The sequence below is a fragment of the Paraburkholderia sp. TE9906 genome, assembly GCF_056279605.1.
This window is the reverse complement of the sequence record NZ_JBWCCT010000009.1, coordinates 227,817-285,175: the sequence shown is the minus strand read 5'-3', so window position 1 is coordinate 285,175 and position 57,359 is coordinate 227,817. Positions and strand designations below refer to the sequence as shown.

Below are 57,359 nucleotides of genomic sequence, written 5' to 3'. Positions count from 1 at the left end.
CAGATGATGCTCCGGGCTCTTAGCGAGGGCTGGGAGCCGGCCGAGTTCGCGCGAGCGCTTGCCAGACATGCGTGGCGCCACGGTACTGACGCAGTGCCGAACTGATAGATTATTGATGTGTTTTTGTCGTCCTCAGATAGATTCATCGCCCTATGATGGCGTCAGTGCGACAGAAAGAACGACTCAGCGAAGTCGCGCGTGCTCCTGTATCCGGTTCGGATACGGGCGGAGACAAAGACGTCACGGTGCCAGGGAATGGATCAGTTCAAGGAGATGCAGCTGTTTGTCGAAGTAGCCGAGTCCGGCAGTATTAGCCGCGCCGCTGAGGTTGTCGACCTGTCTATCTCGGCGGCGAGCCGGTATCTGATTTCGTTGGAGGCGAGACTTGGAGTTCAACTCGTACGCAGGACCACCCGCAATCTCTATCTGACAGAGGCGGGCGCCGAGTTCCACCGGCGCTGCAAATCCATACTCGCGGACCTCGGCGAAGCTGAGGCTGTCATCAAGGAGGCGGTGGTGCGACCCAGCGGCGTGCTGCGCGTCACAGCCTCTTTGTCATTTTGCATGCTGCACATCGCGCCGATGCTTCCTGATTTCACGGCGCGTTATCCCGACATCACGGTGGAGGTGGTGGCGGCTAACCGTTACTACGACATCATCGAGAACGGCATCGACGTTGCCATTCGCACGAAAGTCCTCGAGCCGGACAGCAACATCACGATTAGAAGATTGGCATCGACACGCCGGATTCTGGCTGCTTCACCCGGCTACATCGAAGCGAACGGCCGCCCGCGATTCCCGGCAGAGCTCGCGAAGCACAGGCTGCTGAACTATCAGCTCGCCGACAATCCACGCGAGCTCTCGTTCACGCGTGGGGGCGAGAACGTCGTGGTCAGGGTGAAGCCATTGGTCGAGTCGAATGACGGTCAGATATTGCGCGTCGCCGCGCTCGACAACATGGGCATCCTGGTGCAGCCCAAATACATCATCTACGACGATGTCAAATCCGGTCGCCTTGTGCCGGTGCTCGACGACTGGGATCTTCCCCGCCTGAACATGAACATCGCGTTTCAGACCCGCGCGCATCTTCCCGTGAAAGTGCGGGTGTTCATCGACGCGCTCGTGGAGCGCTTCCAGCAGAACGACTACGAGCGGCATTGGACGGCGTGAGCCTTGTGCTCCTCGTTGTCGCGGCTTCTTCCCACTCAGCGCGAAAGACTTTCCCTTTCTAGCTCTGTTTTGCCAGCCAAGGCGAATATAGACTCGTCTCAAAGCTGCAGAAAAAGATTGATGGAGACACTCGATGCAAAGCGCAACCTCTACAGTTCAGTCCACGTCGCCGTATTTCAGTGAAGCCCGCTCCGCGGAAGTCGTCAACGCGCGTATGGGCGAAGACGCCGATGCTCGCCTGCGCCAGGTGATGTCGGTTCTGGTCAAGCATCTTCATGCAGCGGTCAAGGAAATCGAGCCGACGCATGAAGAGTGGTTCACCGCCATCCGCTTCCTGACCGAGACGGGTCAAATGTGCACGGACTGGCGTCAAGAATACATCCTGCTGTCGGACATTCTCGGCGTTTCGATGCTCGTTGACGCAATCAACCATCGTCGTCCGAGCGGTGCTACGCCGAACACGATTCTGGGTCCCTTCTACATCGCCAACGCACCCGACTATCCGAACGGCGCGAACATTTGCCTGGACGGAAAGGGTGAGCCCCTGGTGGTCGAAGGCCGTGTAACCGATATCGATGGAAACCCGATTCCGAACGCGAAGCTCGAAGTGTGGCAGACCAACGACGACGGCTTCTATGACGTGCAGCAGAAGGGTATTCAACCCGATTCGAATCTGCGCGGCGTCTTCACGTCGGATGCTGAAGGCCGCTACTGGTTCAAGTCCGTCAAGCCGCGTCATTATCCGATTCCGTCGGACGGCCCGGTTGGGAAACTCCTCGGCGCCATGGGCCGGCATCCGAATCGCGCGGCGCACCTGCATTTCATCGTTACCGCACGTGGCTTTGACCCGGTCATCACTCACATCTTTACGCCCGATTGCCCGTATCTGCCTGAAGACGCGGTCTTCGGCGTCAAGCGTGAACTGATCGCCAATTTCAACAAGATCGACGACCCACGAGCCGGTGAGCGCGTTGGATTGTCTTCGCCGTTCTGGTCCGTGTCGTGGGACTTCACGCTCGCGACGGCCGGCCAGCCCACGCGAGAAAGCACGTAATCGCTCGGCGCGCACAGTGCGCCGTCAGATAACCGATCACATTGAGAGACACAGGAGTATACCTATGAGCGCGAAGAAAGAACTACTGGCTGCGTACTGGACCCTCGCTGGCGACGTTTATCCGTGTGCGCCGAACGAAATCAGCCCGTTCCCACTGCGCGATCGTTGCGAAGCGGCGTCGCGTGCGGGCTGGAGTGGCATCGGCCTCATTCTCGATGACCTTGAGTACAGCATCGGGAAGTACGGGGTGTCCGGCGTCAGGAAGATTCTGGACGATACGGGCATGAAGTACTTCGAACTCGAAATCCTGATGGACTGGTACTTCGACGGAGAGGCACGGGCCGCGTCGGACGACTGCCGTCGCCGTTTCATCGACCTGGGCGGCGAACTGGGCATGCGCAATCTGAAGATCGGCGCGAGCCCATTCGACAAAAATCCGGCCGACTTTCCGCGCATGACCGATGAATTCGCGAAACTTTGCCAGGACGTGGCGGCGGTTGACGCGACGGTCGCAATCGAATTCATGCCGTTCTCTCCGATCCGGAACATCGCAGAGGCGCTGAAGGTTGCTGAAGGTGCAAACCAGCCCAACGGCGGCCTGATGGTCGACCACTGGCACGTAGCGCGCGGCGGCAGCCCGTATAGCGAGGTCGCCCGAATTCCGGCGCGCTTCATCAAGGGTGTGGAAATGGACGACGTGGGTACGCAGGTCAAGGGCTCGCTATTCGACGACTCGACCTTCAACCGCCAGCTTTGTGGCGAAGGTGCAGGCGACTGCCCCGCGTTTGTGGATGCACTGGAGCAGGCAGGCTGCACGCTCCCGTACTACGGCGTGGAACTCATCTCCGAAGTGCACCGGAAATTCCCGCTCGACGAGATGGCAAAGCGCGCCTACGACACGACCATTGCGCAGTTCTCTGCAAAAAGTACAGCTTCCGTCTGAACCTCTTGACCTTAACCGACAAAGTATCTCTGGAGACTCACATGATTCGAATCGCCGTACTCGGTGCCGGCCGCATTGGTCGTATTCATGCTGGCAACGTCGCTGCGAGCCCCAACGCACAGCTGGTCGTGGTCGCCGACCCGGTGGAAAGCGCAGCCACGTCGTTGGCTACCCGTCTCGGGTGCGAAGCCTCGACAGACCCTGCAGCCGTTCTCGAGAGAAAGGACATCGACGCAGTCGTCATCGGCACGCCCACGGACACGCACATCACGTTCATGCTCGAAGCGGTCAAGCGTGGCAAGGCTGTGCTGTGCGAAAAGCCGATCGATCTCGACATGGACAAATCACTCGCCGCCGCCAACGAAGTTGAGCGACTCGGTGGGCGCGTCATGCTCGCATTCAATCGACGTTTCGACCCGACGTCGCAAGCGTTCCGCAAAGCGATTGACGCCGGCGACGTAGGCGAAGTGCGCCAGGTGATCATTTCGAGCCGCGACCCGGGCATGCCCCCGCGTGACTATGTCGAGCACTCGGGCGGCATCTTCCGCGACATGGTAATCCACGATCTGGACATGGCTCGCTGGCTGCTCGGCGAAGAGCCGGTCCAAGTAATGGCGATCGCCAGCCGTCTCGTCGATGAGTCACTTGAGAAGCTGACCGACTTCGATACGGTAATGGTGCAGTTGCGGACGGCGTCGGGCAAACAATGCCACATCAACTGTTGTCGCGAAGCCGTGTATGGCTACGACCAGCGGATGGAAGTGTCGGGTTCAAAGGGCATGCTTCTGCAGGAAAATCTTCGCCCTTCGACGATCCGTCGCTGGACCAGGGAAGCAACCGACGTCCGCGAGCCGCTGCTCAATTTTTTCCTCGAACGCTACGAGGCGGCGTACAAGGCCGAACTCGAAGCCTTCGTCGACGCACTGAGCGCGGAGTCGCCTTTGCCGACCTCCGTGCAGGACGGCCTGAAGGCGCTGCACCTCGCCGACTGCGCGCTCGCGTCCGCATTGTCGGGCAAAGCCGTCAAGGTGTAACTGGAAATCCGGAGGAGATAAGTCATGACGCGAAAGATCGGTCGCAACGAAACGCTCGGTGTCGCCTGCCTTGGCATTACGCACCCGCACACATCCGGGCGAGTCAAGGCAATCCAGCGTCGCACCGACGCGAAGATGCTCGGTGCCTGGGATGCAAGCCCGCTGCTCACGCCATTCGTCGACGCGCTCGGTCTCGAGGCCCGCTCGAAGGAAGACATTCTGGCGGACGAGAACGTTCATGTCGTGCTCGTCCACTCCAAGAGCGAGAAGATGGCCGACCTGACCATCGAGGCGCTCGAAGCAGGCAAGGCAGTGTTGTGCGAGAAGCCCGCGGGTCGCAGCTCGGTCGACGCGAAACGCATCGTTGACGCGGTAGAGCGTACCGGCGGCCTCGTGCAAGTCGGTTATTGCTGGCGTTTCGCCCCTTCGGTCGATGCGATGCAGGCCGCGCTCAAGAGCGGTCGTCTCGGGAAAGTCGTGCAGGTGCGGGCTCACGGCGGCTGTTCGCACGACGAGGCAGGCACGCCGCACATGACTCAGCCAGGCGATATCGGCGGTGCGGTGTTCGTGATCGGCTGCCACCTGATCGACCGCATCCTTTTGCACTTCGGCTTACCGCGTTCCGTGAACGCCCGCATCACGAAGTTCCCGAATTTCCACGGCGACGAATCGCGCGAAGACGCAGCAGGCGCGGTGCTGAACTACGAAGACAAGATCGTCACCGTCGACTTCATGTCGTGGGACGTCCTGCCGTGGACAGAAAGCTGGGACATCACCGCCTACGGGACAGAAGGCATCATGTCATCCCGCTCGCTGCCCGCTAGCTACAAGATTTATGACGCAGGCAAAGGTGAGCATCCCGAAGGCTGGACCGAGTGGCAAGAGACCAGCTTCCCGGAAATCTGGGCAACGAAGAAAACCGAGTATTCGCCCGATATCGCTGAAATCGGCAACCCGGTGTACTTCGACCGCGAGTCGAACGCATTCTTCGACGCGTTGCGCAACGGCACACAGTCGGTCGTGCCGGCCACGCAGGCCTACAACATCAGTCGCGTGATCGAGGCCATGTTCGCTTCCTCCAAAGAAGCCGGTTCAGAGGTCGCTATTGGTTAAGAGTTTGAACGGCTGACGCCCTTGGGCGTCGGCCTGGGATTCCGTACGTTGCTCACCGGAATCACAAATACGCATTCCTAAATAGGAGACGAAATCATGAAGATTCTGAAGAGTGTTGCGATCATCCTCGCCGCTTCGGCTGCGTTCTCGGCAATGTCCGATGCTGCTTTTGCCGAGGATAAGGGTGTCATTGGCATTTCGCTGCCCGACAAGACCGAATCCCGCTGGATTACCGACGGGAAAAGCATGGTCGACGCGCTGAAGGCGAAGGGCTATACGGCCGACCTGCAATACGCTAACTACGATGTTCCGACGCAGGTGAACCAGGTCGAGAACATGCTCGCGAAGGGTGTGAAAGCGCTGGTCATCGCGCCTATCGACGGCAAGACGTTTTCCGATGCGCTTGCACTCGCCCACAAGAAAGGCATCAAGGTCATCTCGTACGACCGCCTGATCAGCCAGACCAAAGACGTCGACTACTACGCAACTTTCGACAACTACGGCGTCGGCGTGCTTCAAGGACAAAGCATCGTCAGCGTGTGGCAGAAAGCCGGCAGCAAGGTCCCGCTCAACATCGAAGTATTTGGTGGTTCGTCGGACGATAACAACGCGCATATGGTCTACGCGGGCGGCATGTCGGTGCTCAAGCCTTACATCGACAGCGGCAAGTTCGTGGTGCGGAGCAAACAGATTGCTTTCGATAAAGTCGCGACACGCAACTGGGATGGCGCGACGGCTCAGTCCCGGATGGACAACCTGCTGAGTGCTTTCTACGGCAAGGACCACCTCGACGCGGTCTGGACGCCCAATGACGCGATTGCAATCGGCGTGATCTCGTCGCTAAAGGGCGTGGGATACGGCTCGGCTCAGCAAGTCATGCCGGTTGTCACTGGCCAGGACGCTGACATCCAGAACGTCAAGAACATTATTCGTGGCGACCAGACTTCGACCGTGTTCAAGGATACCCGCAAGCTCGCCGGCGTGACAGCCGAAATGGTCGACAACGCGCTCAGCGGCAAGCAGGTTCCCGTCAACGACACGAAGAGCTACAACAACGGGGCGAAGATCGTTCCGACCTATCTCGTGAAGCCCATCCTCGTCGACAAGGCTAATTACCAGGCGGAGCTGGTCACGAGCGGTTACTACACTCAGGCTCAAGTCAAGTAACGCGTCCGAACGTCAGCGTGGCAGGGCCCTTAACCGAGCCCCGCTTCTCGCAGGCACGCTCCCGAGCGTGACCAACTAGAGGAATTTGACCATGGATACCATTCTGGAGATGCGCGGAATTCAGAAAAGCTTTGGCGCTGTCAAAGCCCTGAATAACGTCAATCTGAGGGTACGTCAGGGAGAGATTCACGCCATCTGCGGAGAAAATGGCGCGGGCAAATCGACCTTGATGAAGATCCTCAGCGGCGTCTATCCGCACGGCTCTTATTCTGGCGACGTCCTTTACGACGGTCAGGAACGGACATTCGCCGATATTTCCGATAGCGAGGCGGTCGGCATCATCATCATTCATCAGGAACTGGCCCTCGTACCGATGCTCTCGATTACCGAGAACATCTTTCTTGGCAACGAGCAGTCGAAGCGCGGCGTCATCGACTGGCAGGTGTCGCGAGCGAAAGCCAAGGGCCTGTTGGCGAAGGTAGGTCTTAATGACTCGCCGGACGCGCCGGTCGGCACGCTCGGGATTGGCAAGCAGCAACTGATTGAAATCGCGAAGGCGCTCTCGAAAGAAGTTCGCCTGCTCATTCTCGACGAGCCGACAGCCAGCCTGAACGAGAAGGACAGCGACACGCTTCTTACGCTGTTGCTGGAACTGAAAGCGCGTGGCGTGACGTCAATCATCATCTCGCACAAGTTGAACGAAATCTCGCGCGTCGCAGATGGTATCACCGTCATTCGCGATGGTTCGACGGTCGACGCGCTCGATTGCAGCATCGACAGTGTGAGCGAAGACCGCATCATCAAGGCGATGGTCGGCCGCGAGATGTCCGACCGTTACCCGCCGCGTACGCCCGATGTCGGCGAAGTGATCTTCGAAGTCAGGGACTGGCGTGTCCAGCATCCGACACAGCGCGACCGTGCAGTGATCAAAGGCGTGAACCTGAAGGCGCGCAAGGGCGAGATCGTTGGAATCGCCGGATTGATGGGATCGGGGCGCACGGAGCTCGCCATGAGCGTGTTCGGCCGCACGTACGGTCAGGACATTACCGGTGAGGTATTGATGCACGGAAAGCAGGTCGATGTTTCATCGGTGCAGAAGGCTATCAACGCGGGCATCGCCTACGTGACCGAAGACCGCAAGGGCAACGGACTGCTACTCGACGACAACATCAAGCGAAACATCACGCTGGCGAACCTGTCCGGCATATCAAAGCTTGGGATCGTGGACGAACACGAGGAAATCACGGTCGCGACCGACTTTCTCAAGAAACTCCGAATTCGCGCTCAAGGTGTGACCCACGTCGTCGGTAATCTCTCGGGTGGGAATCAGCAGAAGGTCGTGCTGAGCAAGTGGTTGTTCTCCGAACCCGAGGTGCTGATTCTCGACGAGCCCACGCGAGGCATCGACGTCGGAGCAAAGTACGAAATTTACAACATCATCAATCATGCGGTTGCAGCAGGCAAGTGTGTGGTCATGATTTCCTCGGAAATGCCTGAACTTCTTGGCATGTGTGACCGCGTTTATGTCATGAACGAAGGCCGGTTTGTCGGCGAATTCACCGCAGAAGACGTCTCGCAGGAAAAAATCATGCGAGCGATCATGCGAAATGGAGGCATCGAAAATGCGTAAGGCACTCTCTCCGGTGGCCGCCGAAGGCGCCGAGGTTAAGAAAAGCGAAGTCTTTGGTGTGGTCAAGCGTATTGGCAGCGAATATGGTCTGCTTCTTTCGCTTGTCATCATCATGGTGTTCTTCCAGATTTCAACGAGCGGCGTACTGATGCAGCCGCTCAACCTGACCAATCTGGTGCTTCAGAACAGCTACATCGTCATCATGGCACTTGGCATGCTCATGGTGATCGTTTCAGGCCACATCGATCTCTCCGTCGGCTCGACGGCCGGCCTGGTGGGCGCGTTGGCGGCAGTACTGATGGTGCAGTTTGAGGTCAATTACGTCTGGGCGACCATCATCTGTATCGCGGCAGGCGCGCTGATGGGCGCTGTGCAAGGCTACTGGATCGCGTTCTGGCGGATGCCATCGTTCATCGTGACGCTGGCCGGCATGCTGGTTTTCCGGGGCATGACAAACCTTGTTCTGCAAGGCCAGTCCATCGGGCCGTTTCCCGACGCATTCGGCGCCGTGAGTTCGGGTTTCATCCCTGACTTCTTTCACGGACAGTCGCTTCACATCACGTCGATTCTCCTCGGCGTGCTTGTCGGCGCGCTTTTCTTTGCGATCGAGCTCCGCCAGCGTGCCGGTGCGGCGAAACATGGAGTCGAGAGCGGTTCGTTTTCGATGTTCGTGACGAAGAATGTCGTTCTGACGGCGTTGATCGTGTTCTTCTGCTACCTGCTCGCATCCTATCGCGGCTTGCCTACCGTGCTCGTCATCATGGGGGTGCTGATTGGCGTGTACACATTCATCATGAATCGCACGACGATCGGTCGTCGTATCTACGCGGTGGGCGGTAATGCGAAGGCAGCGAGATTGTCGGGCGTCAGCGTGCCGGCAGTGAGTTTCCTGACTTTTGTGAACATGGGTGTGCTGGCCGCGCTGGCCGGGCTGATTTTCGCCGCCCGTCTGAATAGCGGAACACCGAAGGCGGGTACCGGATTCGAGCTCGACGTCATCGCAGCATGTTTCATCGGCGGCGCCTCAGCCTCCGGTGGTGTCGGCAAAGTGGTCGGTGCGGTCGTGGGCGCATTCATCATGGGCGTGATGAACAACGGCATGTCCATCATGGGCATCGGCGTGGACTATCAGCAGGTCATCAAAGGCATCGTTCTGCTCGCAGCCGTGTTCGTCGACGTGTACAACAAGAACAAGGCGTAAGCGCTCTTTTCTACGGCAGACCAGATTTAGAAGTCAGTGGGGCATCGCGCGTCGCGGGGCCCCGGCTGACATGCACACTTGAGTCATGAGATTGCATCTCGAACATTTGGCCTGGTCATCAGCATTACTCATGGAAATAAATATGGTCAAGCATATCGTGATGTGGAAAGTTCGCGGCGAGACGCCCCAGCAAAAGAAGGAATCGGCGATGCTCGTAAAAACGGCGTTTGAGAGTCTGAGCGGCAAGATTCCCGGGCTTACCAGGCTAGAGGTCGGGCTGGATGTGAGTGCCGTGGATTACGCCTGCGACGTAGTCCTGTACACGGAGTTCGAAAGCCAAGAGCAGCTCGACGCCTATGCGTCTCACCCTGAGCATCTCCGAGTGAAGGAAATCGTGGGTGACGCTCGTATCGCTCGCCACCAGGTGGACTACATCTAAGCGGGTTCGTACCGTTTGACGACACAGGAAGCCAATCTCATGTACGAGTTCACCTATACCACGCAGGCGTCGAGAGTCGTGTTCGGTGCTGGGAGCATGAAGCTGATTCAACAGGAAGTGGAGGCACTGGGCGCCCGCCGGGCGCTGGTTCTCTGCACCCCCGAGCAAAAGGCTCAGGCCGAAGTCATTTCCGCTCTCCTGGGGCCTTCGAGCGCCGGGGTGTTCGACGGCGCGCAGATGCATGTGCCGATCGAGAACGCGCGCCGCGCACGCGAACACGCGAAGTCGGTCGGCGCCGACTGCGCAGTGGCGATTGGCGGTGGTTCGACTATCGGGCTCGGCAAGGCGATTGCGCTCGAATCCTCGTTGCCGATTATCGCGATCCCGACAACTTATGCTGGGTCCGAGATGACTCCCATTTACGGCATAACCGAAAACGGTCTGAAGAAAACGGGCCGGGATACAAGGGTCATCCCAAAGACAGTCCTGTACGACCCCGAGTTGACCATCGGGCTTCCGGTTCGCCTGTCGATTGTCAGCGGTCTCAACGCGATCGCGCATGCGGCCGAGGGGCTATACGCAAAGGACGGAAATCCCGTCATGTCGATGATGGCGGAGGAGGGCATTCGTTCGCTCGCCAGCGGACTGCGCGGAGTGAAGAGGGACAGCAAGGATAAGGCGGCGCGCAGCGAATGTCTCTATGGTGCGTGGTTGTGCGGAATGGTACTCGGCAATGTTGGCATGGCTCTGCATCACAAGCTGTGCCACACCTTGGGCGGAACATTCAACCTCCCTCATGCCGAAACGCACGCAATCGTTTTGCCTCATTCTCTCGCCTACAACAGCAGCGTTGCGGTTGAGGCCATGGCTCGAATCGCCAGGGCGTTGAATGTGAATTCAGCGCCTGACGGCCTTTACCAGCTCAACGAAGAACTTGGAATTCCGCGAGGTCTTCGCGAAATCGGACTAGGCGAATCCGATCTCGAGCACGCATGCAAGGTGGCATTGTCGAATCCGTACTGGAATCCGCGACCGATCGAGGAAGAGCCTCTCAGGGCACTGCTACAGCGTGCGTGGGAAGGGGCGCGTCCGGCTGCGTAGCCTGTGGAACGTTGGGCCTCTGGTCGGGGTCTGCAGTCGCGGAACGGCCGACGTGGTTATCCGGGCGCAGTGCACTCGAGCTGCCGGCTAGTAACGAGCGAGAACCGGTCCTGTATGCGATTAACTGCTTGAAGTACGGGATTACAGCCTGGTCAGGGGCAGCGCGGCCTTGAACATACGCCCGACGCGACGAGACGCGCCGTCATGAAGTCATTCTGCTGCATGCCAAATTCATTCGCCCAATCGTTCAAAACAACAAGACTGACGCGGCGGATGCTCGAGCGATATGTATCGCCGCACAACAACCGGGCATGCGCTTTGTGGCACAGAAGACGGCGGATCAGCAGGCGAGAACGTCATGAAGAATTCCGTAAAACCAACTGATACGATGATGTCGCAGGCGAAGACGTATCTGCCACAGAGGCATTCCCTCGGTTTCGATCTTAAGATTTCTGGCCCGATCCTGATGGACTTCGCTCGCTTCGCAGATGCCATGACCCATCCTGGCCCGATTACCGAAGAACTCGCTCTTGCCTGGGCCCATTCAACAAAGAGCGAAAGGGCCATTACCTGGGCGCGCCGAATTGAGGTGAAGGGCAACGTCCCGGCTCTGGTGAAAATAGCCGGTGGGGCGGAGATGTCTTCCATAAATATGGATACCTTATTTATTGAAGAGGGCGGCGTTCCAGATGGAGGGCGCAGCGGTATTCTTGATCCCGAGAGCACAGAGGTCGAACTGCCCCTTGCGAATGCGATGCATCAATTCGATGCCTGAAATCGTGGTCGCGGCACTCCTGAAACGTTTGAAGCCGAGCATCACGTTTGTTCTGGACTTGATGTTTCGATGATCCTGTTCGATCAGGTTGTTCAGGTACTTCGAGCTCCGGACCTTCGTGTCCTCAGGCAGCAGGCCATCAGCCTTCATCTCACGCACCGCCCGGTGCGTGGCAGCATACCCATCCAGTGTGATCGTCTCCGGCGGCTGGTCCTGATGCTTGACGGCCCTGGTGAAAAAGGCTTTAGCCGCAGCCACGTCTCGCTTTGCTCTGAGCATGAAGTCCACCGTCTGGCCGGTCCGATCTACCGCCCGGTAAAGATAAACCCACTTGCCCCGAATCTTCAGATAGGTCTCGTCAACCCGCCAGGACCGGCCCGTGGGGATACCAAACCGATTCCAGCGCTTGACGAACTCTGGCGTAAAGCGCTTTACCCAACGCATAATTGTCGTGTGCGCCAGCGACAGGCCGCGTTCGGTCATCATCTCGACCAGATCGCGCAGGCTGAGCTTGTAGCGAAGGTACCAGCGCACACAGAGAACAATTATCTCGCGATCGAAATTCCGTCCATCGAACATCCCCTCCAGACCTTTACGCTTGCTCATCACCGGCCACCAGATTGATTGGATAGCTACTTTAACCAATCCAATGGATCTAGTTGCACCAGAACCATCACAACCGCAGACTACGCCGACGGCTTCGGTATCTAGCTCATCTACGGCACAAAAAACGCAGCAGCCAACTTCAACCGCCGATGGCCGAAGCATCCAGAGGGTCCATGTCGGAAAAGCGGACGGTGAAATTGTCGGTGCACCTGCGAAGAACAGCAAATTTGCAAAACTTCGGATTGGTATGGGGCAGAGGGAAGTCGAAGACTTGATCGGTGTTCCGAATGACACTCACTCTTACACTACAGGCAAGGCATTTATTCCGTTCTATTTTGGAAAGGACGCTTATCGTATTGAAACTTTTTACAAGAAAGAAGGCTCTCTTACCTTCCAGGGCGGCGGTATTACCGGGTCCAGCGGGGTGCTCATCCGCGTGAGTGTCGATACGAAGGCGGACGGCTACGCACATGACGGCCAATAAATATTCATGGTGATTCCGGAGGCGCCCCAGAAAACTCAAGGTTAAATGAAGCGACCTCCAGATAGTTGCAGCCTCTCCCTGAACGACATTCACCAGGGCGCCAAACTCATCCCGTCAGGGCCAAAGCGCAGCCTGCAGCAGCTCGGCCTGCAACACTTTGGGGCGACAGGGGGAAGCGCATCGGGCAGCACGCGGCCAGTAACGGTCCTTTCCCGGTGCGGACAACCGGACATCTCGACGTCGGTTCCGCTCACGAACCCGTCATGCGGTTCCTGAAGAAGTGGGTCACCGGCGTCGCAACCCCGTTCCAAAGTCACGATCATCAGGGCGCCCGAAGCGCCCTTATTGCCTTGGTTTCGATCGACCGAGTCGTGGCGCGTTCGCGGCGGCATTAACCATTTCCTCAACCGGAATGCGGCTTTATTCAACTTGCAGATGGCATCGCGCTGGCAGAATTTGAACACTGCAATAACAAATCGAAAAACTCACAGGCGCGCGGCGGTCTCTACACCGCTTTCTCGCCTCAGTGAGCGACATGACGGAGACACGAGAAATGAAATACCGGACCGCGATGTGCGTCTGTGCCGCACTTCTTGGCGCTTCACCCGCATGGGCGCAAGACATAGAAGAAGACGCACCGCCCCCCAAGCCCGTCGGCGCCAGCTCTGTGACGCTTTACGGTTTGATGGATCAGGGCGTCGAGTTCGTCAACAACGTCGCCACCGGCAAGAACACGACCGCCAACGGATGGCGCACCGGCGACGGAACCGCCACGTCGTACTTCGGAATCAGGGGAAGCGAGGACCTGGGAGACGGAGTGAAGGCAATCTTCGATCTGCAAGGCGGATTCAGTCCGACGACCGGCGCATCACGGCAAGGCGGCCGCCTCTTCGGCCGGCAGTCGTATGTGGGTATCGACGGGAAATACGGCCGCCTGACGTTCGGCCGCCAGTACACGATGCGCTTCTACGGCATCTCTTTCATCAATCCGTTCGGAACGGGTGCACAAGGTCTCACGACACTCGACAACGGGATTGCCAACGCACGCGCCGATAACGCCGTCAGCTATCGCTACTTCCTGGGCGACTTCGAAGGCGGCGTCAACTACAGCTTCGGCCGCGATGCGGTCGCGGGCAACAGCAGCGTCGCCACGAATTGCCCGGGCCAGACGAGCCCTTCGAATCAGTGCAGGGAGTATTCGGCGCTGCTCAAGTACGAAGGGCATACCTGGGGTCTCGCGACTTCCTACGAGCGCAACTATGGCGGTACGTCTGCGACTTGGGGCGGACTGACATCGCCGGATCTCACGGACAGCCGCTTCACGCTAGGTGGTTACTTCATGATTCACAAGGCGAAGTTCGGCGTGGGCTGGATCAGGCGCGTGAACGAAGGCATCGCCACGCCGCGAAGCAACCTGCTGTGGGTCACGGGCACGGTACCGGTGACGCCGTTCTTCCACATCGACGGCATGTTGGCGCAACTCAAATACGAGCATTCCCCCAACAAGGCGCTGATCGAGGTCTTGCGCGGCGAATACCTGCTTTCCAAGCGTACGTTGCTCTATGTGACCGGTGAGCACATCCACAATTCCGGCAATCTGGCGCTCGCAGCGACCACGCTTTCTCCAGTGCCGACGCCTCCCGCAGGCAGTTCGCAGATCTCCGTCATTGCGGGTATCCGTCACACGTTCTGAGCGAGGCAAGGGGGAAGCGCATGCTTCCCCATAAATAGTCTATCGAACCAGTTTCGCGGCGGTGCCTGCCGCCGACATATCGGCCACTGCGCTGAACGCTTGCTTCCGTTTCAGGCTTCCCACGCCGATATCCATATCCTGCAGATATCCAATGTCTTTCTCAGTCAGCGACAGATCCCTCGAATATGGCCGCTGCGTCTGATTGAACTCCCAGATCGCCTGGGCCGATGCAACGTCGAATTTCTTCTGGGCGCGTTTGCGTGCGTCGAAGAACGCGTCATGCGACGCGGGCGACATCAGATAGTCGTAGAGCGCGCCGTAAGCGGCCATGACGGAGACCAATCCTTCGTGCTTTGCGCCGAGCGCCGAATCCGATGCGTACGCCGTTTGAAACACACAGTTCGGCAGCGCCTGCCACAAATTCCCTTCGCCGATAACGTTCGGACCCGCATCGTCGTTGAGATGGGAGATGCTGGCGCAGCAGGCATCGGCTGCACCGCTCGCGACTGCATCGAAGCATTGGTCGTTGCTGCCATGATCGACGAAGTCGATGGTCGAAGCGTCGATGTCTTTTTCCTTCATCAGTTGCAGGATGAGGGTATGCAGCAAGCCGAGCTTCGGCCCGACCGCGACGGTTTTCCCCTTCAGATCGGCGAGTGTTTTCGCGCCTTCGGGCCTGGCGAAAATCGTCAGTGCGCACTTCTTCATGCCAGCGCCGATGATCTTCACCGGCGCGCCCTGCTCGATGCGCGTCAGCACGAGGTTGTAGCCGGACACCATGCAGACGTCGGCGGCGCCACGCGCGATGGCATCGAACGGCCCGGTCGGGCCGGGCACCTGGATGATTCGCGCGTTGACGCCGAAGGTCCTGAAGTAGCCGAGTTCATCCATCAAGGCGTTCAGCGTTGCGTTTTCCAGCCCTGGATTGCTCACGATGCGGATTTCGGTCGAGGCGGCGTTGGCGAGGTGAGGCGCGGCGAGTCCGCCCATCGCCACACTCATGCCGAGGGCTCCCGCTCTGCGCAGAAAGCTGCGGCGGGTCGAGTCGTACGTCATCTGCATGTCTCCGAACGCCGGTCAAGCCGGCAGATAGTTGTGGGATTTGGCGCGGACGAATCGCAACGCATGCTTTGTGGCCAGACTTCGGCGCGGGCGATGAGCCGAAGCGCACAATCGCGGATTTTGCCCGCGCATCTGCAACCGGTCGATTGAGTAAAATGGCCGAAGACTTAACCATTCACTCATACCGGAAGAGGGTGCGACGTGTCGGCGGAACTCGATTGGTATCTGCAGATCAACCTCAAGGCTCGGCACTTGCGGTTGCTGGTGTCCATCGTCACGTATCGCAATCTGAGCCAGGTCGCGGAAGTCACGCACGTCACATTGCCCGCTGTCTCGAAGTCGCTAGCCGAACTCGAACGCGGGCTCGGTCTCACGCTTTTTACACGCACAGGGCAAGGGCTGATCCCCACGCCCTACGGCGAATGCCTGACGCGCCATGCGCGAGCAATGCTGCACGTCCTGCATCAGGCGCAAGACGAATTGAAAGCGCTGAGCGCGGGGACCGAGGGCAAGGTCGAGATCGGCGTGTTGCCGGTTTCCGCATCCATTCTCCTGACGAATGCATTGAAGCTGCTCAAGCAGCGCTCGCCGGGCACCAACGTGAAGATCGTCGAAGGATCCACGGCGTCGCTGCTGCCCGATCTGTGGCAAGGTCACCTCGATCTCGTCGTAGGCCGCCTGCCGCCTCCGGATGCGCTCGGAAGCTTCGAGGAGAAAGAACTGCTCGAAGAACCCGTGATGCTCGTGACCGGGCGGCAGCATCCGCTGGCGCGCAAGAAGACCGTGGAATGGTCGGATCTGCTGCCCTATCCGTGGATACTCCCGCCTCCCGGCTCGATCCTGCGCGATCCGCTGGAACGCGCGCTAGAGGCGCACGGCGTGCCGCTGACGAATAACTACATCGAGACGCTGTCACTGCACGTCATCCGCGCGCACTTGCAGGTATCCGACTGCATCGCCATCATGGCCGATACGTCCGCGCGCGAGACCAGCCATTCACAGCCGCTCCATACGCTGCCGCTGAATCTGCCCCGCCTGCTGCGGCCCGCCGGCGTACTCTGGAATCGCGTCCGCACGCTCACGCCGAGCGCGCAACTCATGATCTCGTGCCTCGAAGAGACGGCCCTGCGCCTCGCGCAAGAAGTACAGAAAACGCGCTGACGTCCCCGCTCCAGGCGCGAAAGGGCGAATGCTCGCACCCTAACCATTCGCTCAACCCCGCTGCTGATTTTCTCAATCCGCCTCGTTCGACGCGCTGGCACAATCAAATTGCGCTCACCACTTCAGCAATCACGAGCGACGACGCGAACCGTACGGACGGTTCCGCGCATCTACACGGAGACGAGCACGATGATGAATCTCAGGACCGCGATCTGCACTTGCGCGGCGCTGTTCGGCTTCGCCGCGACGGCCTGTGCGGCCCCGGCGTCGAATCAATCGGTGGAAGACTTCTATCGAGGGAAAGTATTGACGCTCGTGGTCAGCGCGGACGCGGGAACGGTGACGGACATCGTCGCGCGTCAGTTCTCGCGCTACTTCGTCAAGTACGTTCCGGGCCATCCCAAAGCTATCGTGATGAACGTGGTGGGCGCGGGCGGCATGGTCGCGGCGGCGTCGCTCCAGTCGCGGCAGCCGAGCGATGGCACCGTCATCGGGTTCCTTCAGCGAAACAACCTCTATATTCCGTTGCTCGACGAAAGACAAAACCGCTTCGATCCGCGCAAGGTCAGATGGATCGGAAGCCTCAACAAGGTCGAATACTGTCTGGTTTCGATGACGCGATCCGGCGTGACCACGGCGGGTGATCTGAGCAAGAAGAAGATGTATATCGGCGCGACCGGATTTGCCAACGAGGATCGCACCTTGCCCGCGCTTCTCGACGAATATATCGGTGCGAAGATGAGCATCGTGCCGGGCTACACGGGGCGCGGAGAAGTCTATCTTGCGATGCAGCGCGGTGAAGTCGATGGCTGGGCGTCCACCATCGATGGCCTTCAACAAGGCGAGCCGGTGCAGCTATTGAAGAGCGGAAAGATGAAGGTGCTGCTGCATCTCGGCTGGAACAGCCCCGCAGGTTACGTCGATGTCCCGAACCTCTCGTCCTACATCACGCAGCCGGATGTGAAGGCGCTCTTCAATCTGTTCATTCTTCCGTTTCAGGCAGGACGCCCCATCGCCGTGCCGAAGGACGTGCCGCAGGATCGTTTGAACGCGCTTCGCGATGCGTTCGCGAAGACCATCGCCGATCCGGATTTCATCGACGCGATGAAGCAGTCGGGCTATCCGCTCGATGCCATCGATGGAAGCGCAGTGGAGCAGATCGTCGCCAGGCTGTATGCCACGCCCGAGCCGCAGATTGCGGATGCGCGCAAGCTCATCTTCGGTTCGCATTGAGCAGCGCAGGAAAGAACACCATCACCAAACGGTAAAGCCAACATGACGCCCGAAATCATCGACATTCATCCGCACATCATCTCGGCCGACACGGAGCGCTATCCGATCGCGCCTCAGCACGGACATCGGTCCAAGTGGTCGGCGACCCGGCCCATCACCTTCGAGCATCTGATCGCCGAGATGGACGAAGCCGGCGTATCGAAAGCCGCGATCGTGCATTCGTCGACGACTTATGGCACCGACAATTCATACGTCGCCGACTGCGTGGCGCAGCATCCGGACCGCTTCACCGGTGTCTATTCGTTCGACCTGCTGGCGCCGGACGCGTTGACGACCTTCGACGAGTGGCTCGCGCGGGGCATGGGCGGAATCCGGCTCTTCACCGGCGGCGCCACGCATCAAAGCGATGGAAGCTGGCTCGTCAACCCGGCGACGTTCCCGATCTGGGAACGCTGCGCCGAACTCGGCATGACCATGGCGGTTCAGACGACACCGGACGGTTTGTCGATGGTGGCGGAACTGGCCGAGCGTTTCCCGTCGGTGAAGATCGCGCTCGATCACTGCGGTCGGCCGAATCTGGAAGAAGGCCCGCCGTATGCGAGTTGCGCCGGGCTGTTTGCGCTCGCGAAGTACGAGAACGTCTACATGAAGATCACGCCGCGTACGTTCGATCTCGCACAGTCGGCGCCGGGTGGCGCGGAGCCGTTCTTTGCCAGCCTCGTGGAAGTGTTCGGCGCGGATCACCTCGCTTTCGGCTCGAATTATCCGGCGTCGGCGGGACCGTTGAAGACGCTCATCGAGCAAGGCAACGCCTGCTTCGCGGGCTTGAGCGACGAAGAGCGCGCCTGGATCTGGGGGCGTACCGCAAAAGCGCTGTATCCGATGCTGGCTGGGTGAGCGTCCCGCATCCCGCGGAAGTTTAGCGTCGGACCTAAAACAGGTGAGCCTGCGATGCTCGCCATTCCATCAGGATGAGACATGGAGTTCTTCAATGATGCAACGTTGACGGCGGCCGGACATGCGCTGTCGACGCTCTTGCAGTTCAACCGGATCATCTTTCTGGTATTCGGCGTGACGGTTGGACTCGCGATCGGATTGCTGCCGGGAATCGGCGGACTGACGGGTTTCGCGCTGCTGGTGCCGTTCACGTACACCATGGATCCGTATGCCGCGTTCGCGATGCTGCTCGGGATGGCATCGGTCATCACCACATCGGATGTGATTCCGGCCGTGCTCTTCGGCGTACCGGGTCATGCGGCATCTCAGGCAACGGTGCTCGACGGCCTGCCGATGACCAAACGCGGCGAGGCATCGCGAGCGTTGAGCGCATGCTACATGTCGTCGCTAATGGGCGGACTGATCGGCGCGGTCGTTCTGGCGGTGTCGCTGCCGCTGGTGCGCCCGTTCGTGCTGTCGATCGGCACACCGGAGATGTTGTCGCTCACCGTGTTCGGCGTGTCGATGGTGTCGGCGCTGTCGGGCAATGCGCCGCTGCGCGGCGTCGTCGCGGCGTGCTTCGGCATTCTGGTCGGGATGATCGGCACGAACGTCGCCACCGGGCAGATGCGCTGGACCGGCGACATTCTCTACTTGCAGGACGGTATCCCGCTGGTGCCGATCATCCTCGGCATCTTCGCGTTGCCCGAGTTGTGCGAGCTGGCCATCCGGCGCGCGGCTATCGCGGAGAATGTGCAGTTCACCTCGCGGCAGGGCATGGTTCAGGGCGTCAAAGACAGCTTTCGGAACTGGTTCCTGGTTCTGCGTTGCGGCGGCCTCGGCGCGATTCTCGGTGCGGTGCCGGGCATCACCGGCGCGGTGACGGACTGGATCGCGTACGGCCACGCGTTGCAGACGGCCAAGGGCGCGAAGCAATCGTTCACCAAGGGCGACGTGCGCGGCGTGATCGCGCCGGAAGCGGCCAATAACGCCCGAGAGGGCGGCAGCCTCGTGCCGATGCTCTCGTTCGGCGTGCCCGGCGGCGCGGCACAAGCCATTCTGCTCGGCGCGATGATGGTGCACGGCTTCATCCCCGGCCCCGACATGCTGACCAGGCACCTCGACTTCACCTATTCGATGGTCTGGTCGATCGCGCTCGCCAACATCTTCGGCGCGGGGCTTTGCTTTCTCCTTAGCGGACAGTTCGCGAAGGTTTCGACGCTGCGCTACACGCTGATTCTCCCCGTGATCATGCCGGTCATCTATGTCGGCGCGTTTCAGGGATCGCGGAGTTGGGGCGACCTCTTCGTGCTGCTGATTGCAGGCGTCATCGGATGGACGATGAAGCGGCTCAAATGGGCCCGTCCACCGTTGATTCTCGGACTCGTGCTCGGCGTGCTGATGGAGCGGTATATGTCGATTTCGTTCGTGCGCTACGACACCGCCTGGTTGTCGCGCCCGGTAGTCATCGTGCTTTTAAGTCTCGCCGCGCTGGTCTTTTTCAAGCCGCTTTTCACGGCATTGCGTAGTGGCGGAGTCGCACAGTTCAAACCGAGCGGTTCGATCGTCCTCAAACGCGAGGATCTCGTCCATGTCTTTTTCATCAGCGTCGGGCTTTATATGCTGGTGAGTTCGCAAAGCTGGCTTCTCATGGCGAGAATCGGGCCGACGGTCGTGGCGAGCATTCTTGTCATCGCCGGGACGGTCAGTCTCGCGTACAAGGTCTTCGTGATTCCGGCTCACGGCGTGGCGGGTACGACGAGCGGCGTGCACATGGATGTATCGAGCGATCACGACGAGAAGTTGCCCAATAGGACCGTGCTGGCGCGCGCCGCTCGTTTCTTCAGCTGGTTCCTCGCGTTTCTGGCCTGCATGTCGCTGATCGGCATGTTGCCGACCGTGCCGTTGATGATCGCCGGCTATATGCGCGTCGAAGGGCGCGAGCCATGGAAGCTCAGCCTGATTCTCGCCGGGTGCGTGACCGTCTTTCTCTACGTTGTCTTCGATCGGATTCTTCATATTCCCTGGCCGGACAGCTTCCTCGGACAGTGGTTGCCCGGGCTCGGCGGAAATTGATTTTTTAACGGAAGGACATGACGAATGACGCAAGATCGACTGGCGCGCGTCGACGCGCAGCAAGCAACCGAAGAACAGAAGCGAGTCATCGCGCAGTTGGGTGAAGGTCGCGGGCGGATTCCGACCCCGTTCAATATCTGGCTGCATAACCCGCGTCTGGCCGAGGGGATGGAAATCATCGGCACTCATGTCGATCATTCGCCCGTGCTTAGCGAGGCGGAAACCGAAGTCGCGATTCTTGCCACGGCGGTATTCTGGAACGCACCGTACGTGATCGCGAACCATCACCGGCATGCGCTGAAGTCCGGGGTTCCCGAGGCGGTCGTTGCCGCCATCCTGGACAAGCGCAGACCCGAGGGTGAACATGGGCGCTTCGGCGTGGTGTGTGATGCGGTGAGCGACATCCTGGCAGGCGGGTCGATTGACGATGTGCGTTTTGCCAGGTACGACGCAGTGCTGGGCCGGGCGGTCATCGCGGAACTGCTTGTCACGATCGGCTATTTCACCGCGATATCGCTGGGCATGACGTTGCACGCGCTCAAACCGAAGGACTGAAAGCAGGAGACATATCGTGACGGGGCTCGACGGCTATTTGCAGGTAAATCTCAAGGCGAGACATCTTCGCCTGATCGTGACTATCGATATCTATCGCAATCTGACGCAGGTGGCGGAAGTCACCCATGTCACGATGCCGGCGGTATCGAAGTCACTGGCCGAGTTGGAGCGTGGACTCGGGCTCACGCTTTTTTCGCGCACGGCGCAAGGGCTCGTGCCCACGCCGCATGGCGAATGCCTCATACGTCATGCACGGGAGATGCTGACGATCCTGCATCAGGCGCGTGATGAAATGAAAGCGCTGAGTTCGGGCACGGAGGGAAAGGTACACATCGGCATGCTGCCGGCTTCGGCTTCCGCTCTGTTGCCACAGGCGCTCAACCTGTTGAAGATAAAGTCGCCGGGAACGAACGTGAGAGTAGTCGAAGGCACGCGCGGCGCACTGCTGCCCGAGTTGTGGCAAGGACGTCTCGACCTGATAGTCGGGCGCTTGCCCGCGCCGGACACGCTTGGAAGTTTCGAGGAAAAAGCGCTGCTCGAAGAACCCGTCACCTTGATGACCGGGCGGCAACATCCGTTGGCCCGGCGCAAAAACCTGACCTGGTCAGATCTCCATCCTTATCCCTGGATCTTGCCTCCGCAAGGCTCGATTCTGAGGGATTCGCTCGAACGCACACTGAGAGCGCATGACGTACCGCTGACGAACAACTACATCGAGACGCTTTCCGTTCATGTGACCCGAGCTCACCTGCAGATTTCGGATTCCATTGCCGTCATGGTCGGCACACCGGCGAACGATGCCGCGCAACCCTTGCATGCGCTGCCATTGACTTTGCCCCGGCTATTGCGTCCGTCGGGCGTGCTCTGGAACCGAAACCGCGGTCTGACACCGAGCGCGCAACTGATGGTGGCCTGTCTGGAAGAGGCCGCCCAACAGTTGCAGAGCGGCAAAACCTAAGAAGCACCAAAGTTGCGATGCCGCCTTCATTTTTTTATATTCTGGATCATTAGATATCCATATTAAATGTGCTTTCACCTTTACCGAATGGTTGAGCCTCCGGCATGTTAATTCAATAGACGACATAGCACATCTCGAAAGATCATGTCGTCAATGAAACGAACTCGTGTAGCCGCACGATCATTCCTCCAAGGAGACTCAAGTGATTAAGAAGGTCCATCTCAAGCTCGCGATCGCAGAGCATCCGCATACCTCGGCTATTCGCGACGGTTCGATCCCGATCGAGGGTGTCGACGCGGAGTTCATCACCGTTCAGCCGCAGATCGGCGCGTTTCGCCGCATGGTTCGCGATGTCGAATTCGATGTGTGCGAGCTTGCGCCGACCACCTACATCATCGCCCGTGCCTATGGCGCGCCGTTCGTCGCGCTGCCGATCTTCGTCGTGCGCCGCTTTCACCACTCCGGTTTGCTGGTGCGCCCGGACGCGGGCATCAAGACGCCCAAGGATCTCGAAGGCAAGAAGGTCGGCGTGCGCGCCTACTCGGTGACCACTGGCGCGTGGACGCGGCAGGTTCTGATTGATGAATTCGGCCTCGATCCGTCGAAAGTGACCTGGGTCGTCGACGACGAAGAACACGTCACTCAACTCGAACTGCCGCCGAACGTGATCCATGCACCGAAGGGCACGTCGCTCGCGGAGATGATGGCTAACGGCGAGCTGGTCGCGGGTTTCCACGGCAACGCGGGCATTGGCCGCACCGGTGATCCCACCGGCGGCTGGAAGGAAGTCGAAGCGGATTACCCGGACATGTTCCCGAATGCGGCGGAGCTGGAAGCGGAGTACTACGCCCGCACCGGCGTGTATCCCATGCACGGCACGATCGTGGTGAAGGACTCGGTGCTGGCCGAGCATCCGTGGGTCGCGAAGTCGATCTATGACGCTTTTGACAAAGCGAAGAAAGACTGGCTCGCCAAACTCAATGCAGGCGAATTGAACGACAAGAAGAACAAGAAGTACATCGAGCTGCAAAAGATCGTCGGTCGCGATCCGCTGCCCTACGGCATCGAAGAAAACCGCAAGACCATCGAAGCGCTCGAAGCGACTGCGTTCAAGCAGGGCCTCACGCCGCGGCGCATGCCCATGAATGAGCTGTTCGTCGATCCACGCGTCTAAACTTGCACGGAAGCCATAGAACATGATCATCGATTGCCACGGACACTTCACGACCGTCCCCGCTTCCTTCCGCGACTGGCGCGCCAGGCAGATCGCGTCCGCCGACGATCCGGCGAATGCGCCGCCGCTTTCCGGCGCGCACGTCTCCGATGACGAAATCCGCGAAGGCGTCGGCAACGGTCAACTGCGTTTGCAACAGGAACGCGGCGGCGACCTCACGCTGTTTTCGCCGATCGCCGGCCTCATGAGCCATCACCTCGGCAACGAGCGAACGAGCCTGGAATGGGCCGAGGTATCGAACGATCTCGTGCGCCGCGTCTGCGATCTTTATCCGGACAACTTCGTGCCCGTGTGCCAGTTGCCGCAATCGCCGCTGGCGCCGCCGAAGAACTCGGTTCCCGAGTTGCGCCGTTGTGTCGAGGAAATGGGTTTCGTCGGCTGCAATCTGAATCCGGACCCGACCGGCGGCTTCTGGACCGGCAGGCCGATGACGGACCGCGAGTGGTATCCGGTCTACGAAGCACTGTGCGATCTCGATGTGCCCGCGATGATCCATGTGGCGGCATCGTGCAATCCGTGTCATCACGGCACGGGCGCTCACTATCTGAATGCGGACACGTCCGTGTTCATGCAGTTGCTGCAAGGCGATCTGTTCAAGGACTTCCCGACTCTGCGCCTTGTGATTCCGCATGGCGGTGGCGCGGTGCCGTATCACTGGGGACGCTATCGCGGCATGTCGCTGGAGATCGCCAAGCGTCCGCTCGAAGGTTTGTTGAACAACATCTTCTTCGATACCTGCGTCTATCACCATCCGGGCGTGGAACTGCTGACCAAGGTCGTGCCTACGAGCAACGTGCTGTTCGGCTCGGAAATGATCGGCGCGGTGCGTGGTCGCGATCCGAACACCGACCAGTATTTCGACGATACGAAACGCTACATCGATGCATGCGAAGCACTCAGCGATGCGGACCGGCAGGCCATCTTCGAGGGCAACGTGCGGCGCGTCTATCCGCGCCTGGACAAGCACCTCAAGGCGAAAGGACTGTAATGAACATTATCGACATTCATCCTCACATCATCTCGGACGACGAGAAGCGTTATCCGCCCGCGCCGTTATTCGGCAAGCGCTCGGACTGGTCGCAGGAACGCCCGAATACCGTCGAAGCGCTGATCGAGGCGATGGACGAAGCGGGCGTTGCGAAGGCGGCTGTCGTGCATTCGTCGACGACTTACGGCTTCGATAACCGCTACGTAGTGGACGGCTGCAATCAGTACAAGGACCGGCTCATCGCCGTGGGTTCCGTGGACATGCTGGCCGACGACGTCGCCGCCGTCATCAAAGGATGGGCCGACAAAGGCCTGGCGGGATTGCGGATCTTCACCGGCGGTTCCACCAAGGACTTCGATCCGAGCGAACTCGATAACCCCAGCTCGTTCAAGGCGTGGGAAATGCTCGCGGAACTAAAGCTTCCAATGTGCATCCAGACGGGACCGGTCGGCTTGCCGCAGGTGCGCATGCTCGCGGAAAGGTTTCCGACGGTGAACATCATCCTCGATCATCTCGCGCGTCCCGACGTCCTCGACGGCCCGCCGTATGCGAATGCCGCCGGACTCTTCGCGCTGCGCGATCTGCCGAACGTCTACATGAAGCTCACGCCGCGCATCTTCGGCGATGTGAAGAAAGAGAAGGCGAGTGCGGAGACGTTCTTCCCACGCGTGGTCGAGGCATTCGGCGCGCAACGTCTCGCCTGGGGTTCGAACTTCCCGACGTCGACCGGCACATTGAGCGAGATTCTCGCGACCGCTCAGCAAGGCCTTGCCTGCTTAAGCGTTGAAGACCGTGCATGGATCTTCGGCAAGACCGCGCAGAAGCTCTATCCGGCCTTGAGCCAATAAGAGAGGTAGACATGTCAAACACTCGCCTGAACGGCATCATCCGCGCCTTCGAATCGGGTAAGGCGGCCCACGCTGCGTTTGCGAAACTCGACAAACAGACCGCCATCGAAATGAGCGATGCGCCTTATGACGGCCTCGTCTTCGAGATGGAGCACAACCCGTACGACGTGTCCGCTCTCGGCGATGCACTCCAGTACATGTTGAGCCGCAAGCAGATCGCCGAATCCGGCTCGTTCGCGCCGAAAGTGACGCCGCTCGCGCGCATTCCCGCGAACGGTGCGGAGATGAATCAGAGCTTCGCGAAGCAAGTTCTCGATCGCGGCGCTTATGGCGTGATCTGGCCGCACGTGGCGACAGTCGAGCAGGCGTACAACGCCGTCGCTTCATGCCGCTATGCGCGTCCCAGGAACGCACCGCTGTACGAGCCGAAAGGCGCGCGAGGCGATGGCCCTGCCAATGCCGCGCGCTACTGGGGCCTGTCGATGCAGGAATACTACGAGAAAGCCGATGTCTGGCCGCTCGCGCCGCAAGGCGAGATCCTTGTCGGCCTGATGTGCGAAAGCACCCAGGCAATCGAGAACCTCGACGACATGCTCGCCAACGTGCCGGGCATCGGCTTCATCCTGATCGGCGAGGGCGATCTGAGTCAGGAACTGGGGTTTCCGCGTCAGTACGAACATCCCGAAGTAGTTGCCGCGATGCGTCAGATTGTCGAGACCTGCCACAAGCACAACGTGGTAGTCGGCAATCCGCATGTGACCGCGAAGAATCATCGGCGGTTGCAGGAAGAGGGTTATCGCTTCCTGATGTCGGCGCCGGCACGCACCTATGGCGTGGTCGGTCTCGCGCGCGAACTGGCAGGTTACTGATGAACGGCGCCGAAAGTCTCGTCGCGACGCTGGTCGGGCAGGGCGTCGATATCTGCTTCGCCAATCCAGGCACGTCGGAGATGCATTTCCTCGCCGCGCTCGGCAACAATCCGAAGATGCGCAGCGTGCTCTGTCTGTTTGAAGGTGTGGCCACCGGCGCGGCCGACGGCTGGTATCGCATGAAGGACACGCCGGCGTCCACGCTGCTGCATCTCGGTCCTGGACTTGCGAACGGTCTCGCGAACATCCATAACGCGAAGCGCGCGTCGTCGGGCATGGTCAACGTGGTGGGCGAGCATTCGGTGTCGCATCTCAAGTACGATCCGCCGCTGACGTCGGACATCGAAGGTCTCGCGCGGCCGCTGAGTCATTGGGTGCGGCGCGCGGAATCGTCGAACACGATTGCGTGGGATGCGGCTCAGGCCGTCGCCAAGGCGAGCGAACATCCGGGTCAGATCGCCACGCTGATTCTCCCCGGCGACACATCGTGGCAGCAAGTCGATGCATCGCCTGCTTCGGTACCGGCTGGCGTGGAAGCACGCAGAGGGCCGAGCGCCGAACGCATCGAGCACGTTGCGCGCGTGCTTCGCTCGGGCGAGCCGGCGCTCATCGTTCTGGCGAACAAGGCCACGCGCGGCGCAGCGCTCGAGAAGGCGGGCCGCATCGCAGCCGCAACCGGCGCGTTGCTGGGCTCGCAGTTCTTCACGGCGCGCATCGAGCGGGGCGCGGGCCGCGTGCCGCTCGCGCGCATTCCGTATGCGGTCGCACAGGCAGCGGCGTTCCTCAAGGACTTCAAGCACATCATTACCGTAGAGACGCGGGAACCTGTCGCGTTCTTCGCGTATCCGGACAAGCCGAGTCTGCTCAAGGCGGAAGGCACGCTCGTGCATCCGCTCGTCGATGCCGATGAAGACAGTGAACTCGCGTTCGACCTGCTGCTGCAGGCGCTCGGCGCGCCTGACATGACACCGCTCCTGCAGCAGCGGATCGAGACGCCGGTTCCGACGGGCGCGCTCAATCCTGTGAGCATCGCGCATGCGCTGGCGGCGGCGTTGCCGGAGCACTGCATCGTCGTCGATGAATCGCTGACGACAGGGCGCGAGTCGATGAGCCTCACGATGGGCGCGCGTCCACACGATCTCATCAACAACATGGGCGGTTCGATCGGCTATGCGACGCCTGTGGCGACCGGCGCGGCGCTGGCTTGCCCAGACCGTCGCGTGTTCTGCATGGTTGGCGACGGCAGCGCGATGTACACCATCCAGTCGCTCTGGACGCAGGCGCGCGAAGGATTGAACGTCACGACGATCATCTTCGCCAACAACAGTTATGCGATTCTTAAGGCCGAGTACGCCAACATGGGCGCGGGCGCGCCGGGCGAACGCGCGTTATCGATGATCGATATCGACAAGCCGCGTATCGACTGGCTCGCGATGGCGCAGAGCATGGGCGTGCCGGCGGTGGCCGTCGAGACGGCCGAAGGCTTCCACAAGGCGCTGACCGATTCGACGCGCGAAGCCGGTCCTTGCCTGATCGAAGTGCGGCTTTGACATCCAACGACATAAGCAACAAGGAGCACACACCATGACAACGACGCAGACCGAAGCGCCGACGCTGCGCATCAATCTTGCCGAATATGCCGTGACGAAGGCGATGCGGGACGGCCGCGTGAACTCGGAGCTCGTTAACCTCGACTTCTGTGGGCCGACACCTGCGCACAACGGCTTCAAGGCGATGGTGCGCGAGAGCCAGTTCGACGCCGGCGAACTGGCGATCGTCACCTTCCTTCAGGCGAAAGCCTACGGCAAGCCCTATGTCTTGCTGCCTGCGCCGATCTCGGGCCGTTTTCAGCATCACTGCGCCGGCTACAACATCGACTTCGGTCATCTTGATCCTAAGGATATCGAAGGAAAAAAGGTCGGCGTGCGCACCTACACGCAGACGACCGCGCTGTGGATTCGCGGCATTCTGCGCCACGAATACGGCGTCGATCTCGACAAGGTCACGTGGATGACACTCGGCGACGGCCATCTTGCCGAATACAGCGATCCGTCGAATTGCCAGCGCTTGCCAGCGGGTTCATCGATTCCGCAGATGATGCTCGATGGAGAACTGACGGCCGCCTTGCTCGGCGAGGACATGCCGAAGGACGCGCGCGTGCGCACTCTCGTGCCCGATGCGCAAGCCGCCGCGAAAGACTGGTTCGCGCGCTCCGGCGTCGTGCCGATCAACCACATGTTCGTGGTGCATGAAAGGTTGTCGAAGGAGCGGCCGGATATCGTGCGGGAGTTGTATCGCATGGTGGTCGAGAGCCGCGAAGCTGCGGAGACCGTTCCGGCGGCGTTCCCTCCGATCGGGCTGGAGGCGAACCGGAAAGGCCTGCAGCTCGCAGTCGATTGGGCACTCGATCAGAAGATCATTCCGCGACGCTTGTCCGTCGATGAGCTGTTCGATGATGTGACCGGCAGCCTGGGTTGAAGTGCGACGTAAGACGAATATTGGAGACCAGAACATCGTGGCGATCACCCGGCATCAATGCGGCAACCGCTGGGGCGTGCTGGTGCTGCTCGCGCTCGGGCTGATGATCTCGCACGTCGATCGCACAAGCATGTCCGCTGCGTTCGCGGACCATCACTTCGTGCAGGAGTTCGCGCTGACGTATGTCGAGCGTGGCTGGCTCGGCTCTGCGATGTTCTGGTCATACGGCTTGCTTCAGATGCCGATGGGCTGGCTCGTCGATCGCTACGGCGTGAAGTGGCCTTATGCGATCTGCTTTCTGATGTGGTGTCTCGCGGCGACTGCGACGGGCGTCGTCACCACGCTTGCCGCGTTGATCGTGGTACGGCTCATGATCGGCGTCGCGGAATCCGTGGCCGTTCCGGCAACTTATCGCTACCTTGCCGATCACTTCGATGAAACGCAAAAAGGCACGGCGCTCGGGATCTATTCCATCGGCGGAAAGATGGGGCCCGCGCTCGGCGCACCGATCGCAGCTTGGCTCATTTCGGTAAGTTCATGGAAGGCAATGTTCATCGTCACGGGTCTGGCCGGATTGCTCTGGCTGATGCCGTGGCTCGCGATGGTGAGGAGCGACTTCCCATCGAAAGTGGAACTGGCTGCATCGAAGAGAAGGGCGGCTTCGGTGCCGTTGACGAATCTGCTGTCGAGTCCGGTGGTGTGGGGCGGCTTGATCACCAACTTCTGCTACAGCTATTTCGCGTTTTACTGCATGACGTGGATGCCGGCTTATCTCGTCGAGCAGCGTGGATTGACGCTCGGGGAATCGGGGCTTTTCACGTTCGTAAGTTTCGCGGGCATTGCTGTTGTGGCGGCGATTGCCGGTTGGGCCGCCGACCGTTTGATCGCGCGTGGGCACGATGCCGTGTTGGTGCGCAAATCGTTCATGGTGGTCGGGTTCGTGGGCGGCACGACGGTAGTGCTCGGCGCCTATGCGCGCTCGCCGCACATGGCCTTGTTCTGGAACGTCGCTTCGCTTTCGTTGCTAGGCCTGGTTACCGCGAACAATCTTGCGCTGGTCAAGCTGACGCTTATTCCCAAGCAGGCGGTCGGGCTGAACACGGGTTTGCAGCAAGTCGCCACCAGTCTTGCAGGGGGCGTTTCCGCAAGCTTGTCGGGCTGGCTGCTTCATGTCGGGCACAGCTACACGCTGCCCATGCTGGCGATCTTTGCGTTCCTGCTGCTCGGCGCCACCAGCACCATCGTGCTGCTGCGACGAAAGTGGGCGCCCAAGGTCAACGCAAGCGCGCACAACGACGACGCGGCGCAAGCGACGTCAGCAATCTCGTCATGACGCCTTCACGCGATACCCCATCTCCCGCCATGCAGACGGGCGCCGACGACGTGAGTTCCTTGCTGCGTCACGCGCCGCTCACGCGCTTTCTGATCGCGCGCATGGGTTCCATCACCGCTCAGCAGATGTTGATGCTGGCGATCAGCTGGCATATGTACGACCTGACATCGAGTGCGTGGGATCTCGGGCTGGTGGGACTTTTCCAGTTCGTGCCGGGCCTTGCGACGACGCTCATTGCGGGTCATTGCGCCGACCGGTTGCATCGCGGGCGAATGGTCGCTGCATGTCTTGCGCTACAGGCCTTAGCCGCGACACTGCTTTCGATCTCCACCGCCAGTCACAGCATCACGCGAGACGCGCTGCTTGCGCTTTCCCTTGCGCTCGGCGCGATCAGGCCGTTTCAGATGGCCGGCCAGCAGGCGCTCTTGCCGATGCTCGTTCCGCCGAAGCTTCTGGCACGTTCGATGGCGCTGAGCACGGTGGTTCAGCAGATATCCGTCATCGCCGGACCCGCCTTGGGCGGGATCTTGTTCGCTGTCAGCGTGGTCACGGTGTATCTGAGCAGCGCGGTGCTGTTCTGCATGAGCGCCGTGATGTACGCTTTGGTTCGGTATGACCACACGCCGCCGCCGCGTGAGCCCGTCACCGCCGATTCGATACTCGCGGGCTTGCGCTTCATCTGGAGCAATCCTCTGTTGCTTGGGGCCATCTCGCTCGATCTCTTCGCTGTCCTGTTCGGTGGCGCGACCGCGCTGCTGCCCGTCTATGCCAGGCAAGTCCTGCATGTCGGACCGCAAGGACTGGGATTGCTGCGCTCCGCACCGGCAGTGGGCGCGTTGTGCGTCGGGCTGTTCCTCGCCCGACGGGCCATCGTCAGCGGTGTTGGCAGGAAGCTTTTGATCGCGGTGGCGATATATGGCCTGTCCATTGTCGGGTTTGGACTTTCTCGATGGTTTCCGGTGTCGCTGTTCTTGCTGGCGATATCGGGGGGCGCGGACACGATCAGCGTGATCGTGCGGCAAACCCTGATTCAACTCGAAACGCCCGATCGCATGCGAGGACGCGTGGCGGCGGTGAATACGTTGTTCATCGGCGCGAGCAATCAACTCGGGGAATTCGAGTCCGGCGTCACCGCGACGGGTCTGGGCGTCATCGGCTCGGTCGTTGCCGGCGGTCTGGCGACGATCGTGGTCAGTCTTGCGTGGAGTCGCCTGTTCAAGCCGCTCGCAAGGCGCGATGCGCTGCACTGACCGCGTTACACACACTGAACCGTTTTCTAATTGTTCCGTTGGAGATCCGACGCAATTAACTTCTGGTGGTCTTGCCCCGATGGCTGCATTGCATGCAAAGCGCGTCTGATAGATTGGTAAATCCCCTAACTATCGAGTGCTGCTAGACTGTGATTCAAACTACGCGCAAGCCCGTGTCGTAGTGCAATCACGCAATGCTGGGGGAGGTGTTTCCATGAAATCGCTCGTCAGAGTAGTCGGAGCGCTGGCCCTTGCTGTGCCGGTCATCTCGTTCGCGCAAGGAACCCAGCAGACGCTCACCCGCGCGCAAGTCCGCGCGGAACTCGTGCGGGCTGAAAATGCTGGCTACGGCCCGACTGCCTGGGCGGATTTCCCGGATGGCGAGATCCAGGCTGCGGAGTTTCGGGTCGCGGCGCGTAGGGCGGCCGCGGACCCGACTGGCTATGGTGCACGCTGGAATAGAAGCGCTCAGTCCGGCGATATCGCCCGGTAATGCGTGACGGGGAAGGGTGACCGGCCTCGCGCGATGTGCTATGGACTGCGGGGCTTTCCGCCTGACCCGCTGTCAGCGACGGAGATTCCGCGTCGTTTGGTCATCTGCCCGACTGCTCGGTGCCATCGAAGTTGGGGCCGTAGGCGGCACTTGCATCGTTCTGGTGCCGCGTCAGAGTCGCTTCGGCGCGTCGCAGGCTACCGGGGCAATCGCCCGTGCAATTGCTGAGCGGGTTGTAGCCTGCATTTTCGAGCTGCATGAGTTCCTTGCGGACTTGTTCGCGTGTGAGAGGCTCAATCGAATGGGCGAAGGTGATCGCCGGAATCAGGAAGGCGACGATGCTAGCGGCTTTAACTATGAAATACATGGGCGACCCTTGTTGGCGTAAAGTGAGGCGCGCGTTCTCTGCGGCAATGCTTCATATTTCACACTAGGGTAACCACCTAGTCTATTGAATTTCGCGGCGCGCAGGTTGAGGGTTTGGTTAAGGGCACTTTGGTCGAAACTCATGCCATTTGAGATCGCGAATGTGCGTTTCCAGCAAATAGAACATCCGCTTCGTGCCCGCTCTTCAGGCGGAGAGCGCGCATGTGAGGATCGGCGAAGGCATTATCAGTTTGGAAGAGGACGTTCGAAGTGCACGGCAGTGAGCGTCAGCTTCGGGTCGAAAGTACGCATTCGTTGATGTCACAGCGGTCGTTTCGCGATGGCCGCTGTCGAACGACCGCTGTACTGCGGAAGGCGGGCATGCCAGCGTGAACATCCGAACGGCGGCAATGGCCGATCTTGAGACGCCTGGCGTGGAGGTTCTTGCTTGGGAACGGCCACAGACACCCATGGGGCCAGCCGCAACGATGGTTGACGACCTTTTGCGACGATGGAAGACTTATGGTTGAAAGTTGTCGATCTTGGAAGTTATTTCAGTAAAAAGCCCGGCGCCGCGGCCCATTTTTACCTCAGAATCCGGCCAAAGCGGAAGCTATTTGGTTACTTTTCCGGAAGCCAATCGAGTTCCTCCACACGACTGATTTCCTTCAAGCTGTTCTTGCCCCTACATTACCCCGCAGTACCCCGCAAGAATGACACGCTCACGCCACTATTGCGTCGCAGGCGATTCTGTCGCCGGCGTGGTCGGAGTTGAGAACATTGCGACTGCGCGACTGCCTGCACCGCGATCTGCTTCCGGCATCCACGAGTCTGATACGGATTCGATAACGGATTTTTGCCTTACGTGCTACAGACAGCCAACGTCCCAAACTTTTCGTGTGCCCAGCCCACCGCTCGTTGGTGCGCGCGTTGTGGAAAATGGCTTCATTGGCTTGCTAGGTGTGTCGCTTCTGTGCGGCTAGAGCCTCAAGCGCAGGACGCAGTAACTTTACTTCGCGCCGGCCAGCCGTCGTTTTTGTCGTTTCCGCTGCCCTTTGCTCTTTGCCTCGGCTGTCATCGCTTTCCAGACGCGTACGGTCCCGGCTTGCCAGTCGACGTCGCCCCAGTTGAGTGCAACGAGTTCGCTAGTGCGCAAGCCTGTCCAAAGTGCAAACTGTATGTAATTGCGCATTTGAGGTTCGGCGGCATAGATGAGAGTGGTTTGCTCTTCAGTAGAAAATGGATCGACGCGATCTTTAACAGCAAGTGCCTCCAGATCGAACGTGCTGACGCGGACTGAGATCTTTCGAGAGTATGTGTATGACGCCAGTGGATTGACATCAACCAGCTTTCTTTCTACCGCGATCGCGAGCGCTTGTCGCAGAACCGTTTGGATGCTCGCCAGGCGCTTATTCGACATAGGTCTCTTGCGGCCTACGTCGAGAGACCTAAGCCATGAAACGATACTTTCGCGGGTGCGTTCAATGAGCAAAAGGTTTGCAAGCTGCGGTAACAGTAAATTACGAACCGTGCGAGTCCACCCGGCCTCGGTGCTGGCTTTCAGTTCAAGTTTCTTTTCATCAAACCACGCTTCCAAAAAGTCGCCGGCTCGCAAGTGGGTCGACCGGTCAATCAGCTGAGGTAGGGGCTGTCGGATAGAAGCCGGCTCACTTCGCCCTGCAGACTTGGTCCGGCGCCCGGCCCATGAGCCATGGGCGGCCTCCAGGTTACACAAGCTTTGAGACGGCGAGGCACTAAATGCAGCTTTGGTAGTAGCAGCGAACGCAACTGGGGAGCTGCATCAAAATCTGCCGGCCGATAGACGCTCCGGGCGCCAACTCCACGCACCAGGGTAATCGGGAAACTCGCTGCAGGCAGCCTCCGGATGCGCAAATGCATCTGTAGATCACGTTATGGCTGTGTTAGCTTGACGAGTTCAAGCCATATACTTGGCTAAAAGGTCGCTATCCACGTCTTTCCGCTAACGTGAAAGTGCCTGCATATGATTATTCTTCGATCTGCGGCTCGTGCTTCGATTGCGCGAATTCTCTGCCCTTCCTGCGATCAAGGCGGCCAAAAGAAAACAACGCGACGAGCGTGAATGCGCCCATGATGAAGAAGGTAGGCGGGAAGTCGGCGGTCACCAGATTCTGCGGCGAGTGGCCGTGAAAACGTGCCGTGAACGTCATGCACAGTGACGCGAAGGCCACACCAAAACTCATCGACACTTGTTGCAGCATGGTCGAGAGCGCCGTGGCCTTGCCTGAGAAATGCTTGGGAACGTCCGTGAACGTCAGTGTATTTATCGAGATCATCGTCATGGACTGGAATATGCCGCTAAGGCAGAAGATGACGAACATGATCCAATGCGACGTCTGCTTGGTGAACAGACCGTAACCGGCGAACATGCCCGCCATCAGCACGGTTGAAGTTAGCATGATCGAGCGGAATCCAATCGCCTTGGCGGATCGTTCCATCACCATCCGGACCCCGAACAGCCCAGCCGAAAGCGCGGCACCCATCAGTCCCGACTCGACCGGTGACATTCCACATCCAATCTGCATCCACAACGGAATCAGAATCGGCGTAGATCCTACCGCGATTCGGACGGGCATACCGCCCAACGTCATCAGGGAAAACGTTTTGATCTTGAAGATTCCGAGCGGAATGATCGCGTTGGTTGCATCGCGGCGGTTGTGTATCACATAAGCCGCGAAGGAAAGAAAGCCCACGCCAATCATTGCCCATGTAACGGACACGGAAACGAAATTGCGACCGACTGTTTCGAGGCCGCATATGATTCCGGCCAAGGACAATCCCATCAGAAGGAATCCCGATATATCGAATTTTTCATCGACATCTTCCTTGATTGGCGGCACATATTTGAGCGACAGCAAAATACCCAGTAAGCCAAACGGGATGTTGAGATAGAAAATCCATCGCCAGGAGGTGAAGGTGGCGAGTATGCCGCCGATCAGTGGTCCGGAGACGCGGCCAGCGGCGCCGGGAATCGTGAACCAGGTCATGGCCGCTACCATTTGAGCCGGAGGGACACTTCGAAGGAGAATCAAACGGCCCACGGGCATCATCATGGCGCCACCCAGGCCTTGCAAGATCCGAAACGCGACGATCTGCTCGAGAGACGTTGCCAGTCCGCACAAGGCGCTGGCCAGAGAAAAGATGCCGATCGCCCAACAGAAGATACGCCGGGCGCCCCAGCGATCTGCCATCCACCCGCTGGCGGGCAAGAAAACGGTTAGGCTCAACAGGTAGGAGGTGACGGCCATGTTGAGGTGGAGAATCTCCGTACGTAGAGATATGGCCATCGAGGGAAGTGCTGTTCCTAGTACCGAGGTATCGACGGCCTGAAGGAACATAGGTACGGCGATGATCATCGGAATTAATTGAATTTTGCTCCGGACCGAACGTGACGTGACGGCATCCATATACGTCCTAGTAATTCATAACAATGAAAACTGCATGCGATGCGTGTCGCCCGATATGTGCATGGACGACGCGGGTCCGGTCGGCGTCTTCACGGCGGATCTCGTCGATCTTATGTTGCGGCTCCGGTGAAAGACTAATTAAAAAAGCCCAGGAAACTACGGGATTTTTTGATGTATTGATCCTGTTGCGACGTTGATGGGAGGCCCCTGAGTCTATGAAGGACCTATTCGCGGTCGCCGCGTGCGTTCTGGCGTCGTCTCCGAGCGTGATCTCGAATCGGCGGCTGGGTTCGGTTTCGAATGCATTGTCGCCACAGTCCGTTTCAACGAGCGTATTGCTGAAATTCGGCATCTCGTCGCCACGCCAACAGATGTGTGAGTCTGGACGAATCAGATAGAAGGTCGGTGGCCGCGTTACATCTTCGGCAGCCTGGAGGCGCGAAGCTGCTTTTCGACGATTAAAACATCGATGCGGTGTCGTCCCAGATCGATTGCCAGCGTCAGGCCATCGGCCCCGGCGTCAAACACGAGTACGCGCACATCAAGCTTCCTGTGTTGTTCGGAAATACTCGTCAATGAGATTTTTTGTTCCTTTGGGACGGGTGGTGACTCACGCAAACGGCAGGCGATCCTGTTTTTCCAGCGTAATAAGACGGTCTAAAAGAACATCCGAACGTCGCTCACCGAGTGAACGCGTCAGGCTCTTGAACTTGATCGAGACATCGTCGAGGGTAACCGGATTGGTCGGCATGCCCTTATATTCCTCGCAATCATTGACCAATACTGATCCATCGAGAAGACGGATCGTCACGCGAGTATGGCGAACCGATTTGGTCGGCATGGTCGTGACCCTGACCTTACGGGTCAGTGCACGGATTTCCGGATCACTAACGGATTCGCTGCTGAACGATCGCGGGTCGTTCGGGTCACGATACAGTGCCAACGCGACACAGAACGGCAGGCTGTACTGCCCCTGCATGATATCGAGCGGTTCCGTATTATCATGCCGGCCGATCAGGCGTTCATTGCCTTCAATAGTAATGTGATGAACCTCTTGCGGTTGGAATTTATCCCGTCTTTGAAGATCGTACGCCGATTGAGTCGCAGTCTGAGCATTCGCGTGGCACGCATATCGCTTCAGACCCGTACGCATTGTTTCCCAATCTTCGCCCAGATTAGCGGTCAATGAACAGACGTCTTGGGGAAGATTTCGGCAGTAGACGTCAAGGAATCCGAATGGTCCGTCAAGAATACTTTCGGGTCCCTCGAACGCGGAATCGGCCAGACGTGCGGCCAGGACGCCGGATTCAGCGGCACGACCAGGATGCAGACGTTTGACCATCGAACCGTGCCTGGCCTTGCTGAACGTCATTAGGCCGCAAGTCAGCGAACCCGCGAGGCCCAACGCGTTGGTGAGTCCTTCGGCATCAAGTCCCATCAACAGGCCGGCGGCAACCGCTGCACCGAAGGGACCGGTCATGCCAGGCGCGTGGAAACCGATCTTTTCGGGACTGTGATGGCTGGCCACGCCAATACGCGACGCGACTTCCGTACCTAGAATGAACGCCTTCAAGACCGAAAGACCATCTGCCTCACATTCTTCGCCCACGGCGAACGCTGCGGGCGCAATGGTAGCCCCTGCATGAACGCCGGCGCTCGGCTCGCGAATGCTATCCATCTCGAACGCGTGCGCCAGTGCCCCGTTGGCCAAAGCAGCCATGGGGGCGTGCACACGCATCGAGGCGTTGCCAAGCACCGTGCTCGTGCCGCCAACTCCATAGCGTGCAGCGTATGCCATCACGGCCTTGCTCCACGAGAATTCAGCCCCGTAAGTGGCGGCGGAGACGGTATCGATCAGGCAATATTTCGCGTAGGTCAATACATGGTCGGGAATCGGTCGATCGCGAAAATTGACAGCGAAAGACGCCAATGTCTGTGAAGCGGTGAGTGCCATTGTGATTTCAGGTCAGGATTCTTGGGTCAAGGGAGTAAGAACGACGTCCTGACCTTCTATTTCGAGTCCTGCGCCAAGCTTTGCGCTTCGGGCACGCAATTCTTCGAGCATCTCCGTTTCGGCCTTCGGATCGCACAGGTAGGTTTCGTTGTCGTCGTTATGACGAACAAACCGGAAACTCGTACGCGGATCGGCGTTTTTATCGACGGTGAAGTTGACCATCATGCCGACCCAATCGCCATGCTTCTTGCCGGCGTGGCCCGTGTGGAACGAAAAACTTCCCAGTCCGTAGAAAATTGGCCGTTCCTGGTAGATTTCCACTGGCAGCGAATAGTGAGGTCCGTGGCCGATAACGAGATCGGCACCCGCATCAATCGATGCATGAGCCAGTTCCGTCATGTACTCGAGGACTTCCTTGTCCAGACCCCAGTGCAGCGAGACGATCACAATATCGACTTGCTTGCGCAGTTTGGCGACTTGATCCTTGAGGATTCGCAGATATTTCGGATCGACCCACGTATGGATGAGCGGAGGCACGCCGGGGCGATTGGGCGTCGGTTGATCCGGTCCAAGACGATGGAAAGCGATCTGATAAGACGTATGGCCTTTCAGGACCGCGACACCCGGCGTCACCGCCGAGGCTTCGTGGTTCGTCGTCCAATAGACGGCAGTGCGTTGAATGACACCAATACGTTGACCGTTACGTTCGACGATCACGGGTGCGCATGCATCGTCTGCATTCCGGCCTGCGCCTGTACGAGGGATGCCGAGTTTTGCGAGGTTGTCGATCGAGGAGAGGATCGCTGAGGCGCCGTAATTGACGTTGTTCGCGATACCCACGGCCTGGACACCGCCTTCGCGCAGAGCGACACCGGTTGCCGGGTTTGCGAAGAAGCCTTCATTGGTGCGATTGAGATCGACGGACACGCCATGATCGGGTGCGTACAGACAGCATTCGAGATTGCTGAAAACGAAATCTGCTGCCTTGAGGTCGGCAGTGACCTGACGAAAGGGAACTGCGGGATCGGCGACATTCATGAGATTGATATCGCCAGTCAGTAGAATCTTTACGGTCATGTCGGGATATCCGATTCGTTGAGCTATTGGAAAAGTGCTCATCGAATGATGCTCTCTTGAGTCAGCCGATGTCGATTGATAATTAGCGAACCGCGGGTACACACATTGGTTAATCGGAGATGCGCGACTACGGGCCATCCGCAGGACGCCGGGTTATAAAACAGATTAACAGGATCATTTAGTGTGGGTACCGTAATACTCAATAGTATTGCGGAAGCTTTGCTGGCACGATCGCACCGTCTCTGTCTCAATAGACCCGTGCTCAAGACACTTCAAGGATTCGACAATAGAATGGCTGATACTACCCACGACAATCCGCAAACGCGCCGAATCGCAGAATTCGTCTCTTCGCTTCAGTATGAGCAGATTCCCGAGGAAGTGATCCGGCGAATCAAGCTCCTGATTCTGGACTCCGCTGGATGTGCGCTCTATGCGGCGTCGCTGCCGTGGAGCCGCATTCTTCAAGATAGTCTGGCGGCCGTCGATACGTCGAAGGGAAGTCGCGTATGGGGTACGAATCAGCGGCTGTCGGCCCCGCATGCTGTCCTCGTCAATGGTTCGCAAGTGCAAGGCTTCGAACTGGACGACGTGCATCGCCAAGGCGTGTTGCACGTGGGCGCCGTCGTTTTGCCAGCATTGATCGCTATCGCCGAAGGCAAGCCCGGCATCACCGGCCGTGGTTTCCTGGCTGCGGCTGTCGCCGGTTACGAAATCGGCCCGCGCGTTGGCATTTGTATGGGCCCGGAGCACATCGCCCAAGGCTGGCACTCGGGGGCGACAGTCGGCGTATTCTCGTCCGCTTCGGGCGCCGCCCGCGCGCTCGGCCTGAGCGCCGACCAGACCGTCCACGCACTCGGCATCGCCGGTACGCAGGCATCCGGTCTGATGGCGGCCCAGTATGGTGCGATGGTCAAGCGGATGCACGCCGGTCGTGCTTCACAAAGCGGTCTCTACGGCGCGCTGTTTGCAGCGAAGGGCTTTACCGGGATCATCAACGTTCTCGAAAGCGAATATGGCGGTTTCTGCACGACGCTCTCGCGCTCGACCGATCGTTTCGACAAGGGGCAACTGACCGCGGGCCTCGGCCAGGTGTGGCAAACGATGGGCATCGCACTGAAATTCTATTCGTGCGTGGCCAGCAATCACACGACGCTCGATGCAATCCGGCTAATGCAGGCGGAGCGTCCGTTTGGTGCAGGAGACGTCGAGAAGGTCATCGTGCACGGTTCGCAAGTGACGATGGATCACGTAGGCTGGAAATACGTGCCACAAGGCCTGACGTCGGCGCAGCTCAACCTGCCGTACTGCGTTGCGACGCTGCTGCTCGACGGCGACGTTTTCGTTGCGCAGTTCACCGAAGACATGGTGGCCGACCCCGATCGTATGCGTATTGCCGAAAAGGTCGAAGTGCGCCACGACGCGGAAATCACGGCGCGCGGTTCGAAGTCCCGTCATATGGTGCACGTCGAAGTGTTGCTCAAGGACGGCACGAGCCTCAAGCGCACGGTTGAAGCGGGCCGGGGTAACGAAAGGGATTTCGCGAGCGAAGAGGAAGTCGTCGCCAAGTTCATGAAGCTTTCGAAGCAGGCGATCCCCGAAGAGCAGGCAAAGCGTCTCGTCGACTTCATTTTGAACCTTGATCAACAGGCTAGCGTCGGCGAGCTGCCGGATCTGCTCGCCGCCAGGTAAGTGCCCTTGGCCTTCGGCCGCCTAAAGCCGGCTATATCATCTCTAGCTGGCTATTGCAGATTGAGAAATACACCGTCGGCGGAAGGCGCGCCGCTGACATTAGATCAAGGAGAAAATTGCAATGTTGCTCCCGCTTGTCGATCGCACGATCAGCTACGATTTCGTTGGCCCAAAAGACGGACAGGTCGTGATGTTCATGCATTCGCTGGCCGCGGACATGGGACTGTGGGCAGAACAGGTGCCGGCGTTGTTGGCCGCGGATTATCGGGTACTTCGTACGGATTTGCGGGGGCATGGTGGCAGTCGTGCAGCCGAAGGGCCCTATACCATGGACGCGCTGGCGGATGATGTGATCGCAGTCGCAGACGCATTGGGTGTCGAGCGGTTTCACTTCGTTGGCCTGTCAATCGGCGGCGCGATCGGCCAGTCGTTGGCGCTGCGCTATCCGAATCGTCTGTATTCGGCATTTCTCTGCGACACGCAAAGCGAAAGCTTCCCAAATGCGGCTACGCATTGGGGCAATCGAATCGAGAAGCTCAAGCAGGCCGGCAGCGTAGAGGGGCTCGCCAATGACACGATGGGCCGCTGGCTGACGGCGGAGTATCGTAACAAGCACCCGCTGCGCTGGAATCAGATTCGCGCGACCGTCGCGGGCTGCACCGTGGCGGGCTATATCGGTTGCGCGCAAGCGCTCGCAAATTTCAACTACACCGAGCGTCTCGGCGAAGTAAAGTTGCCAGTGCTCGTTGGTTGTGGCAGCGAAGATCCTAGCGCGACGCCTGAAGCAAGTCACAAGATCGCGGCACTGTTCGTGAACGGCCGTTTCGAAGAATTTAACGGTGCTAAGCACATTCCGAACGTCGAACAGGCCGATGCATTCAATCAAGTGCTTCTGAACTGGCTTGAGGATGTGCGGAACGCCGCTTAGCGGTCTAAGGGTGAGGTGCACACGTCAATGCGCTTCAGCCGTGTTGATCATTTTAAAGACGGGATAACTCGGGGTAAACCTCTGCGCATCGTCACTGAAGATGCGCAGAGGCTTCCACTTCCATGGCCGAAGCATCGATATATCGCCGGGCATCGTCAATAAAGTCCGGCTTCTGGATCAACTTCCCTTAGCACCCCCCCACGGCCTCCGGCGCAAATCGGATGGTCTCCGACCCGACATATGCGTGTCGGCCGGATAGGACTGCGCAGATGAATCAGCTCGTGCTGAACCATCGCATACATGGTTAACAGGTCCTCTAACCCTGGAAGCGGTATTACTCAATCAAGGGAGTCGTGTTTCGCGGCATCATGTTCGGCATGAAGAATCTCGTTCATGAAGTCATGGGGCGCGATCGACGGACGATCGTCAATGGGAATTGAAACCGGATATAGAGCATGCAATCAACACTACGCACAAATATGGCGGGCTATCCGAACACGCTCGCATTGAAGCAAGGGCGTGTGACTTCGGATATCGTCAATCTGGACTGCAGTACGGCTCCGCAAGCTGCACACAATGGGTTCAAACCGATGGTCCGCAATGGGGCCTTCGACGCTGGTGAGCTTGCGATCGTCACTTATCTTCAGGCGCGCGCCATTGGAAAGCCGTGGGTGATGCTGCCCATGCCGATTCTTGGGCGCCATCAACATCACTGTATCGGCTTCAACGGCGAATTCGGCCACTTGAATCCGAAGGATATCGAAGGCAAGAAGGTCGGCATCCGCAGCTACGCGCAAACAACCGGTCTCTGGGTGCGCGGCATTCTTCAGCACGAATACGGTGTCGATATCGACAAGGTGCAGTGGATGACCGTGGATGAAGGTCATTTTTCCGAGTATCAGGATCCGCCGAACAGCGAACGGTTGCCGGCTGGATCGTCGCTTCCTGAAATGATGCTCAAGGGCGAATTGGCCGCAGCAATCCTCGGTCAGGAAATGCCGAAGGATGATCGCATCAGTACGTTGATTCCCGATCCGCACGCCGCATCACGGCAATGGTGCAACCGCGAAGGGGTCATTCCGATCAATCACGTTTTTGTGGTCCATGAACGGGTTTCGAAGGAGCGGCCGGATATCGTCCGTGAGATCTACCGGATGCTGATGGAAAGCCGGGCACAGGCGCCGGCAGAAGCGCTTCAGACGCTTCCGGCGCCGGGACTGGAGGCCAATCGAAAGGGTCTGCAACTCGCAATCGATTGGGCGTTGGACCAGAAACTCATCAATCGCGGCCTGTCCGTCGATGAGCTATTCGACGAAACAACGGCGCTTGTTGATGCATAAGAGGGGTGCGGATTCTGAATAAGAACATCCCGTTGAAGATAGCGATCGCCGACTACCCGCATACGCTAGCAAATTGCGATGGTTCGATCCCTATCGAAGGCCTCGATGCCGAAATCGTCAGCGTCAAGCCGCAAATCCCTGACCGCTCTTAACACGCTCGAGCTTCGCGCCCGCTTAGGTGATCGCGCAAGCATTGCAAAGATTTTCTCAATGGTCGAGCGCCGTTGCAGTTGGCATACTTCTACTCGTAGATGGACAACTCGCGGCGTCAAGTGAAGCAGTGATGTGATGGGAGCGGCAGGATGGTGGCCGAAACACCGGGCCCGACTCTCGACTTTTACAATGGAGGTAAGACAATGCCAACGAAAACAGGCATCAGCGGTGTTCGTAGCGTGCACTTCGGATTGCCGAATCTCGAAGAAGCTGCACGCTTTTACGAACAGGATTGGGGTCTCAATGTGGTATCGGCCTCGCCCGATAGCGTTTATCTGCGAGGCACAGGGCGGGACATTTATACGCTTGCCCTGCATCGGTTTCGGGAGTCGCAACTGCTGCGCATCGATCTTTCGATCGAATCGAGGGAACAGGCTGATGCGCTCTTCGCATCACTCCGCGATGCGGGCGTGGAAACGACGGATACGGTCGGCCCTCTCGATGACATCGGCGGCGGCTATGGGTTTTCGTTCCGCGACCCGGACGAGGGCCGCGTTTTCCGGGTAGTGGCGGAACCGAAGCAACATGCTGACTGCGAGACCCAGGCCGATCGGCCGGGCAAGGTCTCGCACATTGTGTTGAATAGTCCCGATCGCGAAGCAAAATTCTTTGTTGAGAAGCTCGGCTTCCGCATGATCGACCAAAGCAAAACCATTACGTTTCTGAACTGCAATTCGGACCATCACAGCCTCGCGCTGTTCATTTCGGAGTCGAGCTCGTACAACCACCTGGCTTTCGAAATGCAGGATATCGATTCGGTGATGTCCGCCGCCGGAAGCATGACGGAAGCCGGTCACGCGATCGGCTGGGGCGTTGGTCGCCATGGTCCTTGCGACAACGTCTTCTGTTATTTCGTCGGGCCGGGCGGATTTATCGTCGAATACACGGCTGAAGTCGAGCAGGTTGATGAGAGCTACAAGTTCAAGGGTCCGGATGAGTGGGGTTTTCCGAAAGGGCGTCGCGATCAATGGGGCCTTGCACGACCGACGCCGGCGTTCCATGCCCCTGAAACGAGCGTGCCTTTCTCAACCATGCTGTTCTTAAAATAAAACTGGCTGAGCACCTGCTGCGTTCCAGCCGGTGCAATGATTACCCGGGGCCGGATCCAATGCGTGGTTCGGCCTGTTGAAGTTTCCGGAGACCGGCGTTCAACGCCGAGCCCCTTAAAAAACGGGATTAGCTTGCGATCGCGCCGTCTCACGTATCGCTTCGGCCGCGCCTTCAAGGCAGTCCATCATTAATTCTGTCGCCGCACTAAAAGGGCGATTCCGGTTCCACATGATGCCGGTCGCTCGCAACATCGGAGGAAGCGCCAAGGGCAGGACAGCGAGCGGCTGAAATTTGTCTCGCGCCGCTGTATTCGCTAGCACCGAAATCGCGTCGCTGCCATAGAGGTAGGAACGTGCGATTTGAACCGACATTGTTTCGATATAGTTCTTTGGGAATTCGAGTCCTTGCATCTCAAGGATGCGTTCAAAGGGTTCGCGAATTTGCGAGGCGGGGGAAGGCAATACCCACGGATACGTTTGTAAATCGGACCATTGAAGATGTTTGCGCTTTGCCAGCGGATGTTGAGGGCCTGTAACGAGAACAAGCCGTTCTTCCAGCAGGGCTTTTTCATCGAAGCCGCTTGACGGTGGAACGGCAGGCAAGCGCCCGACTATCAGATCGATTTTTCCCTCCCACAATTGTGGCAGCAGAAGCGGGCGAGTGCCTTCAATAACCTGGGCGTTCGTGTTCGGCGAGCGCTGCTTCAACAGGTGTAATGCCTTGGGGACAAGCACGGAACTCGATGCCGGGTACACGCCGATATTAATCTTCCCACCCGATCCGTTGTACAGCGAATTGAGTTCGTCGCGTACTTGCTGCACGTCGGTCAGTATGTTGCGTGCATGTCGAACGAGACACTCACCATACTCGGTTGCACGTATGCCTTGGGAGGTACGGACAAATAGCTCGAGACCCAATCCCCTTTCAAGCTCGGCTAGGGCTCTCGATACCGCCGGCAATGTCACATGCGTTGCCTCGGCGACTTTTTTCAAGCTTCCGAGATCGTCCAGCATGACTAATAACCGGAGATGGCGAGTTTTCAGATTGAGATGAAGATACCAGTCGAGCTGTGTCGGCATGATGGTTGACGAGATAGTTAATCGCGCTTGAGTCTACCTTGCGCCGCTCGAAGGTCGCAACATCAATAATTTCCAGTCCTGCGAAGGAATTACGAACAGGCTAGGGACTTGTACTTATATCGGGTATATCCGGATGTGAATCAACAGATAACGCCGTGGCGTCGATTTTCTCTCGGTTTGACGTCATGCGTATAGGGGAAAACGCAAGGAAAAATGGCGTTATAGCTACTTCGGACGAGGTGCGCGGGCCATTTTCCTTCAGTTCTTTATTTCTTATCTGAAAGCATCATCGAAGCTAATGTATTCGGCTGAATTGTTGAATTGTTGTGTCGTCGTTCGCGCCATATAGTCACTTCACATTCTTAACGACGTCTCTTGAAGGAAAAGCCATGGTAACGAAATGCCGAATCGCAATTGTCGGCGGTGGGCTCGCGGGAACAGCAACTGCAAATGCGCTGAAGACCTTCGGCGTCGATGCCGAGCTTTTCGAAGCAGCGCCCGCGTTGGGAGAAATCGGCGCAGCAGTGAGCTGCAGCCCGCAAGCGGTCAAGGCATTGTGGGGTCTAGGCGCCAGGGAAGCGGTGGATGCAGTGGGCCACCGTTCGCCGGGCGAGTACATGCTTCAGATGCAGACGGGCGAGTTCATTCAATCGCGTGACCGCTTCAAGCTCGCCGAAAAGTGGGGCGCGCCTTACTACTCATTTCACCGCGCCGATCTGCTCGACGCACTCGCATCGACCGTGGACAAGTCCCACATCCATCTCGGCCACCGTCTGGTGAGCGCTGACGTGCGTGAAGACTGCGTTGTACTCAAGTTCGAAAATGGCAACGTGGTCGAAGCGAACTATGTGATAGGTGCAGACGGCGTGAAGTCGGTTCTTCGCCAGACGCTCTATGGCGACGACAAGCCGACGTATACCGGCCAGATGGCATGGCGTGCGCTGCTCGACGCGAGCATCGTGCCGGAAGACATCCTGGCGCCGAACGGCCACATCGAATGGGTCGGCCCCGGTGCGCATATTCGCGCGTACTACATCCGCAACAAGACGATGGTCAATATCGTCACGCAGCAGGACACCGGCGACTGGGTTGAAGAAACGTGGAACGGCAAGGGCAATCCGGACGATATGCGTGCCAGCTTCCCGAATCCGGAGCCGCGCCTGAAGCGGTTGCTCGACCTCGTGACCGACTGCATGAAGTGGGGCCTTTTCGCACGCCCGATCAACGACAACTGGGGCTTCGGCCGTGTCCAACTGATCGGCGACGCCGCTCACGCCATGGTGCCGAACGCGGGCCAGGGTGCCTGCCAGGCATTCGAAGATGCCTACATTCTCGGCCGCTGGCTGTCGTCGGGTTGTTCGGTCGAGGAAGCATTCGAGAACTTCCGTCGCGTTCGCGTTCCACGTGTCCACGGCGTGCAGCGTTTCTCGCTGACCAACCTGCGATTCAAGCACATGAAGGACACGCAGGCGCAGAAGGCTCAAGTCGATCAGCACGGCTCCTCGCACCAATACGCCAAGAACGACTGGCTGTACGGCTTCGATCCGGTGACGCAATGGGATCAAACGCCGTACGTCAACGAGTCGTACGCCGATGGCCCGAATGCCGAGATCGAGTGGAAAGTCTGAGCCTAACCTGAACCTGACTACCAAATATGAAAATCTGCCGTTATAACGATGGCCAAGCAGGCCTGATCGAAGGCGACGTCGTTTATCCGCTGAGCAAAGCCCTCGCGATTGCGGGTGTTACGCGCCAAGGTGCATCGATGAGCGAGATCATCGATGCACTTGCGAACAATCCGGAAGCAGAGATTGCACTCGGCGTCGCGCGTCGAGGTGAATCCGTGCCGTTGTCGGCGGTGAAGCTGCTTGCGCCTACGGACAATCCGCCGGCGATCTGGGCGGCTGCAGCGAACTACCGTTCGCACCAAACTGAAATGACCGGCCGCGTGCAGGCCTATGACCGGTCGAAGCTGACGGCCGATGAATTGATGGCCGAAGCGTTTCTGAAGCCGACGTCGTCACTCGTCGGTCCTGGGGGCACGGTGGTCTTGCCGAAAGTCGCCAAACATGTCGATTACGAATGCGAGCTCGCTCTCGTCATCGGCCGCGATGCAAAGAATGTCAGTGCGGAACGCGCACTCGACTACGTGTATGCCTACACGATTTGCTGGGACATCAGCACGCGTGACCCGTGGGGTCATGGCGTTCACAACACGCGCAATATCCGCAAGGGATTCGATACGTTCTGCGGCCTCGGGCCGTGGTTCGTGACCACGGATGAAGTGGGCGAGCCGCAGGATCTGTTCATCGACGTGGATCAGAACGGCAAGCAGGTGATGCATGCGCACACGGCAGACATGATCAACGGTGTCCGCGATCTCATTCGCTTCCTGACCATGGACCGTACGCTGAAGGCAGGCACGGTGATCACGACCGGGACGTCCGCAGGCGTGTCGCAGCTATTCCACGGCGACAAGCTGAAGGGCACGATTTCCAAGGTCGGAACGATGGAACTCGACGTCGTCGACGCCAGCTAACACGCTCTTCAAGGTAAAACGCCATGCTACTTCGTTCGCGCGATCGCGTTACCAGTTATGACCTTGTCGGTCCGGAAGACGGACAGGTGGTCATGCTATGTCACCCGCTTGCGGCCGATATGGGGCTATGGGCAGAGCAAATCCCGGCATTGCTCGCCGCTGGTTATCGCGTATTGCGTACGGATCTCCGTGGTCACGGTGGTAGTTCTCCGACGCCGGCCCCGTATTCAATCGACTTGCTGGCGGATGACGTCGTTGAAGTTCTCGACGAAACTGGAATCGAGCGCATTCATTTCGTCGGGCTGTCGATCGGCGGGATGATTGGACAGTCGCTGGGCCTGCGACATGGAGATCGGTTGCATTCGCTGTTGCTCTCCGATACCCAGTCGCAGTCACCGGCGGATGCAGCCACGTTCTGGGACCCGATGATCGAGGCGATTAATGCGGCCGGCTCACTGGAGCCGATCGGCGACAAAACGATGGCGCGCTGGCTCACTGCCGGTTATCAGGCGGCTAAACCGCGCCGCTGGAAGCAGATTCGCGACACCGTGGCGTGCTGTACACCGATGGGCTATATCGGCTGTGTTCGTGCGATCGGCAATTTCAACTTCACCGACCGATTGCATACCGTGCAGACGCCGGTTCTCGTTGCATGCGGAACTCAAGACCCAAGGGCGACACCGGAAGAAAGTCGTTACATGGCGAGCCTGTTTCCCACGGGGTGTTATGTGGGTTTCGAGGGTGCCAGGCACATTCCTAACGTGGAGCAATCCGAAGCGTTCAATCAGGCGCTCCTCGCCTGGCTCGCACAGGTCAAGCAATAACACATCCCCCTAAACTAAGAGTGCTTCCCATGGACGAGTTGGTTGTGAAAGCCCTTAAAGCGTGGAGATTCCTGTATCGCCACGGTTTCATCGAAGGTTTCGGCCATATCAGCGTCCGGCTGCCGGGTAACCGTTTCATGGTCACAAGGCACTCGCTGGGACTCGAAGCCGGATCGGAAGATTTCGTGGTCATGGATCTGGATGGGAACAAGCTGGAAGGTGCCGGCGACCCTCCGCGCGAATATCCGATTCACCTCGAGATATACGCGGCCAGACCCGATGTGAATTCCGTCGTCCACTATCACGGCATGTACTCGACGGCCTTCACGACCAGTGGTCGTCAGTTGCGTCCGATTCACCTGATGGGCACGCTGTTTCATGAAGGCATTCCGACTTACGACGATCCGCGGCTGATCAACGATCGTGAACGCGGTGCGTACCTGGCGCAGACACTGGGCCGCAATCGGGCAGTCCTGATGTGTGCGCACGGTGCGACAGTGACGGGCGAGAGCATCGAGGAAATGGTGGTCGGCGCATTCCTCTTCGAGGAAAACGCCCAGCGCGCGACGATCAGCGCGACGCTTGGCGAGCCCGTTTGGATCAACGACGAGTTGGCGGCCAACGCTGGGAATGAATTGCTGAAATCACGCGGACCCTTCCGGCGAGTGTGGGCACTGGTTGAACAGGAGCACGAGGAATTCAGCGTGGAGAACCGGAGAGCGGAAGAGGCCGGCACGTTCCGTGTCATGACCTCGGGAATTTTCACTGCAGCCTATCAGGCTCTGGTTCCAAAGCTGGAAAAGCTCATCGGTAAAAAAGTCGTGACGCTGACGACGTCTATCGGAACAGGCGAGAAGTCGATTTCGAATCGTTTAAAGCGGTTCGAAGCCGTGGATCTCGTTATCGCCGCGGAATGCAATATGCGCGAGTTCGTCGACCAAGGTCTCATCCTTGAGGATAGCGCCCGACTGGTGGCCAAATCATCGCTCGCGTTGGCTGTGCGCGAAGGACGGCAGGCACCGGATGTCAGTACACCCGACGCTTTGAAGGAAACCTTTCTCGCGGCAGAAAAGATTGCCTACTCGGCGAGCGCCAGCGGCAAGTACCTGACAACGCAGCTTTATCAAAAGCTCGGTATTGCCGATGAATGTCTTCCGAAGAGCCTGTTCGTCGGCGACGGCGAGCGCACCGGTGCTGTCGTTGCCCGTGAAGAGGCTGATCTGGCATTCCAGCAGTTGAGCGAACTGCTACCGGTGCCAGGCATCGCCCACATCACGCCTATTCCGGAAGAGTTCCAGGTGTCGTTCCGCGTAGGTGTTGGGGTGCCGACATGGAGTCGAAATGCCCAACTTTCGCGCTCGGTAATTCGTTATATCGCGTCTGAGGAATCGAGGGACGCCATTGCGGAAAGTGGCCTCAAGTGCCTGATTGATGCATCAGATTGCGAATGGCTCGTTAGCAAATAGGGCCGAGCTGGTATTGGACGAAATGTGTTGCAAGAAAATAGGTGGGTCGAATTCGATCCATCACATCAAGGTCTACTAAGCATAGACCGCCAGGAGACATAGATGGCAAGTCTGTCGATAGAGAAGGACAAAAGCGTTACGCGGCTGACTGCGGCGACACGCATGAACTACGTGGAGTTCATCGATGAATCGCCGATGAACCCCGTGCTGTGGATTTTGCTCATCGGTTGTATGGTCGCGCAAATTCTGGATGGCTTCGAGAATCAAACGATCTCGTTTGCGCTTCCGCTGCTCTCCAAAGAGTTTGCCATCGATCATTTGCAGGCCGGCGTGATTGGCTCGGTGACGAATTTCGGGCTGTTTTGCGGCGCGCTGCTGGTCGCGCCGTGGGCGGACAAGATCGGCCGCAAACCGATCCTGCAATGGGCAATCTTTTTCTATGCGTTCGGTACTTTGCTCGCCGCACTTGCTCCGACGTATAACACGCTGCTTTGCGCCCGTTTTATCGCCGGCTTGGGCATGGCCGCCGAATTTCCGGCTGCGTTCGCACTGTTGTCTGAAATGGCACCGCGGCGGCTCCGCCATATTTTCGTTGGTTCCGGATCGATTGCGTATGCATCGGGCTGGACGGTGTGCGCGATCGTAGCGACACTGGTCATTCCGGCATTCGGTTGGCGTGCGCTTTTGTGGGTGGGTGTTCTGCCGGCATTGATGATCTTTTTCGTTCGTCGTTATATCCCGGAATCAGTGCGTTTTCTGCTCTCCCAAGGCCGCACGGAAGAGGCCGGTCTGATCGTTCGCCGACTTGCCGATTCATCGGGCTATCGCGAACTTGAACTCGTGCCGCCGCCTGCCGCGGCCAAGGCAGAAAAAGTTACCTGGCGAAGGCAATTTACGCTGCTGCGTCTTTCGGCCGTCACGATCGGGGCGCTCGCACTGTTCCAGCTTGCAAACAACGTGCAGGTGACCGGCGTTGGCCATTGGCTGCCGTCGATTTTCGTGAAGCAGGGTTTCACGCTGACCACGAGCTTCAGATTCACCATGATCGTGCTGGTCGCTACGCCGATCGGTCAAGTTCTCGGCATGTGGCTTCAGGACAGAATTCCGCGTAAGTGGGCAATCCTGTTGTTCTCGGCGCTGAGTGCAGTCTGCTTCGTTGGCTTTGGCCTGTCGTTCGAATATCGGGCACCAGTCCCGGTAATCCTCGGCTTTGACATCGGCTACTCGTTCTTCTCGGGCGCTGTGATGCCGGTCTTCTTTACGTTGAGCAATGAGTTGTACGACACGCGGATTCGCGCGCTCTCGGCTGCACTCATTCTCGCAGGCGCCCGTTGCGGTTCGATTACGGGGCCGCTCGTTCTGGGTTGGTTGCTGACGCTCGGAACGGAAATTCACCAGATCATCTACTACTTCTCGATGCCGCTGCTGGTTGCGGCAATCATCCTCCTGTTCGTGATCCGGGGTGATAGTCGCCAAAAGTCGCTCGATGATGTGCCCGTTGGACACTAAAAGAAAGGCGTTCAGGGAGGTCTTGCCGCGTCTGCGCAGCACTTTCCGGTTTTCCTTATAAACACAAGCTTGGAGACAAATAATGAATAAAGCCCTGATCGCCCTCTCGGCGGCGTCATTGGCGAGTACCGCTGCGATGGCCCAAAGCAGCGTGACGCTATATGGCATCGTGGATGCAGGTGTTCAATGGACGAATCACAACCTGACGAGTTCGGGCGGTGGTGCATCGACGTTCGCGGCGGAATCGGGCGGGGCTTCAACGTCGCGTTGGGGCATTATTGCTCGTGAGGACCTCGGCGGCGGTCTGGCGGCGGTTGTCAACCTCGAAAACGGATTCGACGCTACGAAAGGCACAGTCAACAACGGGGGGCGTCTTTTCGGTCGCTCTGCATTCGTCGGCCTGAAGTCCTCGACATACGGTCAATTGACATTCGGTCGTATCAAGACTGCGGTTTACGAATTCGGTGTTCTATATGACGCCGTGGGGCCTGCGACCTGGTCGGCTTCCGTTCTCGATTCGGCAATCGTAGGTCGTGCGGACAACTCGGTGAACTATGAGGGTAGCTTCGCAATTGGTGGCGGCAAGCTAGGAATCAAGAACCTGTACAGCTTCGGGTACGATTCGGTCGCGGGTGCGGGTCCAGTCGCTGGCGACTATAAGATCGGCAAGGAAGAAAGCCTGATGCTGACCTACGATTACGGCGCGGCGAACATCGGTCTGCTTTATGACGCACAGAACGGCAATACGGTGGCGGCACGGAACACACGAATCTCGCGTTATGGCGTGGGTGTCTCGTATGATTTCAAGCCGTTTCAACTCATCGCCGCATATCGTCTCTATACGCAGCGGGCGGCGGTCAATACTTCGGAAGCGCTCTACTGGCTGGCTACACGTTATCAGGCGACGCCATTCCTGAACATCAACGCGGCCGTTTATTACGTGGACGATCGCAACACGGGTCACGGGCAGCCGATTATGGTGTCTATCCTCGGAAGCTACCTGCTTTCCAAGCAAACGGACATCTATCTGAACGTGGCCATGGTCGCGAACAAGGCGAATAGCAGCCTCGGCCTTGCGGGGTACAACACCGTTACGGAGGGCGCATTGCAGACGGGTGCGATGATTGGTGTGAGACACCGCTTCTAATAGCGGGTAGCTCCGGTAACGCGTCCGGTCAGTAACGTCCGGACGTGTGAATCGAATTGCGGGTAAGGAGACGATAAATGGTTCGTGCGTTGAAATTCGCGTCAGTCATACTCTTCGGTATTGTCGGAGTCGCCTACGCACGGCAACCGGCTGATCCCGACGACGCTCTGAAGGAGCAGCTCGTTCAGGCGTACAAGGTACTAGTCCACGAGCATGTGCTCGACGGTTTCGGCCACGTCAGTGTGCGTTCAGCCAAAGACCCGAACATATTTCTAATGCCGCGTGCAATGCCGCCTTCGCTGGTCAGCAAGAACGATATTCTTGAAGTGCGCGTGTCTGACAGCCAGCCGGTCGATCCGCGTGGCCGCAAGCTCAATGGCGAGCGCTATATCCACGGCGAGATCTACAAGGCACACCCGAACGTGAACGCGGTGATTCACTCGCACTCGCAAGCGGTCATCCCGGTCAGTCTGACCGATATTCCGCTCAAGCCTGTGATCGCGCAAGCCGGCTTCTTGCCGCTGGAAACCAAAACGTTTGAAATTCGCGATGTCCGAGGCAAGGATGGCATGGGTATGCAAATCACGGACATGAAACGCGGTGCCGCACTAGCGAAAGCGCTCGGCAACGATCCCGTGATCTTGATGCGTGGTCACGGCGATACGATAGTGGGCCGCTCGATCGAGCAGGCCGTCGTGTTCGCAACCTACGTCGATGTCGATGCCCGCATGCAAACGCAAGCGATGCTTTTGTCGAAGAACATCGTCACGATGGACAAGGCGGAACTTTTCTCCGAAAAAGACTTCGATATCAACCGTCCGTGGCAGTACATGCTGTCCAAAACCATGACGCCCGGTGAAATCGCGAAGATCGATCATTCGCAATTCGGCCTCGAACAGACGCAGAAGAAGCAGTAATTTTCGAACACCTCTCCCACCGGAGCAGATACCGGTATGTCTTTGTTCGTGCACCAGGAATCCGATGCGTCGATCACCTTTATTGTGGTGTCCGCTGATTATGTCCTCCCGTCGAAAATGAAGATGCCGGCCGGGGCCGGAATATTTTCAGGCGGCTATGGAAGCGCGTCGCCTCGTTTTGCATGCCGACCGTGATTGTTATATCGGGTTCGGATGTTTCGACAAAGGAACCTAACTGAACATCTTTTCCAAAGAATCGAATAAGTGGCGGGCCAACGGATTGGGAGACGATCCGATATACATCTTGTAGGTAATGTCCGGTAATCGGGGAAGACCGTCGGCCTCGTCCAGGATCCGGAATTCAGGCCCCATGACTTCTTCCGAGCGTGCGGTCACGCCCATGCCGGCTAGCACAGCGGCGCGAATGCCAGGAAGACTAGGTGCGATGTATCTGATGCGGAAGTTAATGCCGGCGTCGTTAAGGTGATCGAGGGCTATCGTTCGGAGAAAACTCGGTTCGTCGGCGACGATGAGATCGAGAGGTTGAGTTCTGTCGAAGTGGTAACTATCGGAGCAAAACCAGACCATACGAGAGGTTCGCAAAATGATACGACGATACTCCGGGTGCTCCTTCGCCGAAATCGTCATGTTGATTTCGCCGCGTTTCATCGCTTGCATCAGAAATGCCGTCCGACGTACATCGATGGAAATTCGGATGTTGGGGAGAGTTTTGGAAAAGCGTTGTAACAAGTCGGGAAGGATCGAATCGGCGACGTCGGCGGGCGCGCCCAATCGAACCTCACCGGTAAGTGTCGATCCTGCGATGGCTGAGCACGCTTCATCGTTCAGTGCTAGCAGACGACGAGAGTATTCGAGCAGCTTTAAACCATCTTCCGTCAGTGTTTTCTTGCGTCCTGATTTATGGAACAAGGTTTTGTCAAGTTGCACTTCCAGTCGTTGCATCTGCTGCGTGACGGCTGACTGGGTCCTGTGTACCGATTCGGCGCCCGCGGCGAAAGAGTCCTGTTCAACGATGGCGACAAACGTCCGTAACAGCTCCAGATCTAGATTCATGACGCTCATTTTTTTGATCTCATAGCCTACCAGATAAAAGGGCTGGGCCCTCAGAGGCCGCAGGCATCGCCGGGAAATTGTAAACGAAGAATTTAAAAATACCTAACAGCGAAGCGCAGGGATGGCTGGAAATTAAATGAAATTGGGATTTTTTGCGCGCAAACTAATTACATTACTTTCGTTTTCTATGAGGCAAACCCTGATGAAATAAACTGTAGGTGGTTTGTAAATTCGGTGAACAAAATTTACTGAGGAGACGAAAGTTGGACGCGATAAAGTTAGCAGTACGGAGTGTAAAAAAGTCTTTTCGTGTCAGAGGGAAAAGTCGCGAAGAAGATATAGTTATCGATGTTCTTGGCGGCGTTGATTTCGGTGTCGAGCAGGGCGAGATAGTCTCTTTGATTGGGGAGAGCGGCTGCGGAAAAACCACGCTTCTGCGTATTATCCAGGGCCTGGTGAGGCAGGATGGCGGCGACGTCCTGATCGACGGTAAGCCCGTCACGCGACCGGGCCGTGATCGCGGTCTCGTATTCCAGCAAGCTAACTTGTTGCCGTGGCGTACGTCACGAAAAAATATTGAGTTCGGGATGGAGTTGAAGGGCGTTCCGAAGGAAGAGCGTCGGATTCAGGTCCAGGCGCTGCTCGAACTCGTTGGTCTCGGACACGCATCGGAGCAATATCCGAATCAGTTATCGGGCGGTATGCAGCAGCGTGTCGGTATTGCTCGTGCGCTTGCGATCGAGCCATCCATTCTATTGATGGATGAGCCATTCTCCGCGCTCGATGCACAAACCCGGGAAGTGCTTCAGTGTGAACTCCTGCGCATTCACGAGGAAACGCACACGACCGTGCTGTTTGTTACACACGATCTCGATGAAGCCATTTATCTATCGGACCGCGTGGTCACCCTTGCAGCTAAGCCGGGCCGCGTGCGAAAAGTGATCGAGATTCCATTTCAACATCCACGTCCACTTCTGCCGGAGTTACGCGGCGATCCCGTATTTCAGGCAATTCGCGCTGAAATTTGGTCTTCGATTCGAGGTCGAGAGGTTAAGCAATGATTCATCAAGAACAGGCAGAGCCGCAGATAGAACTGATGGAGGCTCCGAAGCGCAATTTCGATAAGTCGCAAATCATTCGCATCGTTTCCATTATCGCTGTCTTGATCGCGTGGGAATTTTTTGGGAGGCAGGTCAATCCGCTTTTCATGTCATATCCCACGGCGATCCTGGAGGCGGCGAGGACGCTAATTGCCAATGGCGAGTTGCTCGGTGCGATTCGAAGTAGCTTGACGACACTGTTGGTCGGTTTTGTTGGGGCATCGGTCATTGGTGCTGCGCTGGGCCTGCTGATCGGCCGCTACCGTTATTTCGACGCCGCGACTGACTGGTTCGTCAATGCGCTGTATGCCACGCCGTTGGTCGCGCTTATCCCGCTCGTCGTGCTCTGGTTTGGCCTCGGCGACGCGGCGAAACTCTTCATTGTGACGCTGATGGCCATGTTCCCAGTGCTGATGAACACCGCGGTGGGCGTGCGTAACGTGCCGCGGGCGCTGATTGATGTCAGTACTGCGTTTGCCGCCAACGAACGGCAAGTGTTCCTCAAAATCATCTTGCCGGCGTCGGCACCTTACATGATGACGGGGCTTCGGCTAGGAATCGGCCGTGCAATTATCGCCATGGTGGTTGCAGAGTTTTTTACGTCTTTGACTGGATTGGGCGCACTGATCGTTAAGTATGGCAACCAGTACGACACGGCATCCATGTTTGTGCCGATCCTCGTGTTGATGCTTTTGGGTGTCGGTCTTACCTCGATCGTTCGACGAATGGAAGAGGCACTTGCCCCTTGGCGCAAGGATGGCGAGTAACGACGTCGACTATTCAACGGTTAAGCCATCGGGCAATTCGTGGGGAGACAACATTGCAAAAGCATAATCGAGCGTTTTTGAAGATGGGTGCGGGAGTCATTGCATCCATCGTCATCGGCATTTCATCGATGTCTGCCTCGGCGGGCGAAGGGATGGCGACGGTACGCTACGCCATTCCGTCTTACGGTGCTGCTTTTTGGCCCAACTATGTGGCCGACAAGAAGGACTTTTACAGCCAACAGAGTCTGGATGTGAAGACGATGCAGATCGATCCGAACATCACGGTTACATCGCTGATCGGCGGTTCGATCGATATCGCATTTGCCGATTCCACACAGCTGGTCTATGCGATTCAGAAGAAGTCGGATCTGGTTGCGGTGGGTCTCAGTACGGATAGACATCCTTATAGTCTGATCGGCGGTCAACACATCACATCGATCTCTCAATTGAAAGGAAAAAAGATCGGAGCCGTATCCGAGATCGACGTCTTTACCTATGTGACCAAAAAGATGTTGCGCAATGGCGGCCTCGATCCGGACAAGGATGTGCAGTGGGTGATCGGGGGCAATCAGAATCGCCGCATGGCTGCCATGACCGCAGGTCTGATTGATGCGGGCTTGTTCACGCCGCCGTCGGACTCGCGCTTGGCCGGTCAAGGTTTTCACCGGCTCGCTTTTGCGCCCGATCTGTTTCCTCACCTGATGCTGAGCACGCAGACGGTTCGGCGCGATTGGGCAGAAAAGAATGGCGATGTCCTGCGCCGTATGCTGCGTGCACAGGTCAATGCGCTGCACTGGCTGTACGATCCTGCGAACGCAACCGAAGCACAGCGCATTCTGATGAACGCGACGGGCGCGAAGCAGTCGGATGCCCAGGAAGCGTACGACGCATTCGTCAAGCCGCACGCGTGGCTGGATGGATGCGTGCACCGCGAAGGATTGGTAACGGTGGTAAAGATGCTCCGGGAGATGAAGCAACTGCCCACGCTCA

At 58.3% G+C, this 57,359-nt stretch carries 52 protein-coding genes and 1 pseudogene (1 of these 53 only partly in view); 43 read left to right on the top strand and 10 right to left on the bottom strand.

Annotated features, from left to right (window positions below):
- Positions 1 to 255 precede the first annotated feature (255 nt).
- The 12 genes and pseudogenes from ACZ9H4_RS25265 to ACZ9H4_RS25210 all read left to right on the top strand — a co-directional run bounded on the left by ACZ9H4_RS25265 (position 256) and on the right by ACZ9H4_RS25210 (position 11,627).
- The gene (locus ACZ9H4_RS25265) at positions 256 to 1,170 is read left to right on the top strand and encodes a LysR family transcriptional regulator (protein ID WP_408150228.1); all 915 of its coding nucleotides are present in this window, start codon (positions 256 to 258) and stop codon (positions 1,168 to 1,170) included.
- Positions 1,171 to 1,303: 133 nt separating this feature from the next.
- On the top strand, positions 1,304 to 2,224 hold the full coding sequence (locus ACZ9H4_RS25260; protein WP_408150226.1) for an intradiol ring-cleavage dioxygenase: 921 nt from the start codon (positions 1,304 to 1,306) through the stop codon (positions 2,222 to 2,224).
- A gap of 64 nt (positions 2,225 to 2,288) precedes the next feature.
- A complete protein-coding gene (locus ACZ9H4_RS25255) occupies positions 2,289 to 3,167 on the top strand; it encodes a sugar phosphate isomerase/epimerase family protein (protein ID WP_408325355.1) in 879 nt (292 codons plus the stop codon).
- 41 nt (positions 3,168 to 3,208) lie between these two features.
- A complete protein-coding gene (gene iolG, locus ACZ9H4_RS25250; protein WP_476121492.1) occupies positions 3,209 to 4,201 on the top strand; it encodes an inositol 2-dehydrogenase in 993 nt (330 codons plus the stop codon).
- A 24-nt stretch (positions 4,202 to 4,225) separates the two neighbouring features.
- A complete protein-coding gene (locus ACZ9H4_RS25245; protein ID WP_408150222.1) occupies positions 4,226 to 5,314 on the top strand; it encodes a Gfo/Idh/MocA family protein in 1,089 nt (362 codons plus the stop codon).
- Between the two features lie 96 nt (positions 5,315 to 5,410).
- Positions 5,411 to 6,481: a multiple monosaccharide ABC transporter substrate-binding protein gene (gene chvE / locus ACZ9H4_RS25240; RefSeq protein ID WP_408150220.1), complete on the top strand. Its 1,071-nt coding sequence runs from the start codon at positions 5,411 to 5,413 to the stop codon at positions 6,479 to 6,481.
- A 91-nt stretch (positions 6,482 to 6,572) separates the two neighbouring features.
- Positions 6,573 to 8,111, top strand: coding sequence for a multiple monosaccharide ABC transporter ATP-binding protein (mmsA, locus tag ACZ9H4_RS25235; RefSeq protein ID WP_408150218.1), 1,539 nt, complete (start codon positions 6,573 to 6,575; stop codon positions 8,109 to 8,111).
- Positions 8,104 to 9,312, top strand: a complete 1,209-nt coding sequence (gene mmsB, locus ACZ9H4_RS25230; RefSeq protein WP_408325363.1) for a multiple monosaccharide ABC transporter permease — start codon at positions 8,104 to 8,106, stop codon at positions 9,310 to 9,312. Before mmsA ends, mmsB begins: the two co-directional genes overlap by 8 nt.
- A 142-nt stretch (positions 9,313 to 9,454) precedes the next feature.
- The gene (locus tag ACZ9H4_RS25225) at positions 9,455 to 9,751 is read left to right on the top strand and encodes a Dabb family protein (protein ID WP_408150215.1); all 297 of its coding nucleotides are present in this window, start codon (positions 9,455 to 9,457) and stop codon (positions 9,749 to 9,751) included.
- A 39-nt stretch (positions 9,752 to 9,790) separates the two neighbouring features.
- Positions 9,791 to 10,852, top strand: a complete 1,062-nt coding sequence (locus ACZ9H4_RS25220) for a maleylacetate reductase (protein WP_408150213.1) — start codon at positions 9,791 to 9,793, stop codon at positions 10,850 to 10,852.
- A 209-nt stretch (positions 10,853 to 11,061) separates the two neighbouring features.
- A pseudogene (locus ACZ9H4_RS25215) lies at positions 11,062 to 11,202 on the top strand (IS110 family transposase); the annotation flags it as partial.
- Entirely contained in the window at positions 11,139 to 11,627 is a 489-nt protein-coding gene (locus ACZ9H4_RS25210) for a hypothetical protein (RefSeq protein WP_476121487.1), read from the top strand. The pseudogene ACZ9H4_RS25215 and the gene ACZ9H4_RS25210, both read left to right, overlap by 64 nt.
- On the opposite strand, the gene ACZ9H4_RS25205 is transcribed toward ACZ9H4_RS25210, so the two are convergent.
- Positions 11,514 to 12,233 carry an IS6 family transposase gene (locus ACZ9H4_RS25205; RefSeq protein ID WP_459252111.1) on the bottom strand — a complete coding sequence of 240 codons (720 nt, stop codon included), beginning with the start codon at positions 12,231 to 12,233 and terminating at the stop codon, positions 11,514 to 11,516. The two genes, ACZ9H4_RS25210 and ACZ9H4_RS25205, sit on opposite strands and share 114 nt — an antisense overlap.
- On the opposite strand from ACZ9H4_RS25205, the gene ACZ9H4_RS25200 reads away from it, so the two are divergent.
- Both ACZ9H4_RS25200 and ACZ9H4_RS25195 read left to right on the top strand, forming a co-directional pair.
- The gene (locus ACZ9H4_RS25200; protein ID WP_408150210.1) at positions 12,226 to 12,717 is read left to right on the top strand and encodes a hypothetical protein; all 492 of its coding nucleotides are present in this window, start codon (positions 12,226 to 12,228) and stop codon (positions 12,715 to 12,717) included. The genes ACZ9H4_RS25205 and ACZ9H4_RS25200 overlap by 8 nt on opposite strands.
- 553 nt (positions 12,718 to 13,270) lie before the next feature.
- Positions 13,271 to 14,410, top strand: a complete 1,140-nt coding sequence (locus tag ACZ9H4_RS25195; RefSeq protein ID WP_476121485.1) for a porin — start codon at positions 13,271 to 13,273, stop codon at positions 14,408 to 14,410.
- 39 nt (positions 14,411 to 14,449) lie between these two features.
- On the opposite strand, the gene ACZ9H4_RS25190 is transcribed toward ACZ9H4_RS25195, so the two are convergent.
- Positions 14,450 to 15,466, bottom strand: a complete 1,017-nt coding sequence (locus ACZ9H4_RS25190; RefSeq protein WP_408325368.1) for an ABC transporter substrate-binding protein — start codon at positions 15,464 to 15,466, stop codon at positions 14,450 to 14,452.
- 207 nt (positions 15,467 to 15,673) lie between these two features.
- Here ACZ9H4_RS25190 and ACZ9H4_RS25185 point away from each other — a divergent pair, with 207 nt between their 5' ends.
- From ACZ9H4_RS25185 to ACZ9H4_RS25115, 15 genes are all read left to right on the top strand, one after another.
- A complete protein-coding gene (locus ACZ9H4_RS25185) occupies positions 15,674 to 16,633 on the top strand; it encodes a LysR substrate-binding domain-containing protein (protein WP_476121482.1) in 960 nt (319 codons plus the stop codon).
- Positions 16,634 to 16,822: 189 nt separating this feature from the next.
- Entirely contained in the window at positions 16,823 to 17,866 is a 1,044-nt protein-coding gene (locus ACZ9H4_RS25180; protein WP_408325373.1) for a Bug family tripartite tricarboxylate transporter substrate binding protein, read from the top strand.
- Between the two features lie 42 nt (positions 17,867 to 17,908).
- The gene (locus ACZ9H4_RS25175) at positions 17,909 to 18,763 is read left to right on the top strand and encodes an amidohydrolase family protein (RefSeq protein WP_408325376.1); all 855 of its coding nucleotides are present in this window, start codon (positions 17,909 to 17,911) and stop codon (positions 18,761 to 18,763) included.
- Between the two features lie 81 nt (positions 18,764 to 18,844).
- Entirely contained in the window at positions 18,845 to 20,878 is a 2,034-nt protein-coding gene (locus ACZ9H4_RS25170; RefSeq protein WP_408325378.1) for a tripartite tricarboxylate transporter permease, read from the top strand.
- Between the two features lie 24 nt (positions 20,879 to 20,902).
- The gene (locus ACZ9H4_RS25165; protein WP_408150199.1) at positions 20,903 to 21,433 is read left to right on the top strand and encodes a carboxymuconolactone decarboxylase; all 531 of its coding nucleotides are present in this window, start codon (positions 20,903 to 20,905) and stop codon (positions 21,431 to 21,433) included.
- Between the two features lie 16 nt (positions 21,434 to 21,449).
- Positions 21,450 to 22,391, top strand: coding sequence for a LysR substrate-binding domain-containing protein (locus ACZ9H4_RS25160; protein ID WP_408150197.1), 942 nt, complete (start codon positions 21,450 to 21,452; stop codon positions 22,389 to 22,391).
- Between the two features lie 202 nt (positions 22,392 to 22,593).
- Positions 22,594 to 23,565, top strand: coding sequence for an ABC transporter substrate-binding protein (locus ACZ9H4_RS25155; RefSeq protein WP_408325380.1), 972 nt, complete (start codon positions 22,594 to 22,596; stop codon positions 23,563 to 23,565).
- A gap of 22 nt (positions 23,566 to 23,587) precedes the next feature.
- On the top strand, positions 23,588 to 24,613 hold the full coding sequence (locus tag ACZ9H4_RS25150) for an amidohydrolase family protein (RefSeq protein ID WP_408150193.1): 1,026 nt from the start codon (positions 23,588 to 23,590) through the stop codon (positions 24,611 to 24,613).
- Complete coding sequence (locus ACZ9H4_RS25145; protein ID WP_408150191.1) at positions 24,613 to 25,461, top strand: amidohydrolase family protein; 849 nt, start codon at positions 24,613 to 24,615, stop codon at positions 25,459 to 25,461. Before ACZ9H4_RS25150 ends, ACZ9H4_RS25145 begins: the two co-directional genes overlap by 1 nt.
- A gap of 11 nt (positions 25,462 to 25,472) precedes the next feature.
- Positions 25,473 to 26,330, top strand: coding sequence for an HpcH/HpaI aldolase family protein (locus ACZ9H4_RS25140; protein ID WP_408325382.1), 858 nt, complete (start codon positions 25,473 to 25,475; stop codon positions 26,328 to 26,330).
- Complete coding sequence (locus ACZ9H4_RS25135; protein ID WP_408325384.1) at positions 26,330 to 27,880, top strand: acetolactate synthase large subunit; 1,551 nt, start codon at positions 26,330 to 26,332, stop codon at positions 27,878 to 27,880. The genes ACZ9H4_RS25140 and ACZ9H4_RS25135 overlap by 1 nt, the downstream gene beginning before the upstream one ends.
- 34 nt (positions 27,881 to 27,914) lie before the next feature.
- Entirely contained in the window at positions 27,915 to 28,808 is an 894-nt protein-coding gene (locus ACZ9H4_RS25130; RefSeq protein ID WP_408325387.1) for a substrate-binding domain-containing protein, read from the top strand.
- 37 nt (positions 28,809 to 28,845) lie between these two features.
- The gene (locus ACZ9H4_RS25125; RefSeq protein WP_408156759.1) at positions 28,846 to 30,141 is read left to right on the top strand and encodes an MFS transporter; all 1,296 of its coding nucleotides are present in this window, start codon (positions 28,846 to 28,848) and stop codon (positions 30,139 to 30,141) included.
- 29 nt (positions 30,142 to 30,170) lie between these two features.
- Positions 30,171 to 31,391, top strand: a complete 1,221-nt coding sequence (locus ACZ9H4_RS25120) for an MFS transporter (RefSeq protein WP_408325665.1) — start codon at positions 30,171 to 30,173, stop codon at positions 31,389 to 31,391.
- 214 nt (positions 31,392 to 31,605) lie between these two features.
- On the top strand, positions 31,606 to 31,884 hold the full coding sequence (locus ACZ9H4_RS25115) for a DUF4148 domain-containing protein (RefSeq protein WP_408150183.1): 279 nt from the start codon (positions 31,606 to 31,608) through the stop codon (positions 31,882 to 31,884).
- A gap of 100 nt (positions 31,885 to 31,984) precedes the next feature.
- On the opposite strand, the gene ACZ9H4_RS25110 is transcribed toward ACZ9H4_RS25115, so the two are convergent.
- The 6 genes from ACZ9H4_RS25110 to ACZ9H4_RS25085 all read right to left on the bottom strand — a co-directional run bounded on the left by ACZ9H4_RS25110 (position 31,985) and on the right by ACZ9H4_RS25085 (position 38,727).
- Entirely contained in the window at positions 31,985 to 32,251 is a 267-nt protein-coding gene (locus ACZ9H4_RS25110) for a DUF4148 domain-containing protein (RefSeq protein WP_408150181.1), read from the bottom strand.
- Between the two features lie 1,008 nt (positions 32,252 to 33,259).
- The gene (locus ACZ9H4_RS25105) at positions 33,260 to 33,847 is read right to left on the bottom strand and encodes a site-specific integrase (RefSeq protein WP_408325390.1); all 588 of its coding nucleotides are present in this window, start codon (positions 33,845 to 33,847) and stop codon (positions 33,260 to 33,262) included.
- A 409-nt stretch (positions 33,848 to 34,256) separates the two neighbouring features.
- Entirely contained in the window at positions 34,257 to 35,696 is a 1,440-nt protein-coding gene (locus ACZ9H4_RS25100) for an MFS transporter (protein WP_476121475.1), read from the bottom strand.
- A gap of 414 nt (positions 35,697 to 36,110) precedes the next feature.
- Positions 36,111 to 36,272, bottom strand: coding sequence for a hypothetical protein (locus tag ACZ9H4_RS25095; RefSeq protein WP_408325396.1), 162 nt, complete (start codon positions 36,270 to 36,272; stop codon positions 36,111 to 36,113).
- A gap of 34 nt (positions 36,273 to 36,306) precedes the next feature.
- The gene (locus ACZ9H4_RS25090) at positions 36,307 to 37,650 is read right to left on the bottom strand and encodes an MmgE/PrpD family protein (RefSeq protein WP_408325398.1); all 1,344 of its coding nucleotides are present in this window, start codon (positions 37,648 to 37,650) and stop codon (positions 36,307 to 36,309) included.
- Positions 37,651 to 37,662: 12 nt separating this feature from the next.
- Entirely contained in the window at positions 37,663 to 38,727 is a 1,065-nt protein-coding gene (locus ACZ9H4_RS25085) for a CapA family protein (RefSeq protein WP_408325400.1), read from the bottom strand.
- Positions 38,728 to 39,018: 291 nt separating this feature from the next.
- Here ACZ9H4_RS25085 and ACZ9H4_RS25080 point away from each other — a divergent pair, with 291 nt between their 5' ends.
- From ACZ9H4_RS25080 to ACZ9H4_RS25065, 4 genes are all read left to right on the top strand, one after another.
- Positions 39,019 to 40,416 (top strand): MmgE/PrpD family protein, encoded by a 1,398-nt coding sequence (locus ACZ9H4_RS25080; RefSeq protein WP_408325403.1) that lies wholly within the window; start codon positions 39,019 to 39,021, stop codon positions 40,414 to 40,416.
- Between the two features lie 121 nt (positions 40,417 to 40,537).
- Complete coding sequence (locus ACZ9H4_RS25075; RefSeq protein ID WP_408325405.1) at positions 40,538 to 41,344, top strand: alpha/beta fold hydrolase; 807 nt, start codon at positions 40,538 to 40,540, stop codon at positions 41,342 to 41,344.
- 455 nt (positions 41,345 to 41,799) lie between these two features.
- Entirely contained in the window at positions 41,800 to 42,684 is an 885-nt protein-coding gene (locus ACZ9H4_RS25070; RefSeq protein WP_408149446.1) for a substrate-binding domain-containing protein, read from the top strand.
- A 356-nt stretch (positions 42,685 to 43,040) separates the two neighbouring features.
- Entirely contained in the window at positions 43,041 to 43,946 is a 906-nt protein-coding gene (locus ACZ9H4_RS25065; RefSeq protein WP_408325408.1) for a VOC family protein, read from the top strand.
- A 114-nt stretch (positions 43,947 to 44,060) separates the two neighbouring features.
- Here ACZ9H4_RS25065 and ACZ9H4_RS25060 read toward each other — a convergent pair whose 3' ends face one another.
- Complete coding sequence (locus ACZ9H4_RS25060; protein WP_408156741.1) at positions 44,061 to 45,026, bottom strand: LysR substrate-binding domain-containing protein; 966 nt, start codon at positions 45,024 to 45,026, stop codon at positions 44,061 to 44,063.
- 389 nt (positions 45,027 to 45,415) lie between these two features.
- Here ACZ9H4_RS25060 and ACZ9H4_RS25055 point away from each other — a divergent pair, with 389 nt between their 5' ends.
- The 7 genes from ACZ9H4_RS25055 (at position 45,416) to ACZ9H4_RS25025 (ending at position 53,428) form a co-directional block, all read left to right on the top strand.
- A complete protein-coding gene (locus ACZ9H4_RS25055; RefSeq protein WP_408149440.1) occupies positions 45,416 to 46,654 on the top strand; it encodes an FAD-dependent monooxygenase in 1,239 nt (412 codons plus the stop codon).
- A 26-nt stretch (positions 46,655 to 46,680) separates the two neighbouring features.
- Positions 46,681 to 47,565, top strand: coding sequence for a fumarylacetoacetate hydrolase family protein (locus tag ACZ9H4_RS25050; RefSeq protein WP_408149438.1), 885 nt, complete (start codon positions 46,681 to 46,683; stop codon positions 47,563 to 47,565).
- Between the two features lie 23 nt (positions 47,566 to 47,588).
- The gene (locus ACZ9H4_RS25045) at positions 47,589 to 48,389 is read left to right on the top strand and encodes an alpha/beta fold hydrolase (protein ID WP_408156735.1); all 801 of its coding nucleotides are present in this window, start codon (positions 47,589 to 47,591) and stop codon (positions 48,387 to 48,389) included.
- Between the two features lie 29 nt (positions 48,390 to 48,418).
- Complete coding sequence (locus tag ACZ9H4_RS25040) at positions 48,419 to 49,855, top strand: class II aldolase/adducin family protein (RefSeq protein ID WP_408156733.1); 1,437 nt, start codon at positions 48,419 to 48,421, stop codon at positions 49,853 to 49,855.
- Positions 49,856 to 49,957: 102 nt separating this feature from the next.
- Complete coding sequence (locus tag ACZ9H4_RS25035; protein ID WP_408149433.1) at positions 49,958 to 51,364, top strand: MFS transporter; 1,407 nt, start codon at positions 49,958 to 49,960, stop codon at positions 51,362 to 51,364.
- Between the two features lie 82 nt (positions 51,365 to 51,446).
- A complete protein-coding gene (locus ACZ9H4_RS25030; protein WP_408325414.1) occupies positions 51,447 to 52,511 on the top strand; it encodes a porin in 1,065 nt (354 codons plus the stop codon).
- 77 nt (positions 52,512 to 52,588) lie between these two features.
- Positions 52,589 to 53,428 carry a class II aldolase/adducin family protein gene (locus ACZ9H4_RS25025; RefSeq protein ID WP_408325417.1) on the top strand — a complete coding sequence of 280 codons (840 nt, stop codon included), beginning with the start codon at positions 52,589 to 52,591 and terminating at the stop codon, positions 53,426 to 53,428.
- Between the two features lie 231 nt (positions 53,429 to 53,659).
- Here the strand turns inward: ACZ9H4_RS25025 and ACZ9H4_RS25020 are convergent, their stop codons facing one another.
- Positions 53,660 to 54,502, bottom strand: coding sequence for a LysR substrate-binding domain-containing protein (locus tag ACZ9H4_RS25020; RefSeq protein ID WP_408156730.1), 843 nt, complete (start codon positions 54,500 to 54,502; stop codon positions 53,660 to 53,662).
- Between the two features lie 263 nt (positions 54,503 to 54,765).
- Between ACZ9H4_RS25020 and ACZ9H4_RS25015 the strand changes: the two genes are divergently transcribed.
- The 3 genes in view from ACZ9H4_RS25015 to ACZ9H4_RS25005 are tightly spaced (at most 53 nt apart) and all read left to right on the top strand, a layout consistent with a single transcriptional unit that may run on beyond the window.
- Positions 54,766 to 55,563, top strand: coding sequence for an ABC transporter ATP-binding protein (locus ACZ9H4_RS25015; protein ID WP_408325420.1), 798 nt, complete (start codon positions 54,766 to 54,768; stop codon positions 55,561 to 55,563).
- The gene (locus ACZ9H4_RS25010) at positions 55,560 to 56,369 is read left to right on the top strand and encodes an ABC transporter permease (protein WP_408149423.1); all 810 of its coding nucleotides are present in this window, start codon (positions 55,560 to 55,562) and stop codon (positions 56,367 to 56,369) included. Before ACZ9H4_RS25015 ends, ACZ9H4_RS25010 begins: the two co-directional genes overlap by 4 nt.
- Positions 56,370 to 56,422: 53 nt before the next feature.
- Positions 56,423 to 57,359 carry the 5' portion of an ABC transporter substrate-binding protein gene (locus ACZ9H4_RS25005; protein WP_408325423.1) on the top strand. Its footprint extends 50 nt past the window's final position, so the window shows 937 of its 987 coding nt (coding positions 1-937); it begins with the start codon at positions 56,423 to 56,425; the stop codon falls past the right edge of the window.

Bases quoted from the DNA above. Each gene is read 5' to 3' on its own strand.
- ACZ9H4_RS25010 (WP_408149423.1), top strand. From the start codon at position 55,560: ATGATTCATCAAGAACAGGCAGAGCCGCAGATAGAACTGATGGAGGCT.
- ACZ9H4_RS25140 (WP_408325382.1), top strand. From the start codon at position 25,473: ATGTCAAACACTCGCCTGAACGGCATCATCCGCGCCTTCGAATCGGGT.
- ACZ9H4_RS25115 (WP_408150183.1), top strand. From the start codon at position 31,606: ATGAAATCGCTCGTCAGAGTAGTCGGAGCGCTGGCCCTTGCTGTGCCG.
- mmsA (WP_408150218.1), top strand. From the start codon at position 6,573: ATGGATACCATTCTGGAGATGCGCGGAATTCAGAAAAGCTTTGGCGCT.
- ACZ9H4_RS25205 (WP_459252111.1), bottom strand. From the start codon at position 12,233: ATGAGCAAGCGTAAAGGTCTGGAGGGGATGTTCGATGGACGGAATTTC.
- ACZ9H4_RS25225 (WP_408150215.1), top strand. From the start codon at position 9,455: ATGGTCAAGCATATCGTGATGTGGAAAGTTCGCGGCGAGACGCCCCAG.
- ACZ9H4_RS25245 (WP_408150222.1), top strand. From the start codon at position 4,226: ATGACGCGAAAGATCGGTCGCAACGAAACGCTCGGTGTCGCCTGCCTT.
- ACZ9H4_RS25070 (WP_408149446.1), top strand. From the start codon at position 41,800: ATGCAATCAACACTACGCACAAATATGGCGGGCTATCCGAACACGCTC.
- ACZ9H4_RS25175 (WP_408325376.1), top strand. From the start codon at position 17,909: ATGACGCCCGAAATCATCGACATTCATCCGCACATCATCTCGGCCGAC.
- ACZ9H4_RS25135 (WP_408325384.1), top strand. From the start codon at position 26,330: ATGAACGGCGCCGAAAGTCTCGTCGCGACGCTGGTCGGGCAGGGCGTC.
- ACZ9H4_RS25075 (WP_408325405.1), top strand. From the start codon at position 40,538: ATGTTGCTCCCGCTTGTCGATCGCACGATCAGCTACGATTTCGTTGGC.
- ACZ9H4_RS25260 (WP_408150226.1), top strand. From the start codon at position 1,304: ATGCAAAGCGCAACCTCTACAGTTCAGTCCACGTCGCCGTATTTCAGT.
- ACZ9H4_RS25110 (WP_408150181.1), bottom strand. From the start codon at position 32,251: ATGTATTTCATAGTTAAAGCCGCTAGCATCGTCGCCTTCCTGATTCCG.
- ACZ9H4_RS25050 (WP_408149438.1), top strand. From the start codon at position 46,681: ATGAAAATCTGCCGTTATAACGATGGCCAAGCAGGCCTGATCGAAGGC.
- mmsB (WP_408325363.1), top strand. From the start codon at position 8,104: ATGCGTAAGGCACTCTCTCCGGTGGCCGCCGAAGGCGCCGAGGTTAAG.
- iolG (WP_476121492.1), top strand. From the start codon at position 3,209: ATGATTCGAATCGCCGTACTCGGTGCCGGCCGCATTGGTCGTATTCAT.
- ACZ9H4_RS25065 (WP_408325408.1), top strand. From the start codon at position 43,041: ATGCCAACGAAAACAGGCATCAGCGGTGTTCGTAGCGTGCACTTCGGA.
- ACZ9H4_RS25150 (WP_408150193.1), top strand. From the start codon at position 23,588: ATGATCATCGATTGCCACGGACACTTCACGACCGTCCCCGCTTCCTTC.
- ACZ9H4_RS25190 (WP_408325368.1), bottom strand. From the start codon at position 15,466: ATGACGTACGACTCGACCCGCCGCAGCTTTCTGCGCAGAGCGGGAGCC.
- ACZ9H4_RS25045 (WP_408156735.1), top strand. From the start codon at position 47,589: ATGCTACTTCGTTCGCGCGATCGCGTTACCAGTTATGACCTTGTCGGT.
- ACZ9H4_RS25165 (WP_408150199.1), top strand. From the start codon at position 20,903: ATGACGCAAGATCGACTGGCGCGCGTCGACGCGCAGCAAGCAACCGAA.
- ACZ9H4_RS25145 (WP_408150191.1), top strand. From the start codon at position 24,613: ATGAACATTATCGACATTCATCCTCACATCATCTCGGACGACGAGAAG.
- ACZ9H4_RS25040 (WP_408156733.1), top strand. From the start codon at position 48,419: ATGGACGAGTTGGTTGTGAAAGCCCTTAAAGCGTGGAGATTCCTGTAT.
- ACZ9H4_RS25030 (WP_408325414.1), top strand. From the start codon at position 51,447: ATGAATAAAGCCCTGATCGCCCTCTCGGCGGCGTCATTGGCGAGTACC.
- ACZ9H4_RS25020 (WP_408156730.1), bottom strand. From the start codon at position 54,502: ATGAATCTAGATCTGGAGCTGTTACGGACGTTTGTCGCCATCGTTGAA.
- ACZ9H4_RS25210 (WP_476121487.1), top strand. From the start codon at position 11,139: ATGTATCGCCGCACAACAACCGGGCATGCGCTTTGTGGCACAGAAGAC.
- ACZ9H4_RS25100 (WP_476121475.1), bottom strand. From the start codon at position 35,696: ATGGATGCCGTCACGTCACGTTCGGTCCGGAGCAAAATTCAATTAATT.
- ACZ9H4_RS25025 (WP_408325417.1), top strand. From the start codon at position 52,589: ATGGTTCGTGCGTTGAAATTCGCGTCAGTCATACTCTTCGGTATTGTC.
- chvE (WP_408150220.1), top strand. From the start codon at position 5,411: ATGAAGATTCTGAAGAGTGTTGCGATCATCCTCGCCGCTTCGGCTGCG.
- ACZ9H4_RS25195 (WP_476121485.1), top strand. From the start codon at position 13,271: ATGAAATACCGGACCGCGATGTGCGTCTGTGCCGCACTTCTTGGCGCT.
- ACZ9H4_RS25120 (WP_408325665.1), top strand. From the start codon at position 30,171: ATGCAGACGGGCGCCGACGACGTGAGTTCCTTGCTGCGTCACGCGCCG.
- ACZ9H4_RS25130 (WP_408325387.1), top strand. From the start codon at position 27,915: ATGACAACGACGCAGACCGAAGCGCCGACGCTGCGCATCAATCTTGCC.
- ACZ9H4_RS25085 (WP_408325400.1), bottom strand. From the start codon at position 38,727: ATGACCGTAAAGATTCTACTGACTGGCGATATCAATCTCATGAATGTC.
- ACZ9H4_RS25180 (WP_408325373.1), top strand. From the start codon at position 16,823: ATGATGAATCTCAGGACCGCGATCTGCACTTGCGCGGCGCTGTTCGGC.
- ACZ9H4_RS25170 (WP_408325378.1), top strand. From the start codon at position 18,845: ATGGAGTTCTTCAATGATGCAACGTTGACGGCGGCCGGACATGCGCTG.
- ACZ9H4_RS25035 (WP_408149433.1), top strand. From the start codon at position 49,958: ATGGCAAGTCTGTCGATAGAGAAGGACAAAAGCGTTACGCGGCTGACT.
- ACZ9H4_RS25090 (WP_408325398.1), bottom strand. From the start codon at position 37,650: ATGGCACTCACCGCTTCACAGACATTGGCGTCTTTCGCTGTCAATTTT.
- ACZ9H4_RS25080 (WP_408325403.1), top strand. From the start codon at position 39,019: ATGGCTGATACTACCCACGACAATCCGCAAACGCGCCGAATCGCAGAA.
- ACZ9H4_RS25265 (WP_408150228.1), top strand. From the start codon at position 256: ATGGATCAGTTCAAGGAGATGCAGCTGTTTGTCGAAGTAGCCGAGTCC.
- ACZ9H4_RS25055 (WP_408149440.1), top strand. From the start codon at position 45,416: ATGGTAACGAAATGCCGAATCGCAATTGTCGGCGGTGGGCTCGCGGGA.
- ACZ9H4_RS25255 (WP_408325355.1), top strand. From the start codon at position 2,289: ATGAGCGCGAAGAAAGAACTACTGGCTGCGTACTGGACCCTCGCTGGC.
- ACZ9H4_RS25220 (WP_408150213.1), top strand. From the start codon at position 9,791: ATGTACGAGTTCACCTATACCACGCAGGCGTCGAGAGTCGTGTTCGGT.
- ACZ9H4_RS25060 (WP_408156741.1), bottom strand. From the start codon at position 45,026: ATGCCGACACAGCTCGACTGGTATCTTCATCTCAATCTGAAAACTCGC.